Below are 55390 nucleotides of genomic sequence, written 5' to 3' on the forward strand. Positions count from 1 at the left end.
TCTCTTCAAAGGCCCAGCCTGTGCCATCGACTTTAATGATATGTGGCTCGAAGCCCAACCGCTCCATCACGTCGACATAGGCCTTACGTCGTTTATTCGCGTTTGGGTTTGCGGGCGTGCGCATTTCAAAAAAGGACGGTGGCTCACCCGTCCTTGTCATGTACTCCACGGTCTGCGACACAAAGCTAAAGTTATCCGAACCGACAAAGGCTGCCCCCAGGCCATCAAGGTTACTGTCGAACAGGATTGTCGGCACATTGGCACAGAACTTTTCGATAGTAGATCTGTCCGAGGTACGCCCTAAAGGTGCCAAGAGCACTCCTGCGGGTTTCAAGGATTGCAGCCCATCCAGGATCTCGTTCTCGAGCTTTTGTTCGCCATGTGAGCTGAACAGGGACGGGCGATAGCCGGCTGCAATGCAGGATTGTTCCAGATAGCGCGCGATTTCGGCAAAGAACGGATCGGCCAGATAGGGCACGACGATGCCAATATTCTTTGTAAGCTTCCGGTTTTGGTTCACTGCATAGATGTTCGGGCGGTAGTCAAACCGTTCCAGCGCCTCCTCTATGCGCGCCCGTGTTGTTGGGCGAACGCTATCGGGATCATGGAAATACTTTGAAACTGTAGGCCGCGATATCCCGCTTAGGGCCGCGAATTCTTCCATGTTCTTAATTTTGGTCATGCCAGTCTGCCTGCGGAACTCAGCCGCCTTAATCTTATCATGTTTTTACATATTCTTTGCGCGCGCCAAGAAAATCAATAGCCAGACAATTTCCGCATCTTTGTTTGGGCGGGGCGCGGGCTTCACAGACTCACTTTAGAAAACTCTTGATGCTAAAACAGGGCCACGCTGGGCTAGGTCACGGGCAAATGTTCCGGCGCTCTGGGTATAGTCATGGTCGACGCTAAAGTAACAATACTCGAATGTGAGCGCAGGTAAGACCCCGCATGCGTTAGAAAACCGTGGCAATTCCTACGGCGAAAGTTGACCGGGAATGGAGTATTGAGGCAAACCATTTCAGTCGCGAAGGCTAGTAGTTGAATCTCAGCCCAATTCCGGCACCTTGGTCATAGGGGCGGTCTGCACCGATGCCGATCAGAATATCAGCATAGAGAGCAACTCTGGGGCTGAAGTTCTTACCGATCTGAAATTCTGCAGTGGCGGGCCAGGCGTCATTCTCCCAATCGTATGGCGCTTTGATATCCGCTTTGATCCAATACCCATCACCAAACGGCTGAAGCGCAATCAGGCGCATCGCTGTTTGGCTGATATCGGTCGGACCGTTATAGGAAGCGAAGTGTTGGACCAAAGGGATCAAAGTCAATCCGGTGTTCGCATTTGCGAAGGCGAACCCGCCAAATGGTGCAATCTGATCCGATCCGGTTCCGATGCCTTCGTTCGGCTCGCCAAAATCAAGTATCCACTCCAAACCAAGCGCGGATTTGACGCTCCAGGTGTCATTCAGGGGCTGCTGTGAGGGGAAATAGATCAGCTTGAAATTGGTCTTTTCAAATCCACTGAACCGCGTGCCGGTCGCGTTCGTCGAGTTGTAGTGAAGCTCATATTTCAGTTTCAGATTGGGGCGCAACATGTATGCACCGTCGATGAAAGCATCCTGACGGTCGACATCCCCTTCGAGATCGAAATACTGATAGCGAATGTCGGTGTTGTTCACTGCAGCCAGTGGATTTGAAGCATTTTCTTCGGCTTCGGCGGCAGCACCCACCATAAGCTGCGCTGAGGTCAGGAAAGCAGAGCAAAGGGAAATTCGTGACATAGTTCACCTGACGGAATGGGTGCGGGTAATTAGACGGCGGCGGTTTGGTACCGCCGTCTGAATTCGTCATTGCCAGCTAGAGAAAACGTCTCGGGTCAGTTCGCTTTCAGGGCGAAGGTTTTCGATGCCTTCATAAGGCACACCTTTTCCGAGTGGCAGATGGGGGTGCTTTGCGATGGTTTTCTGGTGGCGCTTGACCATGTCCTGGAAGGACGCCCCGGACCAAAGCGAGTACCCGACAAGCGGATGTTCTTCACGTGGGTCGCGATAGACATTGAAAACGGGTGCCGCAGCGCCGGGCTGTCCAGGGGCTGGAAGATGCATCTTGAACTCTTGCTTGACCACCGAGCGTAAGACGGGCCCTTCGTAAACATAAACAAAGTCGCGGCGCGAATTGCCTTCGCCCTCAAGCAACAGCGCCGTCTGGTCAATACCGTCAATCACGCGGTCGCGCGGAATGTGGTCCGTTGCGCCTGCGATACGGGCAAAGGTTGTAAACAGATCCGAGACATGCACGATGTCACCTGCTGCGCTGCCCGGCTCAATCGCGGCGGGCCACCGGATGAACGTATCTGTGCGCACGCCGCCTTCAAGATGCTGTGTCTTGCCGCCGCGATAAATCAGTTGGTTCAGGCCGGACGCTCCTTCGTAGTGATACATCAAGCCATTGTCAGCCATGATCACGACAATGGTGTTGTCTGCTTTGCCGGTTTCATCAAGTTTGGTCAGCACATCCCCGATCCAGCCGTCCAGAACTTGCAACTTGTCGGCATGGAAGCCTCCATTGCGGGATACGGCTTGATCGGGATAGGCAAAGTTCAGTGGATAGAGCGGCCAATACTGCATGAAAAACGGGTTGTCCTGTGCTGCGAGCCGCTCAAGCTGCTCCAGTGCTTGCCGCTGATAGCGCAGGTTCATTTCCTCGTATTTAGCCTGAGTCCACTCTTCGCCCGGCGCCATGTCGACTTCGCGCGCCAGACCGCCAGCTTCCGCTTCAACGCCGGTTACTAGGCCGTAGGGTTTGAACCGCTCGTCCAGCTGGAATTGGTTCGACTGACCCGACGGATGGAAGCCAAGCATGTTGTTGGCAACCATGGCGTCCCGTGTCATCAGGCTGAGCTGAACCTGTTGATGCAAGGGGAAGGCCGCCCAATCAAAACCCTGATTGTGCGGGTAGGCCTGTTCTATATCGCCCTGATGCCACTTCCCGACATGCGCTGTGTTATAGCCTTCTTCCTTCAGGATTTCGGCAATCGTGATCTCCTCGGCTGAAAGACCTTCGCCAACCAACGCTACTTTGACCTCCTCCACACCGGCACGTACCGGATGGCGACCGGTCAGCATGGCCGTTCGTGTCGGTGTGCAGGAGGGCTCGGTATACATTCTCATCAAAGACATGCCTTGCGTGGCAAAGTCGTTGATGTTGGGCGTGTCGAAGCCGGTGACGTAGTTCATCGTCCGGTTGCCCATCTGACCAAAGCTGACATCGTCTATCAGAATGTAGAGGATATTGGGTGGCTTGCCGCCATTGGCGTCTCGGATCTCGGCAAGCTTTGCTTCAATTTCTGTATCCTGAGCATCCCATTGCTCTCCAAACTGTGCGCGAAGATATTCAAATTCTCCGTCACGAATGATAGGCGCATCCTGAGCAAAGCTCGTGCCTGCCGTCAGCACCATGGCCGCGGTGTGTATCAATACTGACCTCATTGGTATCCCTTCCCCGTGTTTGAATTACATCTTCCCCGCGCGCCGCAGCGATTGGGCAATTTCATCTCGAAGCCCATTCAGGGTTTCACGGATATCGCAGGCGAACCGGTCGGATTCACTTCCCGGCTCAGCGTTTATCGAGAGGTATTCTTCACTCAGAAGCTGGTAGTCCCTGCAAATCTCGTCGAATACAGGATCCCTACGGCGTAAGTCCGCGATTGCGGCCTTGTTCTTGGGAAACAATGTATCAATGGCGTTGCTTTTCATTTGGGCGGCACGTTCGATGGGTAAGACGTTTTCTCGATCGAACAACAAATTCACTTCTCTCAATAGGTTTATCGGGGCATAATACGGTATAACGAAAGGTGTAACTTTCTGAAAAAATGAAGTTATCCGAGGATCATCAGCAGTGGTGAATGAGGGGAAAAACCCTAGTGCCGAGGATGTTCAGGCCGCGCTTCAGCGGCTTGTGAGGTCTTCGACCTTCGAGGGATCACAGAGATTGCAGGACTTCCTTGTGTATGTGGTCGAGGAATCTCTGAACGGTCGGGCCGACGACATTCGGGCCAAAACGATTGCGATGGATGTCTATGGCGGATCAATGTCCGAGATGCCGCGCCGCGAAAACGTGGTGCGGGTGGATGCTGGTCGCTTGCGCCGCAAGCTTGCCGAATACTACGCCACAGATGGGCGCGACGAGAAAACGGTGTTCGACCTGCCAAAGGGCGGATACGCCCCGCTGATCTCGAAAAGGTTGGGTGAGGCGGCTCTGCCTGAGACCCCAAAGTTTGAAACCAAGGCGACTGCATGGGTAAAGCTAGGTGCAGGGATCGCTGGGGTTTTCTTACTGGGCTGTTGTGTGATTGCTTTTTGGTTGGTTTCGACATGGCAGGACAGCGCAACCGATTTGCCAGTCGACGGCCTGAGCCGAGATGAGCGCAGCGCCATTTTTGATGCCTCTCCAATGCGCCTTCAGGCTGTAAATCTGGCCAATACTGGTCGGGACCTGATCTTTCCGGCCCTGGAACCCGCGCGACTTGACGCGGCCTTGACCATATTCAAAGGGGCGATCGAGAACGACGAAAGCTATTTTGGCGGCCATGCGGGCGCCGCGCAGGTTGCGGCGACGATTGCTGTGCTGACACCGGATCCCGATCTGGCCAGTAGCATGTTGAGCTACGCAGACACGCGAGCCAATAGGGCCGTCGAGTTGGCCCCGGAAACGGGTTGGAGCCAATCCGCAAAGGCTTGGGTCGAATTCGCCAAAAATAACTGGCCAGAGGCCATGGAGGCTGCCCAAAGAGCACAGCGTTTGGCGCCCAATGACGTTCATGTATTGGAGTTTGTGTCACTGATAATGCTGTACTCGGGTTCGTTTGAAGAAGTCATTGTGATCAGTGAGGAAGCGCGGTCGAAATTCGACCTCGAGCGTGGATATGTGTTTCAAAACGCAATGGGGTCGGCCAAGTTTCATTTGAAGGACTACGAAGGCGCTGTATCAGCCTTTGAACAAGCAACCGAAAATGGCGGCCCTGTCGGACCTGTGTCTGTTGCTTACCTGATGGCGTCTTATCAGATGTTAGGCAACGAAAGCAAAGCGCAGGCCCTGTCAGAAAAACTGTCACGTGAGTGGCCCGACAGTCGCGTGGACGCGCTGTTTCAAAAGCTGTTCGCGGACCCAAAATATGGGAAAGACCTTGGTGAGGCTATGAGACAGGCCAATTGGCGACCAGGCAACTCGCGCTAAAGTTGCGCACTTCAGCAGTGGCAATGAAACCTGATGGCTTCGGCGAGGGGTGTGTGGTCACGTGAAAGTCTTGATGGAGCCTAGGGAAATGCCGCCGAACGCCTAATGCACTGATAGTAAACACTATTGTGGTGTGTTGGTTTACAGTGTGCCACACCGAAGTGTGTACAAATGTTTGTTTGTCAGTGCATCTATGGGTCTGGTTTTTTGTTTGCTCTATCAGTTGTTCAACACCCTGTTCCCTTCCACAGTAGTATGCAGCATGTGGTCGTCTATTGCTCCCAACAGTGATTTATAGTGTTCTGTTGATCGAGGAGAAGTTGATGCTATCGAAACTATAGTCGCGCAGTATCGCAGTCACCCCTGCTGCACTTTGCGCAGGGTAGTTAGACGCAATTGACCATGAGGCGAGCACTATTGTAGACAAAACATAACTTCGACGGCGGCGAGAAAGTCGTGACTGACAGGCGGGCACATGCAATGAAACGGGCATACCAACACTTTTTGAGGGCTGGCCTAGCTGTCCTCTGTCTCGCGTTGGTCGTTTGGTCCGTAACGCCATCATTCTCGCACGCACCGGCGATTTTTGAGACAATCCAAGATCATCTGGAAATGGTCGAAGATCATGGCCACTCACATGGGTTTGAAGAAGACCTCTTTTGGGCGATGCACGGTCATAGCCACGATGTGGCCGATCATGACCACAACCAGGCGTTTCTCTCCAGTGGTCCCAGCACTGCTCCTGAATTGCACATAGGCGAGGCGTGGCGGCGGCTAGCTTCGGCCAACGACCCCACCCGTAAGTTCAGAATAGACCGACCTCCGCGCGCTTGATCGGCACTGCGCAGTTCATGCGCATCACCGATCAATCTAAATACTAAGCGGAGTTACTCCATGAGAACCTTCATTGAAGGCGTCAGACGCAATTCTAAGCGTCTCGCGTTCTTCGTCCTATCCATGTTGCTGCTATCGACCAGCGCAGCTTTGGCGCATGATGTTACGCCCGGCGATGCTGGCTACATCCAAGAAATCTGGGGCGTGCACATCATCCCCTTCATGTACCTCGGCGCCAAACATATGGTGACGGGCTACGACCATATCCTGTTCCTCCTTGGCGTCGTCTTCTTCCTCTATCGGTCGAAAGACGTTGCAGTCTACGTGAGCCTCTTTGCAGTGGGGCATTCCATCACGATGCTTGCAGGCGTCTGGTTTGGCTGGGGCATCAGTTCATACATTGTGGATGCCATCATTGGGTTGTCCGTTGTCTACAAGGCACTCGACAACCTAGGGGCCTATCAACGTTGGTTCGGCTTTCAGCCCAACACCAAGGCGGCGACTTTCATCTTCGGCCTGTTTCACGGCACCGGCTTGGCCACGAAGATACTCGACTACCAGATCGCACCAGACGGGCTTCTGCCCAACCTCCTGGCGTTCAACGTTGGCGTCGAGATCGGGCAACTTCTGGCATTGGCTGCCATCCTCATCGTCATGGGGTACTGGCGAAAGAGCGCCAAGTTTTTCGAACAAGCCTACACCGTCAATGTCGTCATGATGACCATCGGCTTTGTGCTGATGGGATACCAACTCACCGGCTATTTTGTGGCCGCATAAGGAACCCCACAAATGTTTAACGCAAAGAAACCGAGCCTCGAAGAGTTACCAAGCTCAGCCCAACTCCTTCGGTCCACCATCATCGCGGCTGTCAGCGCCGTGGCAATACTGGTCGCTGTTGTGCTGCCTGCGGAATACGGGATCGACCCAACGGGTGCAGGGCGCGTGCTTGGCCTGACCGAGATGGGTGAAATCAAACAGGACCTGGCGGATGAAGCCGAACAAGACCAACAGCTTCATGGGGCCGATCAGTCGTCAAGCTTATGGGATAACGTATTCGGTCTGTTCGTTGGCACAGCACTTGCTCAGGAGGCGTGGCAGGATACAATCACGTTCACGCTCGAACCTGGCGAGTTCACCGAGATTAAGGCAACTATGGAAGAGGGCGCGACCCTCTTTTACGCGTGGGCGGCTGAAGGTGGTCGTATCAACTTCGACCTCCACGCGCATGCGGGCGACCAAAACGTGACCTACGAGAAGGGGCGCGGTCAAAACGAAGGCGAGGGCAGTTTTGAAACCCCCTTCGCCGGTGATCACGGCTGGTTCTGGCGAAACAGGGACGATGAGGCGGTAACCGTCACACTCAACCTAAATGGTGCTTACTCGGACATCGTTCGGAGCGAGTAATGTCGCAAGCCGCGCATCAAAACAGTGGTGCGCGGCATCAAAACTCCAGTTCGAGTTCTCAAGTAATTGGTGTATGCCGATTAGTTCACTACCCGAGACGCCTTCTGCGGCCAGTACCCAAACCCACTCTGGAATAATGTCTTCTATTGGTGCGGCAGGTTGCGACTAGCCTGCATCTGTTGAACATCGTCAGGCCAAGTGGAACGTATGTAGGCCAGCACGTCCCATATGTCTTCGTCAGTCAGGGTGCTTTCAAAGCCGGGCATGCCACTGTTAAAGTCTTTAACACCGCGTGCTGCCAACGCGTCTGCCCCACCTAGTTTGGTATACTCGAACAGCAGCTGATTATCATGGTGCCATGTGTGCCCTGTCACGTCATGTGGTGGAGCAGGCAACACTCCGTCATCGTCGGGTGTCTGCCAGTTGGGTTGGCCTTCCAGATTAACTCCATGGCATGAGGCGCAGTGCTCTGCATAGAGTCCCTGCCCATTCGCAAGGTCTCTATCTAACAACTCATGGTCTGCAGCGACGCTGGTACCAATGCAGCATATAGCAAGTGCGGAAAGGTGTTTTTTCATCTCTGCCTACCTTAACTCGGAAGCGTTAGTACGCTCGTGAGTGTGGCTGTTGTCGCCAAAACCACTAATACGACTATTGCCTCCACCTCGATAGATCGGGCGAGGTGCCGCGCTGCCTTAGCCTCTCCACTTTGCATGGCGGGAACAAATCGCAGCTTGTTGGCAGCGGCGAGGGTCAACAACAGCCCCACCAGCAACACTTTGAACAACAGTGCCTGCCCGTAGCCAGTGAACAAGAGCCCTTGGAGATTGCCCACAAGTAACCGAGCCATCCAAAGGCCAACACCGATCAAGGCCGGTACAACCAATGCGGCAGTTTGCCCAAACCTGTGACCTAGTTCAGCAGCATCTGTGAGGTGTTCAGGCATGAGAGCCATACTCCGCAGCGGGCTAAAGATGCCCACCCAGAAGGCTACACAAAGCAGGTGCAACAGGAGCAAGAGTTGGACGCCAACACTCTCGAGCTCGGGTAAGTGCCCGATCTGTGCCAAGGACCACAAAGCCACTGTGCCACCCAACAGTGCGATCCATTGACCAAAGCGAGGAACAGACAGCCCTACAAGGATCATCACTGCGCCGATAAGGCGGTAGACAAGGACGTCGCCCACGGATGTCTGCCAAAGCAGACCAAGCATCTCTGGATCGACCATGCCGTCAACTCCGCCTGTTAAGGCGGCTCCACGAAGCATGAAACCAACAACCGTTGCGGCGAGAGCGAGCCACGCTAAGGCCCTAGCTTGGCGCTTTATCCCGAGGTTTATCGGTGCGACAAAGCCGGAATAGAGGCAACTAACAATCACAAGCCCGGTGGACCCCGTAAAGCCGATGTAGAGCCCCAGCTTTGCGAGGATCGTGGCAATACCCCAAATGTCTGGCATGCTCATTCCACGGTAAAGGAAAACTCGCCCTGCATCGCATGGCCGTCTTCACCTAAACCACGCCATTCGATGACATAGGTGCCCGTTCCATTGCTCGGCAGTGGGATCGTGAACTCCTGACCAAAATTTGTCTGGTCGCCCAAATCCAAGCTTACTGCCGAGTGTTCTTCATGAGCCATCTCTATTCGTGTCAGCCGGATGTCCTTAGAGAAGTTGAGGCCAATTTCAGCAGGCACAGCGGTTATTGTAGCTCCGTCGGCAGGGGTTGTTTCTTCGACCTTGGAATGCGCGAGTGCGCCGCTGGGAAGAGCAGCCATGAGTGCGAGCGTTATGATCTTTTTCATGGTCCTGTCCTCAATTTATCCCGTTGGCACGTTGAATTTCACGAATGTACGCGATCACCATGGCAACGTCACCTCGCGTCAGACCTTCTACGGGCGGCATGTCGCCGAACTGCCAATGATGGCTTCTTACTCCTTGTGAAACCGCCCTCTGAAAGGCTTCATCCGCGTGGTGTCTGGGTTCGTATATTTTGTGGATCAGAGGCGGTCCTGCGCCTTCTACACCGACCGCATTGACACCGTGGCAAGAGGCGCAGGAGACCTCAAAGACACGCTGGCCGATTTCGGCGTTACCCTCGATGGGCGGCATCTGTATTGCAACCATAGCATCGCCTTCAAGTGGTACCTGTGGTGCGGCCTCTTCGATTGAGCCGGGTCGAAGAGTTATGAAAGCGGCGACGGCAGTGACGGTGCATACGCCGACCAGTAAGTATCTTTTTTTCATGGATTGGTCCTGACATTCTGGAAGCTGTTAACGCTGCGACACATCGCGAACAGCCGCACGTGCTAGTCGCTTATGTTCGCAAGGATTTACGCTGCTTCAAAGGTCAGGGGGCCGGTAAGGGCTATCTGGTTCATTCAGCTTGGCTTGGGCTCCAACGTGGAACTCTGGGTCAAGATCACGTTGACCCTGCGCGGCTTCACTGTACTGGGAGAGCAATACAACTGCTTGGCAGATAAAGGAATTGCACTCTCCGGTTCCTGAACTCTCCGTGTCATGGTGGCTGCTTGAGGTCGAGATATCGCTGACGTCGCTCGCCGCGACAGCGTGTTCAGCCGATTGCATGTGGTCTTCACAGTGAAGGCCAACGCAGCCATTCGATAGCGCATGTGCAACATTGCCAAAACCAGTCAGAGTAACCAAAAGGCCGATTAGTAGCACAAGTGAGTATCGACGGATGAGCATGGTTCAGGACGCTACTGCAGGTGAATGAGTATGGCAACGCCAGCACCTCGGGATTTTAGGGTCACGACCGAATTTTGGTTTGGGATGTTTTTGAAGCTGTCCCTTCTTCGAAGCCAGCAATAGGAGAAGGACCGTCATACCGACCCTTTAATTGCGTTGACGTGGGCAATATTGCAGTTGAGCTTTGACCTGCGTCAAAGCATTTTTTGCCGAGTTATTGGTAGTGTGGTTCGCATATGTATGAGAGCCATCGCATAAAAATCTCTCGAAGAACGGTGACGTTTTTGGCCGTACTAATAGCTGTGGCCGCATGCACGGGCAGGCATCACCATGGTGATTGGCATCGCCGGGGCGCTGAAGGTTGCTATGGACCTCACCATGACGTTGTTAGCGAGGTTCATTGTGGGGCATTTGAATAGCCTGTCTATTATCTAATAATTAGACTTAAGGATAAATGTCTCATTGTTGTTTAAGTAATTGTTATACAAAATAAATAAATTATACATCCGCTATTCAGTATCAGTATCAGTATCAGTATCAGTATCAGTATCAGTACTGTTCGACTATAATGTGTCTAAATCTACTATTCATCGGATCATTTATATCAGTGTACACACAATCAATATACTTACCGTGCACTTAAACTAATCCGGTTCATTAACTAGACTATCAATCCAGCAGGGCAGACAGATGACGGATTGTTTCACGCAATGTTTCACAAGGCCAACTGTTTTGGTTCGTAAGAAGGAGGGCTAAGTAGTTATCGGGCCGAACCCGGTTAAATTGCCGAATTGCAAAGAAGATAGATGATCCGGCACGAGCGTACATCTGTTCAGGTTCAGATTGGCACCTGTCCAGTCCACCAACAACTGGGGCAGCAGCGGTCAGCGCTGGTCTGCATTGAGTATCCGGTACACCGATGCGCGGCTTATACCGAGGTCTTGAGCGATCTTGGTGGCGCCGATGCCTTCACCTGCTAGAGCAAGCACCTCGTCCGACTTTGCCAATGCAGTTGGTTTGCGCCCTTTGTACTTTCCGGCAGCTTTGGCCTTGGCAATTCCTTCACGCTGACGTTCAAGCATAATCTCACGCTCAAACTCGGCCACGCTTCCCAAAAGGTTCAACATCAACTTGCCTTGGGCAGTGGAAGTGTCGAGACTTAACCCCAAGATCGTTAGGTGCGCCCCAACGGCGTCAAGCTGGCTGCGAATTTCCATCAAGTGGGCCATAGAGCGCGCCAGTCGGTCCAGTTTGGTGACTACTAGGTGATCACCCTCTCGGATGAAGTTGAGCGCCTCTGTGAGCTTCTCACGGGCTCTCACATCTACTGAAGATACCTGTTCGGTGAATACCTTCTCGCACCCGGCCTTTTCCAGTTCCCGTAGTTGAGTATCAAGCCCAGCCGTTTGATCCAAAGTGGAAGTCCTAGCATAGCCAACAAGCATGATCTGTTCCGTCTCTCAAAGTCTTAAGTTTTGAGATACATATTGTCTCAAAAGCTGAGATCAATATCTGTGAGACACAATTTGCATATGCGTCAGTTGTGTCGCTGGGGCAGGGCCTTGTGAAACAGCAATACCAAACAAAAGGGCCGAGACGTGTGCTGACTACCCCATGGGGGGAACTCAGCCTGTCTAGAACCATAGATACGGGCTCGAAAAAATTCGCCAAAAAATTTGAGTGAATTTGGCCTACGCAGCGGACATTGACGCTGTATGCAGCGAATGACCGCCCTGAGCCCATAGTTCAGGATGCTGCAGCTACGATGAATGTCTGCTTTGCAATCCTGTGGTTTCGCCCGGGGTGCCTAAGGGAACAGCACCGGCACTGCAAATCCAAGCTCTAAAGCGACGTTACGACATTTTCCCGAACCCGGCTGGAATCAGCTTGCGTGGTCCACATATGAAAATTTAACTTCTTTAAAGAAAGCTAATTTTTAGTTATCAAGATACGCCTGGCAAAACGGAGAACCATCCATGAAAACCCGTATCACCGAAATGCTCGGCATTGAGCACCCCGTCCTCCAGGGTGGCATGCACTATGTCGGTTTTGCCGAACTAGCCGCTGCGGTTTCGAATGCTGGCGGTCTTGGCACCATCACCGCGCTGACACAGAAATCGCCTGCTGACTTGGCCAATGAGATCGCGAAATGCCGCGACATGACCGACAAGCCCTTCGCGGTCAACCTGACATTTCTACCCACGGTCAATGCCCCCGATTACCCGGGCTATGTCAAAGCCATCATCGACGGTGGGGTGAAAGTCGTGGAAACAGCAGGCCGCAACCCGTCCGAGGTCATGCCCTATCTCAAGGATGCAGGCATCAAGGTGATCCACAAATGCACCTCGGTGCGTCACTCCCTGAAAGCCCAGGAGATCGGCTGTGACGCGGTGTCAGTGGACGGCTTCGAATGCGGCGGCCACCCGGGCGAGGATGACATTCCCAACATGATCCTGCTGCCCCGCGCCGCGGACGAACTGGAAATTCCCTTCGTTTCGTCGGGCGGCATGGCCGATGGGCGCAGTCTTGTTGCCTCGCTGTCAATGGGCGCCGAAGGCATGAACATGGGCACGCGTTTCATCGCCACCCAGGAAGCCCCGGTGCACCAGCGGGTCAAGGACGCGATCGTCGCGGCGAGCGAATTGGACACACGTCTTGTCATGCGCCCGCTACGCAACACCGAGCGCGTTCTGAGCAATGCGGCGGTCGAACGCCTTTTGGAAAAGGAAAAGGACCTCGGCGATAAGATCCGGTTCGAGGACATCATCGAAGAGGTCGCGGGCGTTTATCCCAAGGTCATGCTCGACGGTGACATGGACGCCGGCGCCTGGTCCTGCGGCATGGTCGCCGGCCTGATCGACGACATCCCCACGTGCAAAGAGTTGATCGACCGGATCATGGGTGAAGCAAACGCGATTATCGGGCAACGGCTCGCTGGCATAGCGGGCGGCATTGCCGCCGCAGCGGAATGAACGAAGGGACGGCAAAATGACATATGAAACCTTGGACTGGGCCTCTGACGATGGCGTCGTCGAGATCACGATGAACCGCCCCGATAATGCCAACGCGTTGGACGCGCGGATGGCCGACGAGCTGTTCGATGTTGCCTGCCGCTGTGAAGCAGAGGGCGCGCGCGCCGTGATTGTCACCGGCGCGGGCAAAATGTTCAACGGCGGTGGTGATCTGGCCGAGTTCGAGGCCGCCGCAAACAAGGCGGATCACGTGACCCGCATGGCGACAATCCTGCACGCCGCATTGGCGCGCTTCACCCATATGGACGCGCCTATCATTACAGCCGTGAACGGGTCGGCTGGCGGTGGCGGTTTCTCCATTGCCATATCGGGCGACATCGTCCTGGCCTCGGACAAGGCCAAGTTCGTTTCGGCCTATACCGCCTCGGGGCTGACCCCGGACGGATCATCGACCTACTACATTGCCAAGCATGTCGGCCTTCTGCGCGCCAAGGAACTTGTGCTGACCAATCGTGTTCTCAGTGCTGAAGAGGCTTGCGAATGGGGCCTTGCGACGCGCGTGGTCCCGGCCGAGGACCTGATGACAGAGGCGCGCAAACTCGCGGCCCGGTTCGCAAAGGGGCCCACCAAGGCCTATGGCGGGGCCAAGCGCCTTCTCGAGACGGCCTTCTCCGAAAGCTTCGAGGCGCAGCTCGACAAGGAAACCCGTTCGATTGCCGCGATGATGCGCACCCATGACGGGCCGCACGGGATCGCCTCGTTCCTGGCCAAGCAGAAACCGGAGTTCAAAGGCGAATGACCCGAATGCCGATCACCGACGATTGCGGCGTGGCCCAGGCTCTCAATGTTGTGGGCGAATGGCGCACGCTTCTGGTTTTGCGCAACCTCTTCAACGGGATGCGCACCTTCGACGCTTTACAGGACCACCTGGGCATTTCCACCAGCGTTCTGGCGGCGCGCCTCAAAACCCTGACCGAGGAAGGTGTGATCGAAAAACTGCCCAATCCCGAGGATGGGCGTTCGCACGAATACCGGCTGACCGAGAAGGGGCTCGATCTCTACCCGGTACTGGTTGCGCTTTTGCACTGGGGCGAGAAATGGGCCCCCAATGGGCGTGGGCCACGCCTGACGCTGGTGGAACGGGAAACAGGTCTGCCGGTGCAAAAACTAGCCGTAAAGGCGCAAGACGGACGGATACTTGGCCCACGCGATGTAACCCCGGTTCTGGGCCCAGGCGGCAGTGACCACATGCGCGCGATGATTGAGCGCTGGACGAAAAAGGAGAAAAAGCAGTGAGTTCCGACTGGGCGACGCAAAAACGCAAAGTAGCGGTGAATGGTCATGAAATGGCCTATATCGAACGCGGCGAAGGGCGGTCAATCGTGTTTCTGCACGGCAATCCCACCTCGTCTTTCCTGTGGCGTGACGTGATGCCTGAATGCGAAGGGCTGGGTCGCCTCGTTGCGCCGGACCTGATCGGCATGGGGGATTCCGACAAGCTTTCCGATCCCGGCCCGGATACCTACACGTTCGAAACACACCGCCGCTTTGTCGAAGGCTTCCTTGCCGCCGTAGGCGTGACACGCGACGCGGTTCTTGTGATCCATGACTGGGGCTCGGCGCTGGGCTTCGACTGGGCCAACCGGCACCGCGATGCGGTTTCGGGCATTGCCTACATGGAAGGGATCGTGAAACCGCTGGCCGACTGGTCCGAGTTCAACCCTCAGGCTGCGCCGTTGTTCCAGGGCTTCCGCTCGGACAAGGGCGAAGAGCTGGTGCTCGACCGCAACCTCTTTGTCGATAAGGTTCTGCCCGGCTCTGTCCTGCGCGACCTGACCGAGGCAGAGCAGAACGAATACCGACGCCCCTTCCCCAACCGGGAAGACCGTTGGCCGACGTTGACCTGGCCGCGCCAGATCCCTGTCGGAGGCGATCCGGCGGACGTAACCAAGATTGCCACCGAATACGCGGATTGGATGGCTGAAAACGACCTACCAAAACTCTTCGTGAACGCCGAACCCGGCGCGATCCTGGTCGGCGCACCGCGCGACTTCTGCCGCAGTTGGAAAAACCAGAAGGAAGTGACCGTCAAGGGCAGCCACTTTATCCAGGAGGACAGCGGGCAGGAGATCGGAAAAGCCATTGCCGCGTGGGTGCGGGCTTTGGATTGAGCGCGAAACGAGAATGCGAGAAACGAGAGGACAACATGCAGGCACTTGAAATCACCTCCGAGAACTGGAACCGAGGCGTGGTCGTTCAAGGTTTTCCTGTGCCGCCCATCAACGCATTCTTGGGCGGTGAATTGATCAGCCATGACCCCGAACAAGGGGTCATCCGCGTTTCCTTTCCAACAAAACCGGAGCATGCGAACCCTGCCGGTTTTGTCATGGGCGGAATAACATCCGCTTTTCTTGACCATATCCCGGGTCCGCTTGCCGTTGCCGCAACGGGTGGCACGGCATCTCCTGTCACTCTCGACATTCATGTGACCTACTTCAAGCCTGTGCCGATTGGGCCGCGCGCTATTGCCGAGGCGCGAATAGACCGCATGACCAAATCCACCATCTTCACAACGGCATACATACTGGGTGACAAAGGCGAAATTCTTGTCCGTGCAATACAGACTGCAATGCTGAAACCGGCGCGAGCCTAAATAAACTAGGGATATTCTGTCCGGCACACCTGTCGGGTTTCGGGCTGGAAACAGACACGTGCCTTTGCATAGGGAATTTGGCGGCCGTCGGCGCTTGGAATTTGGTAGGCTGCGTTAACCCGCATTGCCGACATGGATGCGGCATGCAGCGAGTGACGGTATTGTCCGCAAAGTAGGCGTTCAAGCAAGTTGCAGCTAACGACCGCATTGTACCCAACTTTAGTCTCCAGCTTCTCGATACCCTTTGACGTGCTCTAAACGCAGTTCTTTGTACCTGATCTTGCAGATCGCTTCACGTAGCAGTGGCAATGGAACACTTCCGTCGCCATAGCGCCCTGCCATGCCGGGCAAAGCATGGCCTAATAGGATGTCGTTGATATCAGGCTGTACACCCGCGTGGCGGCAAGCATCTTTGAAGTTATGGCGGAAAGAGTGGAACGAGGTCTTGACCGTCTTCGCGCCAATTCTGTCGACGTAGCGGTTAAAGTCTTTGCTGGCCTGATCCGAGTAGTAGCCAGTCGCTCCCAGCCTTAGTTCAGGGAATATCCGCTCGTGGCCCGCCTGTCGCTGAGCCTTTACGAAGCGGAGGAAGCCAAGCTGGACTAGCTCGGGATGTATGGGAACTAGTCTGCTTTTGCCAAACTTGACGCGTTGGTCTTCGTCGCCCTCTTGGACCCGTATTAGGGGTATGCCCTTTTCTTGGTCGATGTCTTCAACGCTCAACTGGCACAACTCGTTCAGCCGTGCACCAGTCCACAGGCCAAGCAGTGGAAGCCAATACCAACTGGTGTCGCTTAGGTTTGTATCTCCCGGCAGTGTGCGGAACCGCTTTGATTTGCACCCAGTGTACAGGGGGCTGTTGAAGATGGTCTGCAGTTGCGCTTTGCTGAACGGATCGTGTTGGTTTCTGGCTTTGTTGTTATCATCAACCTTCATCGGCCCAAAGATGTCTGCAACCTCTTCGTCCAACTGTTTGTCAGCCCACTTCCATAGCCCTTGCAGCCTTCCCAACGCTTTGTTGACTGTACTTACGGATAGCGTTGGCAATTCGTGGTCTTTGGCAGCTTGTATTGCCTCTCTGGGAGATATGCCAATCGTTTGCGGCAGCTTGTTCCTGTTGCTGGGAAGCTCAAGCAGCACGTTCTTAAAGTCGCGCGCGTTAGCTTTTTTTAGTCGAGAATTGGGCGGTCGCCTTGCAATTCGATGAAAAGGCCGATCCAAGCCTGATAGTCGTTCGACAGCTTGGCTGACCACCCGTCTATCCGTTCCGCCTCAGCTTTTCTCTCGGCGAACAAGACGGACAGGGGCGGGCCAGAAAGCGCCTGTGGGGGCCTCTTTGAAATCGTGGCTGAGGTGCTGCTGAAACTGGCTTGAGCGCATTCTGGGCTGCTTACAGCCGCGCTGGGCTTCGTGCTGAAATCGTAGTTCTCGAACGTCTTATTGTGTTCCAGCATTGCTTCGTGAAAGCCAATCCAAGCCTTCCGAATTTCATCAAGAATTGCCCATTGGGTATTGACTGGTTGCTTCTGAGGAATGCCGGATGCGTCACAAAAGGACTGGTACTGCTGGGTGGCATAGTCCTTCTTCATAATGTCCCAGAAGTCTTCGTTGTCCGCCTGATGAAGACGGATGGTGTCAGCGATGCGTTCCTTTTCCAACTCCGTATAGGGTCCCAGTTCATCCCTACGTGCCTTTGCCTTCTTCAGTACTTCAGTGAAGTGCTCATGCACCTTAGTGCGCAGTTCGCCGTGGTTCATGCCCGATGCTTCTATGTGCTTTGTTATTGTATCGCCGCACACTGCAAGACGCCGTGCCAGAGTACCAGCCTCTTTAGGGCATCTCGTGCGCAACGACATACGTAGGGTTTTGCGTGTGGTGTTTGAACTAGTGTGTGGTTTTGTTGTCGTGTCGGGTAGGGGCCAACGAAAGTAATAGATGCCGTGTCTGGACAGTGAGAGATACGCATGCAGCTTCATTTTGTGTCACACCTGTGTGTCACACCGCTCTAATGCTTGCTATCTAGTTGTATTGTTAGGTTTTGGTGGAGCCTAGGGGAGTCGAACCCCTGACCTCTTGCATGCCATGCAAGCGCTCTCCCAACTGAGCTAAGGCCCCATCATGGTACCGTCGATGCGGTGAGCGGACGTTTAGGAGACAGTGACGGCAAGTGCAAGTCCAAAATTGGATTTGAGCGTGAATTTCCGCCCCGCCTTCAGGTCAAATGAAAAAGGCGACCCTTGGGGCCGCCTTCTGCTTGATCAGTTGTCGTCTTCCGAGGACATGTCGGTAATGTCGTCCAAAGAAACGTCATCATTGTTGTCGTCATCGTCGTCCAGCAGATCGTCATCCAATTCGACGTCAACATTATCGTCATCGTCCAGAACCAGATCCTCTTCTGACGCCTTTTCACGCGCCTTGACCGAAGCTGCATCTTCCGCATCCGCCGCGATCATGCGGCTTTTGGATGTTTCAAGCTCCACGATCTCGCCGGTGTAGGGGCTGATGATCGGGTCCTTGTTCAGGTCGTAGAACCGCTTACCGGTTGTCGGGCAAACGCGCTTTACGCCCCATTCTTCCTTGGGCATGTCAAATCCCCTTGATATCAGGTGAGTCGTCTAAATGATTCAGCTCACCTGCCACAGGCAGAGGGCACTGTCAAAGTCTTTGCGCAAGAGAGGTCGCGATATGGGAGAGCACGCATTGCCAGGGACGCCGCCGGTGCCGCTGAGGCTGCGCAAATCAGCCCGGGCACGGCGTATCAGTTTGCGAATTTCTCAGTTGGATGGGCGGGTTACGTTGACGTACCCAATTGGCGTGCCAGAGACCGAGGCCCTGAACTTTGCGCGCACGAAAGAAGAATGGATTCGGCAGCATCTTGAGGACCGGCCGGATATGGCCAAGGTTCAGTTTGGGCAAACGATTCCAATTGAAGGCGTTGATCGGCGAATCGTGCCTGCTGTTGGCCGGCGGGTTTTGCTGCAAGCAAACGAGGTCGCGGTTCCAGAGGGCGCAGAGGCGCGGCGGTTGGCGCGATTTCTTAAGGAATTGGCGCGGGACCGGCTAACCGGGGCGTGCGACGACTATGCGGCTATGCTGGGACGGCCTTATTCGACGCTGAGTCTGCGAGATACGCGGTCTCGTTGGGGTTCGTGCAGCTCGCATGGTGGGCTGATGTTCTCGTGGCGACTGATCCTGGCGCCACCTGAGGTATTGCACTATGTGGCGGCTCATGAGGTGGCGCATCTTGCCGAAATGAACCATTCGCCTGCGTTCTGGGCGCAGGTCGAGAAGATCTTTGGTCCCTATCAACACCCTCGCCGCTGGTTGCGCGACAACGGGGCGGAGCTGCATCGCTTTAGATTTGATGATAAGCCGAGTTGACCTCGCGTGATTTTGTGATCACATAAACGAATGATGAACGCGCGCACCTCCGAGACCCAAACTGCCACGCATGACCGGGTGTATCGGGTCCTGCGATCTCGAATCATGCATGGAGAGATGGCGCCGGGTCAGGCACTGACCCTGCGCGGCATCGGCAAGGAATTCGGTGTTTCAATGACCCCTGCACGTGAGGCGGTGCGCCGTCTGGCTGCTGAAGGGGCGCTTTTCCTTTCTACATCGGGCCGTGTATCGACGCCGGAGCTGACAAATGACCGGATCGAGGAGTTGGCAGCGTTGCGGGCATTGTTAGAGGTCGAGCTGGCAAGCCGGGCTTTGCCGCGCGCGCATATCGCGCTGATCGATCGGTTGCAGAGCATCAACATGACCGTTGCCGAGATGGTGACCAAGCGAGACGCGGTTGGCTATATTCGGTCAAATCTGGAGTTTCACCGCACTTTGTATCTGCGCGCGCAAGCGCCTGCGATGCTTGCCATTGCCGAAACCGTCTGGTTGCAATTGGGACCAACAATGCGGGCGTTGTATGGGCGTCTGCGGCGCACTGAGCCCCCGCATTATCACAAGCTGATCATTGCTGCGCTAAAGGCCGGGGACGAGCCGGGTTTGCGGCTGGCGGTACGCTCGGATGTGACGCAGGGGTTGCGTTTGCTGGTGAGCTGAGCGGCTTCCCGCCGACATTGCATTGATGCCCTTCCTTTGCGCCACTCTACTGGCCTGAGAGGTTCTGCTGGGGTACTCTTGAGTCAAATCACAAACAAGAGCAGACCCCATCATGATTTCGCGCCGCGCCTTTTCTATTTGTCTTGGATCAACATTATTGGCTGCCTGCACGGGCGGCAGTGCTCCGACTCGAGCCCCTGCATCCCGGATGCGGGCAGTTCCGAACGCGGGTTGGGATGCCTGGGTTGCCGGGTTCAAGACCCGCGCCACATCGCAGGGAATTTCCCAGACTACACTCGATCAAGCGTTTCGCGGGGCAGGGTATTTGCCCGACGTGATCGAACGCGACCGCAATCAGGTCGAGTTCAAGCGCTCGCTCGAGGATTATCTGGCCATCGCCGCCTCGGACGAGCGGATTGAAACCGGTCAAAAGATGCTTCGACAGTATAACGGCACCCTGTCGCAGATCGAAGCGCAGTATGGCGTGGACAAGGAAATCGTCGTGGCCATCTGGGGGCTGGAAAGCCGCTATGGCGCGCGCCGTGGTGATGTACCTGTCGTTTCGGCGACATCAACGCTGGCCTATGACGGACGGCGCGGCGCGTTTTTTGAAAAGCAATTGGTGGCCGCATTACGCATTCTGCAAGAGGGCGACACAACACCCGCCAACATGACCGGCAGCTGGGCTGGGGCGATGGGGCATACGCAGTTCATCCCGACCTCGTACCTTGCTTATGCGGTCGATTTCACAGGGGATGGACGGCGCGATATCTGGTCCGAGGATCCGACGGATTCGCTGGCCTCTACGGCGTCGTATCTCGCGCGCGCCGGTTGGGTTCGGGGCCAACCCTGGGGAGGAGAGGTCGGAACGGTTTCGGGTACACCCGTCGCCGTGTTGCAACCGCAGACACCGGGGCCGCGCATTGCCGTGTTCCGTAACTTTCAGGTCATCAAGCGATATAACAATTCAGATAGCTACGCGATTGGTGTGGGCCATCTTGCAGACAGGATTGGAGGCGGGGCGCCGTTTCAGGCCTCGTTCGGGCCGGACGAAAACGGTTTGACACTGGAGGATCGCAAAGAACTACAGCGTCGTTTGACGTCAGCGGGTTACGATACAAAAGGCGCGGATGGGGTGATTGGCAAGAACACAACAGCGGCCATCAGCGCCTATCAAAGCGCCAATGGCCTGACGGTGACCGGCGAACCTTCGGTTAGTTTGCTGCGCCGCTTGGGCGGCTGACGGTTACGCCGCCAGCCCTTTTGAGCCGATATCCAGGAATTTCTGACGGCGGTCCTGAATCAGGGCCGCTGCATCTTTTCCGTCCAGCTCTTTCAGCATGGCTGTGATGGCGGAGCGTACGGCTTCAACGGCTGCCGGACGATCGCGATGCGCACCGCCCTTGGGCTCGGTGATAATACGGTCGCAGACGCCCAGCTTATAAAGGTCCTGGGCAGTCAAGCGCAGCGCTTCGGCGGCCTCACGCATCTTTTCTGCGTCTTTCCACAAGATCGACGCGCAGCCTTCCGGCGAGATTACAGAATAGACCGAGTGTTCCAGCATTGCGACGCGGTTTGCCGTGGCAAACGCCACAGCGCCGCCGGACCCACCTTCACCTATAATAACCGAGACCAAAGGCACGCCGATTTTCAGGCACATCTCGGTTGACCGCGCGATTGCTTCTGATTGGCCGCGTTCTTCGGCTCCTTTGCCGGGATAGGCCCCGGCTGTATCGATCAGTGTAATAACCGGCAGGCCGAAACGCCCGGCCATTTCCATAAGGCGAACGGCCTTACGATAACCTTCGGGGCGGGCCATGCCGAAATTGCGCTCAATCCGCGATTTGGTGTCAGAACCTTTTTCGTGCCCAATCACCATAACCGGCTGATCGTTGAATCGCGCAAGGCCACCGATCACGGCCAGATCGTCGGCAAAATTGCGATCGCCTGCCAGCGGCGTAAACTCGGTGAACAGAGCATCCACGTAATCATTGCAGTGCGGGCGTTCCGGGTGACGCGCCACCTGACATTTCCGCCAGGGGGTTAGATCGGCGTACAGCTCTTTCAGCAGCTTTGCGGCTTTTGCATCCAGCGCGGCGGCTTCTTCGGACACATCCATTTCTTCGTTGGTGCGGGCCAGCGCACGCAGCTCTTCAGCTTTGCCTTCAATCTCGGCCAGCGGTTTTTCGAAATCCAGATACTGGGTCATGACGCCTCTCAACGCGGAAGTTCCTTGCTATATGGCCTGACGTTGCTCGGGATGCAACTCAGCAAGATTTGTGGCTTCGCACTATGCGACCACGGTTGGGCAAGAAGAAGGACGGATGACGATGGCCACTAGCTATGAAGATCGCGTGCTGCGCGTTTTGGCTTATATCCATGACAACCCTGCCGGGGACTTGTCGCTGGATGCGCTGGCCGACGTAGCCGCGATGTCCAGGTTTCACTGGCACCGGGTGTTTCGCGCTCTGACCGGTGAAACCTGTGCGCAGGCGGTGCGTCGCGTTCGTCTGCACCGTGCGGCCACTTGGCTTGTGTGCACGGATCGGCCGATCACGGATATTGCAGTGTCTGTGGGCTATCCCAATCCAAGCTCTTTTGCGCGGGCATTTTCTGATGCCTATGGCAGCAGCCCTGCCGCCTTTCGTAAAGCGGGCCAATTTCACCCCGCGCAACCTGATTTTAAAACCGGAGGATATCCGATGCATCCTGTCACAACCCGAACAGAACCTGCCCGTCGTGTCGTCGCATTGCCGCACAAAGGGGCTTATTCAGAGATCGGCAAAAGCTTTGAAGCTTTCGGAGCTTTGTGCGAGTCTCGCCAGCTTTGGCCGCAAGTTGGGCCAGTTCTGGCGTTATACTTCGATAGTCCCGATGATGTTCCCGAGGATCAATTGCGTAGTTACGCCGGGGCTGAATTCCGGGGTGCAACAACCCCTGAAGGGATGGAGGAGATGTCGATCCCTGGTGGCAAAACGGCTGTGTTGACTTACAAGGGGCCATACTCCGGAATTGCGGCTGCCTATCACAGCCTTTTTGGCAACTGGCTTCCAGACTCAGGTGAAGAACCTGCAGACGAGCCGTGTTACGAAATCTACCTCAATGACCCTCGCGAAACAGCGCCGGATGATTTGCTGACCGAGATCTGCCTGCCCTTGAAGTGATCCAAAGCGTATCAGGCGGGGTCCGCTTGGGCCCTGTCTTAGCTCTTTTTTGCGCATCAAAAGAACCGATTCACCAGGCGGTGTTCTGCGGGCGGTTCAGGGTAAGCCCGTCTTTCAATGGTCTGCTGCTCGGAAAAGATCCCTAAGGCTTCGTTTAATGCCAGATTGCCATGCGGCAAGGCCTAGGGTTCGGACCCAAGGTTAATCGCAACCGGTCTTGCAGTTCACTTTGAACTTTGTCGCGACACTTACAGCGCACTGCGCTGAGTTCGCTGACGGTACAGTTGGTTTCAATTTGATATTTTCGGGGCGTTTTTCATAAAACACAGCACAAGGGTGCATCTTCATTGAACCTCTTGTTGGTGTTGCAAAACTTCGGGTTTGCTTCACTGAGTTGTGATTCACATCTGCAACAATCGCGTGAATGCTGCAATTCCGTCTCTTTTCCGCCGAAATCTGTGCTGATAAGCGTTTATCTAAATGTTGGGGCGGTAAAAAGTGCGAGTGGGCAGATGAGAGCCGGAGCAAACGGTCAAATAGCCATTTCTTGGAACCAGACAGAGCTTGATGAGCTTGAGGCACCGCCTTTGGCTTTTTTGGTCGTCGGGGCAGCATGGTCCTGGCGTGGTCAGGCCGTTTTTCTGAGCGAGAGTATCGAACAGGTTGTTGAACGATCTGGAAGTGTCGGAAGAGCCGCTTCTTCGACGAAGGATCGCTTTTCAGTCATTCGGGATATCACTGGGGACATGTGTGGCACTGTCGTGTTGACCAATGGCGCGCAAAGGTTCAGTGCGGATCTGGTCGTTCAGGAGGGTGATATTGATCCGACATTTGTCTTCACGAATGGATGCCCCCCACGGGACCAGGCCTTTTGGGTAAGCGAAGTGAGCGAGTTCGTCGCCCCGGCCTTTGTGCAGCCCGAGCCTGACACTACGGTTGTAAGCTTTCCCCGTCAGGCCCTGTCGCGGCACAGCTGATCCCAAACGCGAACCAACTTCCTGTCGTCTTTTCCTGGCGGGTCCGCGTCGGCGTGTATGAGTGCCGCTCCTATTCCTGATTCAATTCGCTTATTGACTCTGCCAATCCTGCGGATATAAGCGCGGCTTCATTGGTGTTGGTGGCCCCCGCAAGGGGAAGCCTGTCATGGGGGAAACCTCAAGAGGACAACGCCCTTCATAATGGCCCTTTGGGCCTCGACCTAACGAAGGAGATCAGCCGTGACCAAACGCACGTCTGCCAAGTACAAAATCGACCGCCGGATGGGCGAAAACATCTGGGGTCGTCCGAAATCCCCGGTCAACCGTCGTGAATACGGCCCCGGCCAGCATGGCCAGCGCCGCAAGGGAAAACTGTCAGACTTTGGTCTGCAGCTGCGCGCCAAGCAAAAGCTCAAAGGCTACTATGGCGACCTGACCGAGAAGCAGTTCCGCCGCATTTACGCCGAAGCCGTGCGTGTGAATGGCGACACCGGTGAAAACCTGATCGGTCTGCTGGAGCGTCGCCTGGACGCTGTCGTCTATCGCGCCAAGTTTGTTGCGACCGTGTTCGCAGCACGTCAGTTCGTGAACCACGGCCACGTCAAAGTGAACGGTAAGCGGGTCAACATCCCTTCCTACCGCGTGAAAGAAGGCGACGTCATCGAAGTGCGCGACAAGTCCAAGCAACTGGCCGTTGTTCTGGAAGCCGCCGCGTTGGCCGAGCGTGATGTTCCGGATTACATCGACGCGGATCACTCGAAAATGACCGCCACTTTCGTGCGTGCACCTGGTCTGGGCGATGTGCCTTACCCGGTTGTTATGGAGCCGAACCTGGTCGTCGAATTCTACGCGAAGAACTAATCTTCGCCGACATACAGATTTCCAAGGCCGCGCAATTTGCGCGGCCTTTTTTATGCTGCGTTTTGCGTTCCAATGTCTTGCCTTGGGGAAACACCAAACTTGCGGGAATACTCCCGGCTGAATTGAGTGGGGCTTTCATATCCCACGTCAAAGGCCGCTTGCGATACGCTTGCCGCGCCGTGTGATAAAATCCGCCGTGCTTCGAGCAACTTGAGGTCTTTTTGATATTGCAGCGGAGATTTGGCCGTCACCGATTTAAAATGCGCGTGAAAGGCTGAAACGCTCATCCCAGCGGTTTGCGCAAGGTCAGACACCGGTAGTGAGGTTCGAAAACCTGAGCGGATAACGTCAATCACCCGCGCGATCCGACTGGCGGGGCTGTCGCGCCATAGCATTTGCCGCAGCATTCCACCGTGATCCGCTTGTAGGAGTCTGTAATGAACTTCGCGGCTGATCATCGGGGCTAAAATCTGCGTGTCCATCGCGTTCTGACTGGCGCGAAACAGGCGGGTCATGGCATCGATTAGATCAGGTGTGGCTTTGGACGCAGCAAGGCTTTGTGCCATTTCGGGCGCTGCCGGTGCAGAGCCGACTTCATCATACAATCCACGAAGGATGGACAAGTTGAGTGAGAAGACAAGCCCGACATACGGTTTCTGTCGGCTCGCTTCGGTAACAGCGGCCAATACCGGGATGGAATGACTGACGATCAAAGAGTCACCTGCTCCGAATTGGACAAGCCGATCTCCGATGTGTGTTTCCTTCTTTCCTTGTAGAACTAGGCAGACAATGGGTTCATAAACCTGTGCCTCAATGGGTTTGGTTCTGACGTCATGTAGCAGGCCGAACCCATCCAGTTTGGTCTTATAGAACGGTTCACTTTCTGACTGTTCGTGTACGGCTTTGCAAATATCGGTGATCAGATCAAACGTCATGCTGTAGCGCCTTTTGGTTATGCCCAGCATAGTTTGTGGGGCGTGTTCGCACCATAGAAAATCCGAAGCTTTGGAGAATCAGGCAGAAGTTGAGGAGGATCCGGCAGGTATTTCGCGGTGCGCAAAGTTATTTGTCTCTCAGGCTTATCATTGCGGAGAAAGACCATGGCACAGACCATCCTCATCACCGGCGCGTCGTCTGGTATCGGCAAAGTCACGGCAGAACTGTTTCAGAAACAAGGTTGGAACGTCATTGCCACCATGCGCAGCCCGGAAAAGGAAACCGAGCTATCGCAGTTGGAAAACGTTCTGGTCACGCGTCTGGACGTAACCGACGAAGCCTCGATCACAACGGCCGTTGCAGACGGGATCGCGCGGTTCGGTCAGATCGATGTTCTGCTGAACAATGCAGGGTATGGGGCCTACGGGCCGTTGGAGGCGTTCCCGATGGATCGCATTCGCCGCCAGTTTGACACCAACGTCATCGGTCTGCTGGCCGTAACCAAAGCGGTATTGCCGCATATGCGGGCGAACGGCTCTGGCTGCATCGTCAACATCTCGTCCATCGGTGGACAGATCACCTTCCCGCTTGGGGCGCTGTATCACGGCACGAAGTTCGCAGTCGAAGGTCTGTCAGAGTCGCTGCATTACGAACTCGCTGCGGCCGGTATCAAGGTCAAGATTGTCGAGCCCGGGCTGATCGCCACAGATTTCGGTGGCCGTTCGTTCGACTTCGTCAATGATGAATCCATGACCGAATACCAGTCGGTGGTTCAGGCCTTGTTCGGCGCCTGGGGCTCAGAAGAGATGGCATCGCGCACCTCACCGCCCAGCGTTGTGGCCGACGTGATCTGGGATGCAGTGACCGATGGGACTGACACATTGCGGTATCGCGCGGGCGAGGATGCGGTCGAATACCTCGACAACCGCAAGGCACTGGACGATGCCACCTTCATCGGCGGAATGAAAACGATGCTCGGGCTGGCCTGAGGTCTAAATCGGTAGCGGTCGCCCTTCGGCGATCGCTTCCATCGCGAAATACGAGGTCACACTGTCCAGTTCGACCTTTTCGATCAGGCGTTGGTAGACCTTGTCGTAAGACGCCATATCTTCGGTGACGACTTTCAGTTGGTAATCGTAATCGCCGCCGATGCGATGAAAATCCACGACTTCTGGGATGGTCAGAACATGGCTGCGAAACGCCTGAAGCCATTCGGCCGAATGATGCCGCGTGCGCAGCATGACAAAGACCACTAAGCTCAGCCCTAGTTTCTCGCGCGCGATACGAGCGGTGGATCCAATCAGGACGCCATCTTCGTTGAGGGCCTTCAATCGCCGCCAGCAGGCATTTTGAGAAAGACCAACGCGATCTGCCAATTCCCGTTGGGATAGGGTGGCGTCCTTTTGCAGTTCTTTCAGAATGCGCGTGTCAATTTGATCTAATTTTGAAGTCATACTTGATCATATGACACAAAATATTCGAAATCTACGCAAAGATAGGTGAAGTTTCCCCGGTGCGAATAAATCACATTGGTTGGGCAGTTAGGAGCCCATGCCATGACCCTGTCCAAATTTCGTGCGGATCTTTGTTCGACCACTCACAATTCCAACCTGCGCGACGGACTTATCGGAGAAAATGTTCTGATCCCGGGCCTGCTTGGGGACGTACCGCTTGTCTATGCGGATTACGTCGCTTCGGGCCGTGCATTGCGGCAGGTCGAAGACTATGTCGCGCAGCATGTGTTGCCGTTCTACGCGAACAGCCATACCGAGGCCTCCTACTGCGGTTCCTACATGACACGTCTGCGTCGCGAAGCACGCGATGAGATAGCCCGCCTTGTTGGCGCGAGGGGAGAAGACACGGTGATCTTTACCGGGTCCGGTGCCACGGCGGGGCTCAACCGGTTGGTCAGTTTGATGGGAGTGGAAGAGGCTGACCAGCCGGTTGTTTTGATCGGGCCATACGAGCATCATTCAAACATCTTGCCCTGGCGCGAGAGCAAGGCGCAGGTCATCGAAATCCCTGAAGGCGAAAGTGGGGGTGTGGATTTGCAAGCGCTGGAATCTGCTCTTGAGGCTCATGCAGATGCCGATCTGTTAATCGGGTCATTCTCAGCGGCGTCTAACGTGACCGGCATCATAACCGACCCTGACCCCGTAACGCGCTTGCTCAAGGCACATGGGGCTTTGGCCGTGTGGGACTATGCCGGCGGTGGGCCGTATCTGCCGATGGACATGGGGCCTGAAGATGCACGCAAGGATGCGATCGTGGTGTCGCCGCACAAGTTCCCAGGTGGTCCGGGCGCATCGGGTGTTTTGGTCGTAAACCAAACTGCTGTGCAGCGGGATTGCCCAAGCTGGCCCGGTGGCGGCACCGTCAGTTTTGTATCACCCTGGCGCCACGATTACAGCGCCGATCTGTCAACGCGGGAAGAGGCCGGAACGCCCAACGTGATCGGAGACATACGCGCGGCACTGGCGTTCATCGTGAAGGATGTCGTCGGAACAGAGGAAATTGCCGGGCGCGAAGCGCAATTCAATCAGATGGCGCTTGAAGGATGGAAAGATAACCCGAATCTGACTTTGCTTGGGGTCGATTGTTCGCATCGATTGCCGATTTATTCCTTCCTTGTTCGGGACAATTCCGGTCAACCGGTGCATCAGCAACTGTTCACCCGGATGCTCAGCGACATCTACGGCATTCAGGCACGGGGCGGTTGTGCCTGCGCGGGACCATATGCGCATCGATTGTTGGGGATAGATCGCGCCATGTCCGAGGAGTTGCATGCGGATTTGTCTGCCGGAGAAGAGATGAAAAAACCTGGCTGGGTGCGCTTGAATTTCTCGTATCTGATGGACGAGGAAACGGTTCAGTTCATTATCGACAGCGTCAATGACTTGTCCCGCCGAACCGAAGAGTTCGCGCCCTACTACAACGCCGACCCGGCAACCGCGCGCTTCAAAGCCGCATGATGGAATTGCCGCTTTTCTCAACCCGTTGAGACAGGTATGAGAGGCCCATTCAACGGAGCCTCTCAATGACCAAGATCACCCCTCAACCCGGTATTATGGACATCGCGCTGTATCAGGGCGGCCAGTCGCATGTGGCCGGTGTGGAGCACGTGATCAAGCTGAGCTCGAACGAAAACCCGTTCGGGCCAAGCCCCAAGGCCATTGAGGCGGTGCGCGACAGCGCGGCAACTTTGCATCGTTATCCCAGCACAGACCACGCAAGCCTGCGCGCGGCAATCGGTGCGCGCCACGGGCTGGACCCGGCGCGGATCATCTGCGGTGTCGGCAGTGACGAGGTGCTGCAATTCATCGCTCAGGCTTATGCGGGCCCGGGGGATGAGGTGATTTACACCGAGCACGGATTCTCGATGTACCCAATCATCGCCCGCATGGCGGGCGCGACGCCGGTCATGGTAGCCGAGCGTGACCGCAAGGTGGATGTGGATGCCATTCTGTCTGCAGTGACGGGGCAAACGCGGATCGTGTTTGTCACCAATCCGGGCAACCCGACCTCAACAATGATCTCGGACGACGCGTTGGAACGTCTGGCGCAGGGCCTGCCTGACACCTGCCTGATGGTTCTGGACGGGGCCTATGCCGAGTTTGTGGACGGGTTCGACGGCGGTGCGTCGCTGGTCGATGCCCATGAGAATGTCATCATGACCCGTACCTTTTCAAAAGTGTACGGGCTGGGTGGAATGCGGGTTGGCTGGGGCTATGCGCATCAATCGATCATCGACGTGCTGAACCGGGTACGCCAACCGTTCAACCTTTCACTGACTGCCTTGGCTGCGGCTGAGGCTGCGGTGAACGATGTCGAGTTTCTGTCCTTTTGCCAATCTGAAAACGCGCGTCTGCGTGTGTTTCTGGCGGATGAGTTGGACAAGGTCGATGTGCCCTCGGACCCGTCCTGTACCAACTTCATCCTTGCACGTTTTGCAGACAGGGCCGAGGCAGAAGCCTGCGACGACTACCTCAAATCGCAGGGTTTGATTGTCCGTCGTGTTGCAGGCTACAACCTGCCAAACGCCCTGCGGATTACCGTGGGCGACGAAGAAGCCTGCCGCCGTGTCGTTGCGGCGATTACTGCATTTAAGAAGGGCGCAGCATGAGCCAGATATACGACCGTGTTGCGCTTATCGGGCTGGGCCTGATTGCTTCGTCCATGTTCTGGGCGATCAAACGGGCAGGGCTGGCCGGGGAAGTCACGGGTTATGCCCGGTCCGAGGCCACGCGGGACACCGCGCGCAGGATCGGACTTTGCGACCGCGTGTGCGATACCGTGCAAGAGGCAGTTGAGGGCGCCGATCTGGTTGTCCTCTGTGTCCCGGTCGGGGCGATGGGGGCTGTCGCAGAAGACATTGCACCCGTTTTGAAATCCGGCGCGACGGTGTCGGATGTCGGTTCGGTCAAGCGCCACGTGATCGACGCTGTGCAGCCGCACATCCCCGAAACCGTGCATTTTATCCCGGCACACCCGTTGGCAGGTACCGAACATTCCGGCCCGGAATCTGGTTTTGCAGAACTGTTTGACAACCGCTGGTGCCTGTTGGTCCCGGTCGAGAACTCGGACCCCGAGGCGATTGCCCGCCTACGTGCTTTGTGGGAAGGCATGGGGTCAAACGTCGATGAGATGGATGCAGATCACCATGATCTGGTGTTGGCCGTGACCTCTCATGCGCCGCACCTGATTGCCTATACAATGGTTGGCGTGGCAGACGATCTGCGACGCGTAACCGACAGTGAGGTCATAAAATATTCGGCCGCCGGTTTCCGGGACTTCACCCGCATCGCAGCATCCGACCCGACCATGTGGCGGGATGTTTTCCTGTCCAACAAGGATGCCACGCTGGAAATTCTGGGCCGCTTCACCGAAGAGCTGTTTGCCCTGCAACGCGCCATCCGAACCGGTGACGGAGAACATTTGTTTGACTACTTTACCCGGACGCGTGCTATTCGTCGCGGCATTATCGATGCGGGGCAGGATACGGATGCTCCGGATTTTGGACGCGGGAAGTCAACTACATGAAGCTAACCTGGGTGCATGTTCTGATCGGAGTCCTGGCCTTAACGGCCATGGCATCGCAGGCTGCGCCTCTGGATCGGTCCTTGGTGCCTTTGACGCGTCCGGCGTCGGGTCAGGTCGCGAAAACCGACGGTGCTCAACCAACATTGCGACCTGTATCACGCCCGGTTTCGCCACAGGTTACAGCTGCGGCGGTGCGTCCGTCGGAGGTGCCGCTTAGACCCTTGATGCGCCCCGAATGGCTGGAACAAGAGGTGCTGTTCAAGAAGCGCAAGCTGCGCAAAAGCTCGGTCTGCGGTGATATTGCCATTCAGGGCAGGCCAGTGGGTCGGGTCGGAAGCAAGAATTCAGCTTGCGGCGTCAAAGACGCAGTGCAGATCACATCGGTTTCAGGTGTGGCGCTCAGCCGTCCTTCGACCATGGACTGTGGCACAGCGATCGCACTGAACAAATGGGTGGATAAAACAGTCAAACCCACTTTCAAACGCCGTGGCCCTGTGGTTGAGCTACAAGTGGCTGCCCATTACGCGTGCCGAACCCGCAACAACCGCAAGGGTGCTCGGATTTCCGAGCATGGCAAGGGTCGGGCAATTGACATCTCGGGGTTCACGATGGCCGATGGCGAGGTGGTGACAGTACTGAAAGGCTGGCGCAAGAACCCCTCGCAAAAGCAACTCAAGAAGATCTGGCGCGGCGCGTGCGGCCCGTTTGGCACCGTTCTGGGGCCGAATTCAGACCGCTATCACAAGGATCATTTCCATCTGGACACAGCCCGCTATCGCAGTGGCACTTACTGCCGCTAGCGCAAGATCAGGCGAGGGGCAGGCCCCAAGGGCAATGGTCCAAGTGCTACAAATCCGTCGCGGAAATTCAGCTGCAAGTCCAGTGCATTAGGGTTCCCCCCCAACCCAGCCATAAAGTTGAGCGCGCGCGTAACCGGATCTACGGCCTGATCGGGTAGGGCACCCGCCGCATTTGCCATGGCGATCATGTCCCGCCAGTTTTCTGCCTTGACCGCTATCTCTCCTGTTGGAATTCCTTGCTCATCCACATCCAATGCGCCGGTGGCGAATAACCTGAGCCCACCCCACTTGGCCTCGGCGAGCTTAAGGTCGATCCTGACCGGCTGAGGTCGACCCTGTTCCAGCGCGGACCGGTCCCAGGGTTTGCTGAAGGTCGCGACCATGTCCAGTTCAAGTGTTTCAAAAGCTTGCGGCAGCGAGGTGGCGGACTTCATCAGATCACGCAGCTCATCGCCAGGGGCAAATCCATCCACGCGCACAGCCATGTAATAGGCTTCGGGTGTGGCGGTTTGCTCCATCAGCAGTTCCAGGGTTCCACCCGCGGCCAAAGCCTGCGCGTTCTCGGTAATGGACCATGGGCCTGCGGTCAGTGCCATTTTTTCCAGAACCAACGCTACGCCCGGCCGCAACTGCAATTGCGCTTGCAACGCATCTGCTTCGATCGTTGCGGTCTGATCGAAATATGACAGGCGCTGCGGAGTGTCGGCAAAGCGCAGGATCTGACGTCCGGGCCAGATCGCAGGGCTTTCGAACTCAATCCAGTCCGCGCTCCATGCGGTACCCGTTACCGGATCCGCTAGGGCGGGATTGTTCAGCCGTGTCATGTGATGGGTCGGGTAGCCTGCTGTCTCAACCTCCGAGAACTCCGCTTGCCAGCCCAGCTCCTGCTGTTGGTCGAACCAGCCGGTGATGGCATTGCGCAGCCCAAATCCGGCGATGAACCAATAGATGCTCCACAGAGCGGCTATAAAGATGAACACTCGTAATAGACGGCGCATGAGCTTTGGCCCTTTTTCCTGCCTCGGATTTGATGTTTATAGGCCGAAACAGGCAAGGACCAGTGCAATGACGATGTGGGTATTCGGATATGGATCGCTGCTGTGGAATCCGGGCTTTCCGGTGGCGCGCAGCGAACGCGCAACGTTGCACGGGTTTGCCCGATCCTTCTGCATGAGCTCGATCCACCACCGCGGGACAGAGGAAAAACCGGGTCTGGTGCTGGCGCTGGACGAGCAGGCAAACGCAAATTGCACGGGTTTGGCCCTGGCGGTTGAGGCTGGCCACGAAGAGCGTACCCTGCACGAATTGCGCGAACGCGAACTGATTTCGTCGGCCTATGTCGAGCGGATGCTGGATGTGCATCTGGAAACCGGAGACATCGTCAATGCCGTCACCTATGTGATCGATGCAGACCACGTCCAGTATTGCGGTGGGATGCCATTAGAGGATCAGGCCCAGATCATCGCCAACGCGATTGGTGGGCGCGGTCCCAACGACGAATACCTGTACAATACCGCCGAACATTTGGCCGAGATCGGTCTGCGCGACTCCGATCTTGAGTGGTTGGCGCAACGGGTGCGCAGCATCACCGCATAAACTCTTGGCGTAACCCGCGGAATTTCGCTAGATTCATCGCAGAGCAGGCAAAGACCGGGAACCACGCGCATGGCGCAGGCACATCAGGGCGCGAGACCCCATTTCTCGCATCCAACACGACAAATCCTGTTGATGTTGATGGCAATCGGCCTGTCCGGGCTGGGTGTGTTTCTGGCGCTGCCCTACGTGCTGCCGGTATTCTTCGCCAATCCGTATCTGAATGGCTTTATCCTGCTGGTATTCCTGATCGGCGTTTTTGCGTGTTTCTATCAGGTGACACAGCTGATTGGGTCTGTGCGCTGGATCGAAGCCTTTGTGGGGGGTGTTGTTCGAGAAGACGCCCGTACACCGCAGCTGTTGGCCCCTTTGGCATCACTATTGCGCGAGCGCGGTGCCCGGTCTCAGATCAGTTCTACCTCGACCAGATCCATTCTGGATTCCGTGGCGGAGCGGGTCGAGGAAGAGCGAGAAATTACCCGCTATATCACCAACGTCCTGATCTATTTGGGTCTTTTGGGCACATTCTTTGGTTTGGCGACAACCGTTCCGGCCATCGTTGACACCATCCGAAGCCTGAACCCGCAGGAGGGCGAAGAAGGTCTGGCCGTCTTCAACCGGCTGATGACCGGGCTTGAGGCACAGTTGCAGGGTATGGGTGTTGCGTTTGGTTCGTCCTTGCTGGGCTTGGCCGGGTCTCTGATCGTCGGTCTGCTCGAAGTGTTTGCCGGACACGGGCAGAACAGGTTTTATCGTGAACTCGAAGAATGGCTGTCTTCGATTACGCGCGTTGGCTTTGCAGGCGGTGAGGAAGGCGGAGCCGAGATCGCTGTGCTCGCGCCAGTCTTAGATGCCATGTCCGAACAGATGGACGCCCTGCAGGATTTGTTCTCAGCCCAGGAAAGTGATCGGGCAGAGGTTTCGGCTAAGCTAGGTCAACTGGTCGATGTGATCGGTGAGATGAACAATCGTCAGGCCAATAGCGAAAGTGTCACCTCGGCTTTGGAGCGTGTTGCGCTTGGGCAGGATGCGCTGCTGGATCACATGCGTGAACACGGCGCAGGTGAGGGTATCGACGCGGAAAGCCGAATGCGGCTTCGTTCAATGGACGTTCAGTTGCTGCGTATTCTCGAAGAGATTTCGGCGGGTCGACAGGAAAGCATGAACGAATTCCGTAAGGATATCGAACTTCTGGTCAAGGCACTGACTCTGCCGCGCGGCGCAGTACGCACCACGCCGGAAGGAGAGTAACCCATGGCGCTGTCCCGCCGCACCGGTCAACGGTTCCAGGGCTCGGTCTGGCCTGGATTCGTGGATGCGATGACGGGTCTGTTGATGGTGCTGACTTTTGTCCTGACCATCTTCATGGTGATCCAGTTCGTATTGCGCGAAACCATCTCGGGGCAAGAAGATGAACTGACCTCGTTGGCGGATGAAGTTGCGGCGCTTGCAGGTGCTTTGGGTCTGGAGGAGCGTGAGAACAGCCGCTTGCAGGCGCGACTTGGGGCGTTGAACACAACCTTATCGCAGGCCGAAGACGATCTGGCCCAGGCACAATCTCTGATCGCCTCGCTGACCACCGAGCGTGACCGACAGGCCGCGGCTTTGGATCAGGCGCAGACGAGGATCACAAATTTCGAAGCACAGGTTGCCGCCCTATTGGCCGAACAGGAACAGGCACTGGGCGATATCGCGGCGCTGGAGACGCAGCGTGAGCAATTGCTGACCGAGCAAGAGGCCCTGAACCTCGCTCTGGCCCAAAGCCGTGAAGAAATTGATGCGCAAACCGAAGCCGCCCGGCTGGCGGCCGCCCGCCGTGAGGCGCTGGAAGCACTGGTTGCCGATCTTGAGCAAAGTGGTGAGGAACGTGCCGCGCAAATCACGTCCCTTGAACAGCAACTGAGCGATGAAGAAGCCGCCCGCCTGGCCGAAGCCGCCGCCGCTGAGGCGTTGCGCAATCGCCTGCAAGATGCCGATGCGGAACTAACCGCCATGACGTTGGCATTGGAAGCGCAACGCCAAGAGGCCGAAGACACGTTGACCCTGCTGGCCGCCGCACAAGCCGCGCAGGCCGAACTGGAAAGCCGGTTCGGTGACGTGAATCCTGATGAGTTAAGGGCCCAGCTTGAAGCCGCTTTGCAGGCACAGACGCAAGCACAGGCAGATGCCGATGAACAACGAACGCTGGCTGAACAGCGTCAGGCGTTGCTGGCTTTGGCGGAATCGACGCTTTCGGATGAGAAAGAAATCTCGGCCGAGGCGCAGCGCGAAGCGGTATTGCTGAACCAACAAATCGCCGCCCTGCGCGGGCAGTTGGGGTCGTTACAGGCATTGCTCGACGATTTTGAAGAGCGGAATGAGGCCGCAGAGATTCAGATTCAAACTTTGGGGCAGGATCTGAACGCGGCGCTGGCCCGTGCCGCATCTGAAGAACGCCGCCGCCGCCTGTTGGAAGAAGCCGAACGCCTGCGCCTTGAGGCCGAGGCCGAGGCGTTGGCCGGTCAGAACGAGGAATTGGCGGCGCAAGCGGAAGACCTGCAACGTTATCGCTCGGAGTTCTTTGGCCGCTTGCGGGATGTTCTTGGCGATCAGGAAGGTGTGCGGATCGAAGGTGACCGGTTTGTGTTCTCGTCCGAAGTTCTGTTCCCGACAGGGTCGGCCGTGCTGTCCGCTGAAGGGCGGCAGGAGGTAGCCAAGGTCGCCAACATCCTGCGTAGCGTTGCCGCTGAGATTCCGACCGGTCTAAACTGGGTGATCCGCGTTGACGGTCACACCGACAACGTCCCGCTGGCCGGAAGTGGCCGATACCGCGACAACTGGGAACTCAGCCAGGGCCGTGCGTTGTCGGTTGTGCGTTACATGGTTGATGCGCTGGGCATCCCGCCAAACCGTCTGGCCGCCAACGGTTTTGGTGAGTTCCAGCCTGTCAATCCGGCTGACACGCCCGAAGCCCGTGCGCAGAACCGCCGGATCGAATTAAAACTGACCGAGCGGTGATCTCGTCGGCAACTGTCTTTAATAAACTCTTATGAACGGATTTTAATCGTCTGCCAGATGAAATTCAGCCGATGCAACCTATGTCATAACCATAGGTTGATTGGAGCGGTTTGTGAGAGACAAGGCAACGGATGTACACATTGCAATTGATCACGCTTTGCGAGCGCCCTATCAGCGTGTGACCCTGTGCCAAACCCCACAGGGACGCAGTTTTTGGCTAAAGCGTGTCGAACGTTTCGCACCCCATCTCTGGCTGGTGAAGGGAAAGCCTGAAAACGCGTTTGATCGAGACCGGTCATCTCATCGGTTTTTGTGGAACTTCGGCGCGCCTGTCCCCAGAATTGTGGCTGAGAGCAAAGAGTACATCGCCGTCGAAGACGCCGGGGCCAGCCTGACCAGGCTTTGCGCAGATATGTCCGTCACCATGGCAGAAAAACTCAGGGCGTGCCGGGCCGCTGGCCAAGCGCTTGCGCGGCTTCACGCGATGGGTTTCGCCCATGGACGCCCGGCATTTCGGGATATGTGCTGGGATGGGCGGCAGATGCGATTCATCGATTTTGAGTATTTTGTGCCCACGAAGGCCGGACGATTGCGCAAGGCCCGCGATTTGGGCATTGCGGTCCTGTCCGCCCTGACCCAAGGCCGCACCGCGCCACGTTATGCCTTTTGCATCCTTGCCGCTTACTATGAGGCTTGGGGCAGGAAGCCAAAGTCTTTGCCAGTGCTATTCCCGGTGCCGGTGCGAAGCGGTCAATCCCGCCTTCGCTAGAGACAGAAAACGGAACCTTTTCCGCGCAAGCACCTGACAGGTGCAATGTGCCTAACCTCTACCAAACTTAAAGCTTTGATCCGGTGTGCCCATGAAGCACCGAGGCACAAAGGGGTAATCCTGGGTCAGGAAATAGGCGTAGGTCCCGTTTGGATACTCGGCTGAAACTGTGACGGTTCCGTTGCATTGGTCCAAATGTCCTTGGCCCTCAACATATTCGTAATCTTCGTTGAAAGTGCCGTCATATCGCCCGTTCGGTTCGCGGCCACCCGGTCTGTTTCCGGACTTCAGGCGAAAGGACGATTTCATTTCAGTCACTTTCCCATCGATTGCACCGGTCATCGCATAGATCGGAAAACCATCAGCGGCGTATCCGACCTATGGTGAATGCTCTGAAGCTGACCATTCCAAAAGCTCGATCAGCCCGGTTGGTACGTCGTGATAGTGATACTTTCCGTTCGGCTGCACATGGGCATAATTGGCATCCAGTCCCAGGAAAATGGAGCCACCCAAAGCACTGTAGGACCATCCGGAGTTTGGGTCGCCATGCCAGAACTCGGCCGCCAGCGGGTCAAACGCGATCCCGTTAAGAGATACGCCAAAGTTCCACCCCGTGCGCAGAGGCGTGACCGTGCCCTTGGTCATGGGGGGGCTGTAAGCCTGAGCCTGACCTTCTGCGTTTCGATCTGATGCGGGTTGCCGCTGTTCGGAAACTGTCCGACCAGATGATCGGGAATTCCGTTACCCGTCACTTTGATCTTGCTACCTGTCTCCCTCACCGATGCGCTGTTTTCCCCGGGGTCCACAGTGGCCGGCACTAATCTGAGAGGCTCAGCGCTCGTTTCATCGTGGTAGCGAAACCTGTGCTGAGCCGTCGCAATGGCCGCGATTACCGAAACGGCAAAGGCAGTGGCCCACACAACTGAAGTCTTGCTCATGTATCCACCTCTGATTTTGATCGTAGAGGATTACACGCTGCAAAACCCCGGTTCCGTCGAAGTTGCTTTGAAACACCAGAAAAAACCCGGCGATTTATGTCGCCGGGTTTCGAAATTAAGATCAGTTTTCCGGTCAATCCGCCGTCAACAACGGAGGTTTGTCACCCGGAATGCGTCGCTGATCCGGGCCCAGAATCTCAAGATCCAGTTCGCCCTTTTTGACCGAGACACGAACCACACCACCCTTAGCCAGCTTACCGAACAGCAGTTCTTCGGCCAGAGGCTTCTTGATGTGTTCCTGAATGACGCGGCCAAGCGGACGCGCACCCATCTTATCGTCATAGCCCTTGTCAGCCAGCCATTCAGCGGCTTTGGGCGTCAGATCGATGGTCACGCCGCGATCCAACAGCTGTGCTTCAAGCTGTAGGACGAACTTCTCGACCACTTGCAAGATGACCTCTTTCGGAAGCGGCGCGAAAGAGATCACTGCATCCAGACGGTTACGGAATTCCGGTGTAAACGTACGCTCGATCGCGGCGGTATCTTCGCCCTCGCGACGGTCGCGTCCGAAACCGATGGCCGCTTTGGCCTGTTCCTGTGCGCCCGCGTTCGAGGTCATGATCAGAACCACGTTCCGGAAGTTCACCGTGCGTCCATTGTGATCCGTCAGCTCACCGTGGTCCATAACCTGCAACAGGATGTTGAACACATCAGGGTGGGCTTTCTCGATCTCATCAAGCAGCAGAACACAATGTGGATGCTGGTCGACACCGTCAGTCAGCAGACCGCCCTGATCAAACCCAACATAACCCGGAGGTGCACCGATCAGGCGGCTGACTGCGTGTTTCTCCATGTATTCCGACATGTCGAAGCGCAGCAGTTCTACGCCCAGCGTGTCCGCCAGTTGTTTCGCAACTTCGGTTTTACCCACACCTGTTGGACCCGCGAACAGGTAGTTGCCGATGGGCTTTTCAGGCTCACGCAGACCCGCACGGGCCAGCTTGATTGCACTGGACAGCGCCACAATGGCATCATCCTGACCAAAGACTACACGTTTGAGCGAGGTTTCGAGGTCCTTCAGAACCTCGGCATCGTCCTTGGTGACATTCTTGGGTGGGATGCGGGCGATCTTGGCAACAACTGCCTCAATCTCTTTAACCCCGATGGTTTTGCGGCGTTTGCTTTCGGCTACCAGATGCTGCGCCGCGCCCGCCTCATCTATCACGTCGATGGCTTTGTCGGGCAGCTTGCGATCGTTGATATAACGTGCCGAAAGCTCGACGGCGGTTTTGATCGCGTCGGCGGTATACTTGATCTCGTGATGCTCTTCGAAATAGGGTTTCAGGCCGCGCAAAATCTTGACGCTGTCCTCGACCGAAGGTTCATTCACGTCGATCTTCTGGAACCGGCGGCTCAGTGCGCGGTCTTTTTCGAAATGCTGACGAAACTCCTTGTAAGTGGTCGAACCCATGGTGCGCAGTTTGCCGCCCTGAAGCGCGGGCTTCAGCAGGTTCGAGGCATCCATCGCCCCGCCCGAAGTAGCTCCGGCACCGATCACGGTATGAATCTCGTCAATAAACAGTACGGCGTCGGGATGATCCTCCAACTCGGTGACAACCGCTTTCAAGCGCTCTTCGAAGTCACCGCGATAGCGGGTTCCGGCCAGCAGCGCGCCCATGTCCAGCGAATAGATAGTGGTATTGGCTAGCACATCAGGCGCTTCTCCGGCCACGATTTTGTGGGCCAGACCTTCTGCGATGGCGGTTTTGCCAACGCCCGGATCACCCACCAGCAGCGGGTTGTTCTTGCGGCGGCGGCACAGCACCTGGATGCAGCGTTCCACCTCATCCGAGCGCCCGATGAGCGGATCGACGTCTCCAGCACGCGACTTCGCGTTCAGATCGACGCAGTATTTCCCCAGCGCGCTTTCTTTTTGTTCGGTTTCGCCGGATGTGGTCTGTGCGTCTTCTTCCACCTGATCCGCACCCGAAACTGAGCGGCTTTCGCCAAAAGCGGGATCCTTGGCCACGCCATGGGCGATGAAATTGACCGCGTCGTAACGGGTCATGTCCTGTTCTTGCAGGAAATAGGCGGCATTGCTTTCGCGTTCTGCGAAAATGGCAACCAGTACGTTGGCGCCGGTCACTTCGGTCCGGCCCGAGCTTTGTACATGAATCGCGGCGCGCTGAATTACGCGCTGGAACGCAGCCGTTGGAACAGCTTCTGACCCGTCGATATCCGTGACCAGATTCGAAAGATCCTCGTCAATGAATTCAACCAAGGTGCTGCGCAGCTCGTCCAGATCGACGCTACACGCTTTCATGACGCGCACCGCATCGGGTTCTTCCAGAAGCGCCAGCAGCAGATGCTCTAGCGTTGCAAATTCATGACGCCGTTCATTCGCAGCCGCCAAGGCCGCGTGGATGGCTTGTTCCAGTGTGCTCGAGAATGAAGGCACGCGGGTGCTCCTCTGTCTTGGGTCAGAAGGGGGCGGGCTTGCGGCCGGAACCCCAATCCAACCATGTCCTCATACTATTAGAGTTTGGTTGATCGGCGTCCGGCTTCAAGGGTTTTCTTTCACTTGACAGTCACATTTGTTGTGACCGTGACCGTGAAGAGGGTCAAATAGGCATCAGAACCGGTCTTTTCTACCCCGGATTTCCGCAAAAACGACCTCGGGGCGGGCACCTGCCATGCCTAAATGGGCTTGAATCACCGGGTCAGCAGCCCTCAGAAACGGATTTGTTGCCTTTTCCAGCGCCAGAATCGACGGGACAGTGGCTTCTCCGGCGGCACGCGCCCGTTCAATATCCGCGATGCGCGCCTTCAGGTCAGGGTTGTCCGGATCAACGGTAATGGCAAATTTAGCGTTGGATTGTGTATATTCATGTCCAGAGCAGACCAAAGTGTCATCGGGCAGGGCGGCCAGTTTACTTAAAGATGCCCACATCTGGTCCGGTGTACCCTCGAAAAGACGACCACAGCCCAGCGCCATGAGACTGTCGGCGGTGAATACCGCAGCACTTTGAGGCATGTAGTATGCGACATGCCCCACAGTGTGGCCGGATACATCCAGAACCTGAACTGGTTCCCCTCCGATTTCAAAGCTGTCGCCCTCGACCACCTGTAGATCCAGCGACGGCAAGCGATGGGCATCCGCTGCGGCTCCGACAACCTGTGCAGGGTGTTTTTCCAGAATGCCTGCCAGCCCGTCGACGTGATCCCAGTGGTGATGGGTCAAAAGCACATGTGAAAGCGTCCATCCTTTATCACCCAGCGCCTGCAGAATCGGTGCAGCTTCGGGGGCGTCGATCAGCGCGGTCTGGCCGCTCGTGGCGTCGTGGGCCAGAAAGGCGTAATTGTCGCTCAGGCACGGGATTGTAACGATCTCAAGAGGCATGGCTTTTTGCCCTTTCATTGCTAGACTGCGCCCAGCTAAGCCGATTGACCGGATGTCCGCAATGCATCTTGATGTGCAGGATCTGAGGAACTTTTACTACCGAAGCACGTTGGGGCGTGCGGCGCAGGCGGCCATTCGCGGGCGTTTGATAGAGCTTTGGCCCGAGGCCAAGGGGCAGACAGTGGCCGGATTCGGCTTTGCTGTGCCGTTGTTGCGCCCGTACCTGGCAGACGCGCGCCGCGTCATCGGGCTGATGCCTGGCCCGCAGGGCGTCATGCCCTGGCCTGCGGGAATGCCCAATGTGTCTGTTCTGACCGAAGAAACGTTTTGGCCGATTGAAACCGGTCACGTGGACAAGCTTGTTGTGATGCATGGGCTGGAAACGTCAGAGAGGCCAAACCAGCTGTTGGATGAATGCTGGCGCGTTCTGGGGCCCGGCGGGCGGGCTGTATTCATTGTTCCCAACAGGGGCGGTCTGTGGTCACGGACGGACAAAACACCATTTGGCTTTGGGCGACCCTATTCCGCCACACAGTTGGAAAACCAGCTCAAGGCGCATCACTTTCTGCCCGAAGCGCATTGTTCGGCTCTGTATCGACCGCCCTCGTTTCGCCGTTTCTGGCTGAAATCCGGCAGCCTGATTGAAAAAACCGGGCAACGTATTCCGACGGTCATGGCTGGGGGGGTGCTGATAGTTGAGGTCAGCAAACACATTCGCCCGCCCAGCGGCAGCGTGACTAAAGATGCGGTTAAAAAACCGATCAAGGCGCTGGACGGTTTGTTGAAACCTGCGTGACAATCGCTGGCATTCCGAAGCGATAAAATTGCGCGAAAAAAGTCACAGGAATCGCAAAAACCTGCATATTCGTAACATTTTTCAACTGAGCTTATGGGTTCAAACCGTCGCACTTGAGCTAAGTGCATGAAAATCAACACTTTGTGGATAATTCTGTTACCGCTATAGCGTATTGCTTGGTTGGAACACCTCTGCTACATCCCCGGTGATTTTGATCCCCGGCCTTCTGGACGGGGTTTCTTCACGCCCCCGGGGTAGCTGCCGCAACGCGAATTCGGGGCCCAAAATATCGGAAGGGTGGACGTGTCCGAACCAGCTTCGATTTCCACAGGCATCGCCGAGCGCTATGCCACCGCGATCTTCGAGATCGCAAAAGAGAACAAAGACCTCGCAGGTCTGGAAACCGGCATCAATGATCTGGCAGCAGCACTGGGCGACAGTGCCGAGTTGCGCGACCTGATTGCCTCGCCGCTGGTTTCCCGCGCCGAACAGGAAGGTGCGATCACCGCGATTGCAGATAAGATGGGCCTGAACGCGATTCTGCGCAACACGTTGGGTCTGATGGCGCAGAAGCGTCGTTTGTTCGTCGTACCGCAGCTGGTGCAGGTTCTGCGCGACATGCTGGCAGACGAGCGTGGCGAAGTGACCGCAGATGTTGCCTCGGCCAAAGCGCTGACCAAGACGCAAATGGAAAAACTGTCCAAGACGCTGTCCGAGCGCGTGGGCAAGACCGTGACTATCAATGCGACCGTGGATGAAAGCCTCATCGGCGGTCTAGTCGTTAAAGTGGGCTCGAAGATGATCGACAGTTCGATCCGTTCGAAGCTGAACTCCCTACAGAATGCAATGAAAGAGGTCGGATAAATGGGAATCCAAGCTGCAGAGATTTCTGCAATCCTGAAGGACCAGATCAAGAATTTTGGTCAGGAAGCCGAAGTGGCCGAGATCGGCCGCGTGCTGAGCGTCGGTGACGGGATTGCCCGTGTATACGGCCTGGACAATGTGCAAGCCGGTGAGATGGTCGAATTTCCCGGTGGCATCATGGGTATGGCCCTGAACCTGGAAAGCGACAACGTTGGTGTCGTTATCTTCGGTTCCGACCGTGACATCAAAGAAGGTGACACTGTTAAGCGCACCAACTCGATCGTGGACGTTCCGATTGGTGACGAGCTGCTGGGCCGTGTCGTTGACGGTCTGGGCAACCCGCTGGACGGCAAAGGCCCGATCAATGCTTCCAAGCGTGGTGTTGCCGACGTCAAAGCGCCCGGCATCATTCCGCGTAAATCGGTGCACGAGCCGATGGCAACCGGCCTGAAATCGGTTGACGCGATGATCCCGATTGGCCGTGGCCAGCGGGAACTGATCATTGGTGACCGTCAGACCGGTAAAACCGCTGTGGCTTTGGACACCATCCTGAACCAGAAGGTTTACAACGACGCAGCAGGCGACGACGAGTCGAAGAAACTGTACTGCGTTTACGTCGCGGTTGGTCAAAAGCGTTCGACCGTTGCGCAGCTGGTGAAGAAACTGGAAGAGTCCGGCGCGATTGAATACTCGATCGTTGTGGCCGCGACCGCGTCTGACCCGGCGCCGATGCAGTTCCTTGCACCTTACGCCGCGACCGCGATGGCTGAATACTTCCGCGATAACGGCCGCCATGCGCTGATCATCTATGATGACCTGTCGAAGCAGGCTGTGTCCTATCGTCAGATGTCCCTGCTGCTGCGCCGTCCGCCCGGACGTGAAGCTTACCCGGGTGACGTTTTCTACCTCCACTCGCGCCTGCTGGAACGTTCGGCGAAGCTGAACGAAGATTTCGGCGCAGGTTCGCTGACCGCTCTGCCGGTTATCGAAACTCAGGGTGGTGACGTTTCGGCGTTTATTCCGACCAACGTGATCTCGATCACCGACGGTCAGATCTTCCTGGAAACCGAACTGTTCTATCAGGGTATCCGTCCCGCTGTGAACACCGGTCTGTCGGTTTCGCGTGTGGGCTCGTCGGCCCAGACCAACGCGATGAAATCGGTTGCTGGCCCGGTTAAGCTGGAACTGGCTCAGTACCGTGAAATGGCGGCCTTTGCCCAGTTTGGTTCGGACCTCGACGCCGCAACTCAGCAGCTGCTGAACCGTGGTGCGCGTCTGACCGAGCTGATGAAACAGCCGCAGTACTCGCCGCTGACCAACGCGGAAATCGTCTGCGTCATCTTCGCGGGTACCAACGGTTACCTCGACAAGATCGAAGTCTCGGATGTTGGCCGCTATGAAGCCGGTCTGCTGGCGCACTTGCGTGGCAAACACGCGGACCTGCTGAAGTGGCTCACCGACGAAGATCCGAAGATCAAGGGTGACGCGTCCGACAAGATCAAGGCAGCGATCGACGAATACGCCGCAACCTTCGCTTGATAGGAGGTTCCGATGCCTAGTCTGAAGGACCTTAAAAACAGGATCGAGTCGGTCAAATCGACCCGCAAGATCACCAAGGCCATGCAGATGGTCGCGGCTGCAAAACTGCGCCGCGCCCAGGAATCTGCCGAAGCCTCGCGTCCCTATGCTGAACGGTTCAATGCCGTGATGGCGGGGCTGGCGGCTTCGGTCGGGGGCAGCGACAGCGCCCCCAAGCTGCTCCGTGGTACGGGCAGTGATGATGTCCATCTGCTGGTTGTGATGACAGCTGAACGCGGCCTGTGTGGCGGCTTCAACGCGAACATCGCCAAGCTTGCCCGCGCCAAAGCGGAAGAGCTGCGCGGCAAAGGCAAGACGGTCAAAGTTCTGACCGTCGGCAAAAAAGGCCGCGACGCGCTTAAGCGTGATTTGGGCGATCTGTTCGTCGGACATGTGGACCTGAGCGAGGTCAAGCGTCTGGGGTATTCCAACGCGCAAGACATCGCAAAGGACATCCTGTCTCGTTTCGACGGGGGTGAGTTCGACGTTGCCACGATCTTCTATTCGAAGTTCGTCAACGTTGTGACCCAGATCCCGACGGCACAGCAGGTCATTCCCGCCTCGTTCGAGGACGAAGCGGCAGGTGACGACAGCGGTGCCATCTTCGATTACGAGCCCAGCGAAGAGGCCATTTTGGCCGATCTGCTGCCCAAGGGGGTTGCGACCGCGATCTTCTCGGCTCTGCTCGAAAATGGAGCGTCTGAACAGGGTGCACGGATGTCCGCGATGGACAACGCGACACGTAACGCGGGTGAAATGATCGACAAGCTGACGATCCAGTTCAACCGCTCGCGTCAGGCCGTGATCACCAACGAGCTGATTGAAATTATTTCCGGCGCCGAAGCGCTGTAAGAAAACCGGAGACGAAACATGGCGAATGCAAAAGGCAAAGTCACACAGATCATCGGGGCCGTCGTTGACGTGCAGTTCGATGACGCGCTGCCTGAAATTCTGAACGCGCTGGAAACCACCAACAACGGCAAGCGCCTGGTGTTGGAAGTTGCTCAGCACCTGGGTGAAAACACCGTACGTACCATCGCGATGGACGCGACCGAAGGTCTGGTCCGTGGCGAGGAAGTAACCGACACAGGCGCGCCGATCTCGGTGCCGGTTGGTAACGCCACCCTGGGTCGTATCCTGAACGTAGTTGGCGAGCCGATCGACGAGAAGGGCCCGGTTGAAGCGTCTGAGGCCCGCGCGATCCACCAGCCTGCACCGACCTTCGACGAACAGTCGACTGAATCGGAAGTTCTGGTTACCGGCATCAAGGTTGTTGACCTGCTGGCCCCTTACGCCAAAGGCGGTAAGATCGGCCTGTTCGGCGGTGCCGGCGTTGGTAAAACCGTTCTGATCATGGAACTGATCAACAACATCGCAAAAGTGCACTCGGGCTTCTCGGTGTTCGCGGGTGTTGGTGAACGGACCCGTGAAGGGAACGACCTGTACCACGAGATGATCGAATCGAACGTTATCAAGCCGGACAACCTGTCGGAAAGCCAAGTGGCCCTGGTTTACGGTCAGATGAACGAACCTCCGGGTGCGCGTGCGCGTGTTGCTCTGACCGGTCTGACCCTGGCCGAGCAGTTCCGTGACCAGTCCGGTACCGACGTTCTGTTCTTCGTCGACAACATCTTCCGCTTTACGCAGGCGGGTTCCGAGGTTTCGGCTCTGCTGGGCCGTATTCCTTCGGCGGTGGGCTACCAGCCGACACTGGCCACCGACATGGGCGCCCTGCAGGAACGCATCACCTCGACCAAGTCGGGCTCGATCACCTCGGTGCAGGCGATCTACGTGCCTGCGGACGACCTTACCGACCCTGCGCCGGCAACCTCGTTTGCGCACCTGGACGCGACCACCGTTCTTAACCGTGCGATCTCGGAAAAGGGTATTTACCCTGCGGTTGACCCGCTCGACTCGACCTCGCGTCTGCTAGACCCAGCTATCGTTGGTGAAGAGCACTACAAGGTTGCGACCGACGTTCAGCAGATCCTCCAGCGCTACAAGTCGCTGCAGGACATCATCGCCATCCTCGGCATGGACGAACTGTCGGAAGAGGACAAACTGACCGTGGCCCGTGCCCGTAAGATCGAACGCTTCCTGTCGCAGCCGTTCGACGTGGCCGAAGTCTTCACCGGTTCGCCCGGCGTTCAGGTTCCTCTTGATGTGACCATCGCGTCGTTCAAAGCGGTTGTCGCTGGCGAATACGATCACCTGCCCGAAGCAGCCTTCCTGATGGTTGGCGGTATCGAAGAAGTGATCGCCAAAGCCGAGAAGATGGCAGCAGAAGCCGCCTAAGGAGTATCCCTGATGGCAAACACGATGCAATTCGACCTCGTCAGCCCCGAGCGGAGCCTTGCTTCGCTCGCGGCCACCGCGGTCCAGATTCCCGGCGCGGACGGGGACATGACGGCGATGCCCGACCATGCCCCCACCATCACCACGTTGCGCCCCGGTCTGCTGAAGGTTGAGGCACCTGAAGGGTCCAGCGAATACCTGGTCACCGGCGGGTTTGCCCAGATCAACGGCGACAGCCTTTCGGTTCTGGCCGAAAAGGCCATTCCGGTGGCCGAAGTAACCCGCGCGCATCTGGACGAGCTGATCGAAGACGCTCGCGCCTCGCACGAGGCAGCAAAGGGTGGCGATGATCAGACCATTGTCGACGATGCCGCCAAGCTGCTGGCCGACATGGAAGCGCTTGGGACACATATGAGCCTATAACCGGCTTGTCCGTGAAAAATTTGGACGGCCTCGCTTTGCGGGGCCGTTTTTTTGTCGTGCTTTTGCCGAATTGCCGGGATAACTTTCGGGAATTCAAGAATAATGATGACAGAATGAAAAAGTTCCTTACCCATCCCATTGGCATTGATCAGGGCGAAGATGTGCTGTTTTCGGAATTTGCCGAAGGCGGTGAGATGTGGACAGGGCAGGGCCCCAGGGAACGTCGCACGCCCATTCAGTTCAAAGAACCGTTTCGCAAACCGCCTGTGGTTCAGATCGGTATATCGCTATGGGATGTAGATACGTCTTCGGCGCTGCGGGCCGAGGTGCAGGCTGAAAACATCACCACCGAAGGGTTCGAAGCGGTGTTTCGCACATGGTCCGACACTCGTATCGCTCGCATCCGAGCAAGCTGGACCGCGATAGGAGAGGTCGCGCACCCGGATGACTGGAATATCTCCTGATCCGGGTTCAGAACATCGCGCTTTAAGGAAGCGCAGGTGTCAGTTTCCCTGCGCTTCGATCATGTCCACCCGCGTGGCGTGGCGGCCGCCTTCGAACTCGGCACTCAGAAACGCATCAACGATGTCCAGCGCCTGACCTTCGCCGACAACGCGCGCGCCGATTGACAGCATATTGGCGTTGTTGTGCTGGCGGATCATTCGGGCCGAAAAGGCGTCTGAACAAACGCCACAGCGAATGCCTGGCACTTTGTTTGCGGCCATCATGATGCCCTGACCGGTGCCGCAGAGGATGATGCCCAAACTGCAATCACCGGATGCAACAGCTTCGGCCGCGGCTTTGCCATGCTTGGGGTAGTGGGTGCTTTCCGGTGTATTCGGGCCGATATCGACTACGTCCCAGCCTTGTTGTGCGATGTGTTTCGCCACAGCCTGGCGCAAATCGATCGCCGCGTGGTCACTGGACAGAACAATACGTTTGTTTGCGGACATCGGAGGTCACTTTCCTCTTTCGCGGATCCAAGCTCATGCTAGCGAGGGGCAAGCAGAACGGATCAGTGTTTCAAAAAGCAAAAGGGCGGCTTGTTTGGCCGCCCCTGGGAACTCAATCCATCTGGTACATGGATTCGTAGATCGGCGTAAGTGTCTTGTCTTCGAATAGCGAAGACACGCTGGTGCCGTTCCAGATGTTCAGGATTGCCTGAGTAAAGATTGGCGCGGTTGGCACGATGCGAATGTTTTTGGCCTGCGCAATCTCTTTGGTGGGTTGGATCGTGTCGGTCAGAACAAGCGACTTCATCACCGAATTGGTGACACGTTCAACCGCGGGGCCACTCATGACACCATGCGTGATGTAGGAGTGAACCTCTTTCGCGCCGTTATCCAGCAGGACCTGCGCCGCCTTGCAGAGTGTGCCAGCGGTATCACACATGTCGTCCACGATCAGACAGATCTTGTCTTTTACGTCACCGATCACCGTCATTTCGGCCACTTCACCCGCTTTCTCGCGGCGCTTGTCGACGATCGACAGCGGGGCATTGATCCGCTTGGCCAGTTCGCGGGCGCGGGCCACGCCGCCGACGTCTGGCGAAACAACCATGATCTCGTCCATGTTGTTCTTGAACTGATGCTTCACATCCAGCGCAAAAATCGGCGAAGCATAGAGGTTGTCCACCGGGATATCAAAGAACCCCTGAATTTGTGCTGCGTGCAGGTCCATTGTCAGGACGCGTTCGATCCCAGCACCTGTCAGCATGTTGGCAACAAGCTTGGCGCTGATTGGTGTCCGGGCCTTGGTGCGACGATCCTGACGGGCATAGCCGAAATAAGGGATCACGGCTGTGATCCTTTGTGCGGAAGAGCGGCGCAACGCATCGGCAATGATCAGCAGTTCCATCAGGTTATCATTCGCTGGGTTCGACGTCGGCTGGACGATGAACATGTCCTCGCCCCGGACGTTTTCGAACACTTCGACAAAGATCTCGCCGTCGTTGAAACGCTCGACCCGCGCATCGACCAGACCCTGGTCAACGCCGCGATACAAGCTCATGCGGCGAGCGATGGATTCGGCAAGCGGAAGATTGGCGTTCCCAGCGATGAGCTTGGGTTCGTGGAGTGTCGGCATCGGCTGAGGTCCCCGGGCAGCTTTGGCAATGTGACAGATTCGTGATGTTGACACCGCTTAGCACGGGTCTAACGTCCCGCAAAGGCAACGCAGCGGAGAAAGTGAACATGACCCAGATTGACTACTATTTTGCGACAATTTCGCCCTACACCTATCTGGCCGGAAACCGACTGGAAGAGGTTGCGGCGAAACATAATGCGACCATCAACTACAAACCACTGGACATCATGGCCTTGTTTGCGCGCACCGGGGGCACAGCACCAAAAGACCGCCATATCTCGCGCATCGAATACCGCGCGCAGGACTTGCTGCGTCAAGCCAAACGTCTGGGCGTGGAGTTCAACCTGAAACCCGCGCATTGGCCCACCAATATGGCCCCGTCTTCTTATGCAGTGATCGCTGCGGCCAAAGATGGTTCGGGGGATGTCGGCAAGCTGTGCCAACTGATCCTGCGCGCTTGCTGGGCCGAAGAAAAGGACGTGTCACAAGATGATGTGATACGTGAGTGTCTGGCAAATTCCGGGTTTGATCCTGACCTCGCCAATAGCGGTTTGCTGGTTGGGGCAGAGACATATGCCACCAATCTGGAAGAGGCCGTGGACCAGGGGGCCTTTGGTGCCCCATTTTACATCACACCGGACGGTCAGCGGTTCTGGGGTCAGGACAGTCTGGATGATCTGGACAACCATCTAGCCGAGATGAAGGGATGACAGCTTCGGCTGCCTCGGCGCATTCCGTCTTCGTTCGGCGGTTGGGAGAGGGCGCGCGAAAAACGCTCGCCCTCCATTGCACCATTGCGCATTCCGGCGTGTGGTCGGGATTGGCCAAGGCGATGGACGGGAATGCCTCTCTGGTCGCGCCGGATATGTTGTCACACGGGCGTAGCCCGGATTGGGACGGGCAGGGGGACTTCTTTGATCACGTCACCAATAACGCTGCGGCTGAACTGGCGGGGCAGATGGACGTCGTTGGCCATTCCTTTGGGGCGATTATTGCACTGAGACTGGCCTTGGAACATCCCGAGCGCGTGCGCAGTCTGATTCTGATTGAACCCGTCTTTTTTGCCATAGCACACCGGGACGCGCCGGATTTGTTCGATCAGCATGAGAAAGATATTGAGCCGATAAACAGCGCCTTTAATGCGGGCGAAAACGCTCTGGCCGCGCGACTGTTCAACCGGATGTGGAGCACTGGCATCAGCCCGAAATGGCCTGACTTGCCCGAACGGACGCGCGCTAATATGGTGCGTGGGATACATGCAGTTCCAGCCGTGCATTCGGTGCTTTATGAAGATCAAGCCGGGTTACTCAGGGCCGAGATGCTGGAACGTGCCGCTATGCCGACCCTGATCCTAAGCGGATCAGAAACCCATCCTGTAATCCCCGCCATCTGCGCCGGTTTGGTTCACCGCTTGCCCTATGCGCGCCATGCGGTGGTTCAGGGCGCGGGGCACATGCTGCCCATTTCGCACCCTCAAGACACAGCGGCTCTGCTGAAGGTGTTCTGGAAGCCGATCCCTATAGCAAGTTGAGAAACTGATCGATCTGGGACGTTCCAATAGACCAGTCGCACACTAAGCGGCATGCCAGGCTTTCACCATCATCCGCGCCGTCCAGTTCATCCCCCCATAGGTGATAGACGGCACCGGCGTCATGCAGTTGCTTGTGCTTGGCACGCGAGAAAGAAGCAAAAACCATGTTGGCCTGCGGTTCATGCAGGAATGTCGCCCCCTTGGCGCGCAATCCGTCGGCCAAGTGCGCACAGTTGGCGTTGGCCTTCCGGGCCAGTTTCAGCCAAAGGTCATCTTCGAGATACGCGGCCATCTGTGCGGACAGATAGCGGTGTTTCGAGAACAGATGCGCCCCGCGTTTGCGGCGGAGTTCAAATTCCCACGCTTTGCTCTCGTCAAAAAACACCACCGCTTCGACGCCCATCAACCCGTTCTTGGTGCCGCCAAAGCTGACGGCATCCACGCCTGCTTTCCACGTCATTTCAGCTGGCGAGCAATTCAGCGAAACCAACGCATTGGTAAAGCGCGCACCGTCCAGATGTACAGGCAGGTTGTATTCCTTCGCGACACTGCACAGCGCCTGCAATTCTTCCAAGGAGTATACCGATCCGCGTTCGGTAACTTGAGTGATCGACACTGGCCCGCGTTGCGGTCCATGCACGCCTCGTGTTTCTTCACCCAGGATCGAACCGCGCAATGCTTCGGGCGTCATCTTGTCACCGCCAGGCACAAGGGTCAGCTTGGCGCCGCTGTAAAATTCAGGCGCGTTGCACTCATCCTCGTGGATATGGGCAACCGGAGAGCAAAATACCGTTTCCCATGGGTTGGACAGTGTCGCAAGAGCCAGAGAGTTCGCCGCTGTCCCGGTTGCCACAAGATACACGGCAGCCCCCGGAGCCTCGAAAATGCTGCGAATGCGGTCTCGCACCTCGTTCATCAGCGCGTCAGCACCATAAGCCATCTGATAGCCTTGGTTGGCCTCGGCCAGTTTGGCCATGACCTGAGGGTGAACCGGCCCGGAATTGTCAGAGGCAAAATACATCAGCTTGGCTCCTCGATAATGTAGTCTTCCCACTCTTCCATGGGGGTTTCGAACTCAGACACCGTGCGCCCCTGAACCGAGACGCCCGCCGCATGAACGCTGTCAGGCGTACCTGATATCAGAGGATGCCAATCGTAAAGAGGCTTACCCTCCCAAAGCAGTCGATAGGCACAGGTTTGCGGCAACCAATAGGCGTGTTCATCTATGTTGTCGGGTGTCATGACAATGCATTCAGGCACAAACTGGTGCCGGATATCGTATTGCGTACAGCGGCAGCTTTCATCGTCCAGCAGTCGGCAGGCGACACATGTCAGTGCGACCTCGCCCGAGTCTTCGTCTTCCAGCTTGTTCAGGCAGCACTTGCCGCAGCCGTCACATAACGCTTCCCATTCGCGCTGGTTCATCTTGCGCAGGGGTTTGCGTTCCCAGAACCGGGCGGGTAGGCCGGTGCGTTCGATCGGATCCGTGCTCATAAGGCGGCCAGAATGCCACGGGCTTTTTCGCAATCTGCATCCATCTGGGCAATCAGCCCGTCCAATCCGTCGAATGTCAGTTCAGGACGCAGGAAATCGATCAGGCCCACTGACAGGGTTGCCCCGTAAAGGTCACCCGAAAAGTCGAAAAGGAAAGTTTCGATATTGGGCACTTCACCTTGGAACATTGGCCGCACTCCAATCGAAGCTGCACCCTGATAGCTGCTCTGATGCGGGCCATCCAACACGTCCACCAACACGGCGTAGACACCAAATTTGGGAAGGTGCAGCCCTTCGATGGACATATTCGCAGTTGGAAACCCCAGTTCGCGCCCGCGCTGCTCGCCCCCGATCACCTCGCCTTCAATCCTGTGCCAATGACCCAGCATTGCGGCGGCGTCCCGTGGGCGACCTTCGGTCAGGGCGGTTCGGATGGCGGTTGACGAGACCACATTTGCAGACCGCTCCATCAAGGGGGCAATGGTTACGCCAAATCCCATCTCTTTACCAAACCGGACCAGGTCGTCAGCCGTACCGCTGCGGCCCTTTCCAAAGCAAAAATCAGCGCCCACCACAATATGAGACAGGCCCAGCCCGTCACATATCACGTTGCGCGCAAATTCTTCCGGGGACAGCCCAGCCAGTGCTGCGTTGAACGGCAGTTCATAAAGTTTTTCCACGCCCAGTTTTTCCAGCCGGTGCGCCCGTGCGTTGCCGCGCATCAGACGGAATGGTGGCGAGTCCGGTGCAAAATATTCACGCGGATGCGGCTCGAAGGTCATAACACCCAGAGGCGCGTCAGGGGCTGCCTTGCGGGCCAGTTCGATGACTGACTGATGCCCCACATGGACGCCATCAAAATTGCCGATCGCCACGCTGGCGCCGCGATCTTCTGGCTCGACAAACTGGAAATCCCGGATGATGTGCATAGGCGATTGCGTAGCGTTGCGTCGCGATTTGTTCAAGCGGCAGTTTGAATTCTGCGAACCCGCCCCTCCGAAACTACCTGAATCCCGAAACGCGGCTCCTATGACACGCAAAATTATCTACTGCCCCATATGCTGCGGATGCTCAACTGCTTGATTTAAAAAAAATCCAGAGTGTAGACTGGACCTCCGGCTTTCAGTACGTGCTGCGACCCGGAAAAGCCGGGCCTGGTGCATTTAAGCCCAGCACAGGAGGCAGACCCATGTATCGATTGCGCCTGTTCGCGATTCGTCACGCCCGTTCGTTCGAGTGGGTCTACAAGTGCGTCGAACGTGGAATGGTTGCGATGGATCCGCTTTTTGCAAAGATCGGGTACAACCGCGTTGAACGTCCCATTGCTCTGGTCGAAAAGGGTGTCAAAACCCTGTTGTTCGACTGCAAGATGTGCGGGCAGTGCGTGCTATCATCGACCGGCATGTCCTGCCCTATGAACTGCCCAAAGCAATTGCGTAACGGCCCCTGTGGCGGCGTACGCCCCGGCGAGTATTGCGAAGTGAAGCCTAACATGAAATGCGTCTGGGCTTTGGCTTGGGACGGAGCCAGCCGCATGCGGCACGGGAGCGAAAAGATAAAGGAAGTTCTGCCGCCAGTGGAGCACACGTTGAAAGGCTCGTCATCTTGGTTGCGGGTCAGCCGTGAGATTGCCACGCAAGAACGCGAGGCGCGTGATGCGGCGCGTGTAACCCTAGCAGAAGCCTTTCCAGAAGCGCGCGAGAATGAGCCCTCCTCGGCACCTTTGGCCACCGAGCCCCCCAATGCAATGAACCGGGATCTTAAGAAATGAACGATGCCCATCACGGTGAAGTCGAGCCGATCGGCTATGTTCCCGTTCCCGAAGGGTACGTGTCGCACAGCCGGTTAGAGAGGGTTTTGCGTTCGGGCCGTTTTGCGGTAACGGCCGAATTGAATCCGCCAGATAGCGCCGACCCTGAGGATGTGTTTCAAGCGGCTCAGCCTTTGGGTGAGGTCGCGGATGCAATCAACGCAACCGATGCTTCGGGCGCGAATTGCCATATGTCTTCGATTGGGATTTGCGCGTTGTTGACACGCGCTGGCTATTCGCCAGTGTATCAGATTTCTTGCCGAGACCGGAACCGCATTGCCATTCAGGGTGATGTTCTGGGGGCCGCGGCGCTGGGTGTGAGCAATGTCCTGTGCTTAACGGGTGACGGCGTTGGCGTTGGGGATCAGCCGGGGGCGAAGCCGGTGTTCGACTTTGATTCCCTTACATTGCTGCGAACGATTCGAACGATGCGCGATCAGGGAAAATTCCTCTCGGGCCGAAAAATTACGCGTCCACCCCAGTTGTTCCTGGGGGCTGCAGAAAACCCCTGCATACCGCCCTATGAGTGGCGTCCGGATCGTCTGGCCAAAAAGGTCGAAGCTGGTGCTGAGTACATTCAGACCAATTATATCTACGATATCCCGTTGTTTGAGAAGTTCATGGCACGGGTGCGGGATGCCGGTTTGGACAAGAGAGTTTTTATTATTGCTGGTGTTGGCCCCATTGCCTCGGCTCGTGCTGCACGTTGGATGCGCAGTAATGTGCCCGGGATTCATATCCCTGATCAGGTTATTGATCGAATGGAGAAGGCCGAAAAGCCTGCCGAAGAAGGCAAGAAGATCTGTATCGAATTGATCCAGCAAATTCGTGACATCGCCGGGGTCTCTGGGGTCCATGTGATGGCCTACAGGCGTGAGCACGTAGTGTCAGAGATCATTCTGGGATCTGGTGCCTTGAAAGGGCGCAGGCGTGCGCGTTCGTCCTGAGGGTGCACTCAAAATGCAAGAATTGGGACGTAAAAAAGCAAAAAGGCACCCGTCGGGTGCCTTTCCTGACATAGGTTGGTTTGCCGATCAGTCGAACTTGCGCGATGGAGCCAAAACCATGGCCTCTCCGATCAGGACTTTCTTGCCGTCGACCGAGCAATGGCAATCCAGTTTGACCCGGCGCTTGGAAAAATCGATGTCGATCACCTTCACTTCGGCATAAACCATATCGCC

Annotated in this window: 59 protein-coding genes, 1 tRNA gene and 1 pseudogene (2 of these 61 only partly in view); 34 read left to right on the forward strand and 27 right to left on the reverse strand. The window is 56.5% G+C overall.

Annotated features, from left to right (window positions below; all coding sequences use genetic code 11):
- From GOV91_RS13885 to GOV91_RS13900, 4 genes are all read right to left on the reverse strand, one after another.
- Positions 1-682, reverse strand: the 5' portion of a protein-coding gene (locus GOV91_RS13885; protein ID WP_171235946.1) for a LacI family DNA-binding transcriptional regulator. The gene continues 344 nt to the left of window position 1, outside the view; the window shows 682 of its 1026 coding nt (coding positions 1-682); its start codon is at positions 680-682; its stop codon lies beyond the left edge, outside the window.
- 349 nt (positions 683-1031) lie between these two features.
- A complete protein-coding gene (locus GOV91_RS13890; RefSeq protein ID WP_171235947.1) occupies positions 1032-1778 on the reverse strand; it encodes a hypothetical protein in 747 nt (248 codons plus the stop codon).
- 66 nt (positions 1779-1844) lie between these two features.
- The gene (locus GOV91_RS13895; RefSeq protein ID WP_254440679.1) at positions 1845-3473 is read right to left on the reverse strand and encodes a sulfatase-like hydrolase/transferase; all 1629 of its coding nucleotides are present in this window, start codon (positions 3471-3473) and stop codon (positions 1845-1847) included.
- A gap of 36 nt (positions 3474-3509) precedes the next feature.
- Positions 3510-3800, reverse strand: coding sequence for a hypothetical protein (locus GOV91_RS13900; protein ID WP_171235949.1), 291 nt, complete (start codon positions 3798-3800; stop codon positions 3510-3512).
- A 187-nt stretch (positions 3801-3987) separates the two neighbouring features.
- On the opposite strand from GOV91_RS13900, the gene GOV91_RS13905 reads away from it, so the two are divergent.
- The 3 genes from GOV91_RS13905 (at position 3988) to GOV91_RS13915 (ending at position 7470) form a co-directional block, all read left to right on the forward strand.
- Positions 3988-5232, forward strand: a complete 1245-nt coding sequence (locus GOV91_RS13905) for an adenylate cyclase (protein ID WP_171235950.1) — start codon at positions 3988-3990, stop codon at positions 5230-5232.
- A 957-nt stretch (positions 5233-6189) separates the two neighbouring features.
- On the forward strand, positions 6190-6843 hold the full coding sequence (locus tag GOV91_RS13910) for a HupE/UreJ family protein (RefSeq protein ID WP_245223309.1): 654 nt from the start codon (positions 6190-6192) through the stop codon (positions 6841-6843).
- A gap of 12 nt (positions 6844-6855) precedes the next feature.
- A complete protein-coding gene (locus tag GOV91_RS13915) occupies positions 6856-7470 on the forward strand; it encodes a transmembrane anchor protein (RefSeq protein ID WP_171235952.1) in 615 nt (204 codons plus the stop codon).
- A gap of 143 nt (positions 7471-7613) precedes the next feature.
- Here GOV91_RS13915 and GOV91_RS13920 read toward each other — a convergent pair whose 3' ends face one another.
- The 5 genes from GOV91_RS13920 to GOV91_RS13940 all read right to left on the reverse strand — a co-directional run bounded on the left by GOV91_RS13920 (position 7614) and on the right by GOV91_RS13940 (position 11619).
- A complete protein-coding gene (locus tag GOV91_RS13920; RefSeq protein ID WP_171235953.1) occupies positions 7614-8048 on the reverse strand; it encodes a c-type cytochrome in 435 nt (144 codons plus the stop codon).
- 11 nt (positions 8049-8059) lie between these two features.
- A complete protein-coding gene (locus GOV91_RS13925) occupies positions 8060-8926 on the reverse strand; it encodes a copper resistance D family protein (protein ID WP_171235954.1) in 867 nt (288 codons plus the stop codon).
- Positions 8927-8928: 2 nt separating this feature from the next.
- On the reverse strand, positions 8929-9270 hold the full coding sequence (locus GOV91_RS13930; protein WP_171235955.1) for a copper resistance CopC family protein: 342 nt from the start codon (positions 9268-9270) through the stop codon (positions 8929-8931).
- Positions 9271-9280: 10 nt separating this feature from the next.
- Positions 9281-9712 (reverse strand): cytochrome c, encoded by a 432-nt coding sequence (locus GOV91_RS13935; RefSeq protein WP_171235956.1) that lies wholly within the window; start codon positions 9710-9712, stop codon positions 9281-9283.
- 1346 nt (positions 9713-11058) lie between these two features.
- Positions 11059-11619: a recombinase family protein gene (locus GOV91_RS13940; protein WP_171235957.1), complete on the reverse strand. Its 561-nt coding sequence runs from the start codon at positions 11617-11619 to the stop codon at positions 11059-11061.
- A 531-nt stretch (positions 11620-12150) separates the two neighbouring features.
- Here GOV91_RS13940 and GOV91_RS13945 point away from each other — a divergent pair.
- Genes GOV91_RS13945 through GOV91_RS13965 form a run of 5 tightly spaced genes read left to right on the forward strand, consistent with a single transcriptional unit; the run spans position 12151 to position 15799 of the window.
- Positions 12151-13146 carry a nitronate monooxygenase family protein gene (locus GOV91_RS13945; protein ID WP_171235958.1) on the forward strand — a complete coding sequence of 332 codons (996 nt, stop codon included), beginning with the start codon at positions 12151-12153 and terminating at the stop codon, positions 13144-13146.
- A 16-nt stretch (positions 13147-13162) separates the two neighbouring features.
- Positions 13163-13945, forward strand: a complete 783-nt coding sequence (locus tag GOV91_RS13950; protein WP_171235959.1) for an enoyl-CoA hydratase/isomerase family protein — start codon at positions 13163-13165, stop codon at positions 13943-13945.
- On the forward strand, positions 13942-14442 hold the full coding sequence (locus GOV91_RS13955; RefSeq protein ID WP_171235960.1) for a helix-turn-helix domain-containing protein: 501 nt from the start codon (positions 13942-13944) through the stop codon (positions 14440-14442). Before GOV91_RS13950 ends, GOV91_RS13955 begins: the two co-directional genes overlap by 4 nt.
- Positions 14439-15317, forward strand: a complete 879-nt coding sequence (locus GOV91_RS13960; RefSeq protein ID WP_171235961.1) for a haloalkane dehalogenase — start codon at positions 14439-14441, stop codon at positions 15315-15317. Before GOV91_RS13955 ends, GOV91_RS13960 begins: the two co-directional genes overlap by 4 nt.
- Before the next feature lie 35 nt (positions 15318-15352).
- The gene (locus GOV91_RS13965; protein ID WP_171235962.1) at positions 15353-15799 is read left to right on the forward strand and encodes a PaaI family thioesterase; all 447 of its coding nucleotides are present in this window, start codon (positions 15353-15355) and stop codon (positions 15797-15799) included.
- A gap of 219 nt (positions 15800-16018) precedes the next feature.
- Here GOV91_RS13965 and GOV91_RS13970 read toward each other — a convergent pair whose 3' ends face one another.
- The 4 genes from GOV91_RS13970 to GOV91_RS13985 all read right to left on the reverse strand — a co-directional run bounded on the left by GOV91_RS13970 (position 16019) and on the right by GOV91_RS13985 (position 18384).
- Positions 16019-17053, reverse strand: coding sequence for a site-specific integrase (locus GOV91_RS13970; RefSeq protein WP_171235963.1), 1035 nt, complete (start codon positions 17051-17053; stop codon positions 16019-16021).
- Positions 16969-17556 (reverse strand): hypothetical protein, encoded by a 588-nt coding sequence (locus tag GOV91_RS13975; protein WP_171235964.1) that lies wholly within the window; start codon positions 17554-17556, stop codon positions 16969-16971. The genes GOV91_RS13970 and GOV91_RS13975 overlap by 85 nt, the downstream gene beginning before the upstream one ends.
- Before the next feature lie 282 nt (positions 17557-17838).
- Positions 17839-17914 (reverse strand) — tRNA-Ala (locus GOV91_RS13980).
- A gap of 143 nt (positions 17915-18057) precedes the next feature.
- The gene (locus tag GOV91_RS13985; protein ID WP_171181290.1) at positions 18058-18384 is read right to left on the reverse strand and encodes a TIGR02300 family protein; all 327 of its coding nucleotides are present in this window, start codon (positions 18382-18384) and stop codon (positions 18058-18060) included.
- Positions 18385-18484: 100 nt separating this feature from the next.
- Here GOV91_RS13985 and GOV91_RS13990 point away from each other — a divergent pair, with 100 nt between their 5' ends.
- The 3 genes from GOV91_RS13990 to GOV91_RS14000 all read left to right on the forward strand — a co-directional run bounded on the left by GOV91_RS13990 (position 18485) and on the right by GOV91_RS14000 (position 21101).
- Positions 18485-19180 (forward strand): M48 family metallopeptidase, encoded by a 696-nt coding sequence (locus GOV91_RS13990; protein ID WP_245223304.1) that lies wholly within the window; start codon positions 18485-18487, stop codon positions 19178-19180.
- A 30-nt stretch (positions 19181-19210) separates the two neighbouring features.
- Positions 19211-19858 (forward strand): GntR family transcriptional regulator, encoded by a 648-nt coding sequence (locus GOV91_RS13995; RefSeq protein WP_171181294.1) that lies wholly within the window; start codon positions 19211-19213, stop codon positions 19856-19858.
- 112 nt (positions 19859-19970) lie between these two features.
- Positions 19971-21101, forward strand: coding sequence for a lytic murein transglycosylase (locus GOV91_RS14000; protein ID WP_171235966.1), 1131 nt, complete (start codon positions 19971-19973; stop codon positions 21099-21101).
- Between the two features lie 3 nt (positions 21102-21104).
- Here GOV91_RS14000 and GOV91_RS14005 read toward each other — a convergent pair whose 3' ends face one another.
- Positions 21105-22067 (reverse strand): acetyl-CoA carboxylase carboxyltransferase subunit alpha, encoded by a 963-nt coding sequence (locus tag GOV91_RS14005; RefSeq protein ID WP_171235967.1) that lies wholly within the window; start codon positions 22065-22067, stop codon positions 21105-21107.
- 121 nt (positions 22068-22188) lie between these two features.
- Between GOV91_RS14005 and GOV91_RS14010 the strand changes: the two genes are divergently transcribed.
- The 3 genes from GOV91_RS14010 to rpsD all read left to right on the forward strand — a co-directional run bounded on the left by GOV91_RS14010 (position 22189) and on the right by rpsD (position 24860).
- Entirely contained in the window at positions 22189-23022 is an 834-nt protein-coding gene (locus GOV91_RS14010; RefSeq protein WP_171236011.1) for a GyrI-like domain-containing protein, read from the forward strand.
- 512 nt (positions 23023-23534) lie between these two features.
- Positions 23535-23999, forward strand: coding sequence for a hypothetical protein (locus GOV91_RS14015; RefSeq protein ID WP_171235968.1), 465 nt, complete (start codon positions 23535-23537; stop codon positions 23997-23999).
- 240 nt (positions 24000-24239) lie between these two features.
- Positions 24240-24860: a 30S ribosomal protein S4 gene (gene rpsD, locus GOV91_RS14020; RefSeq protein WP_058275494.1), complete on the forward strand. Its 621-nt coding sequence runs from the start codon at positions 24240-24242 to the stop codon at positions 24858-24860.
- Positions 24861-24910: 50 nt separating this feature from the next.
- Here rpsD and GOV91_RS14025 read toward each other — a convergent pair whose 3' ends face one another.
- Complete coding sequence (locus tag GOV91_RS14025; protein WP_171235969.1) at positions 24911-25795, reverse strand: AraC family transcriptional regulator; 885 nt, start codon at positions 25793-25795, stop codon at positions 24911-24913.
- Between the two features lie 165 nt (positions 25796-25960).
- Here GOV91_RS14025 and GOV91_RS14030 point away from each other — a divergent pair, with 165 nt between their 5' ends.
- Complete coding sequence (locus GOV91_RS14030) at positions 25961-26785, forward strand: SDR family oxidoreductase (RefSeq protein ID WP_171235970.1); 825 nt, start codon at positions 25961-25963, stop codon at positions 26783-26785.
- A gap of 3 nt (positions 26786-26788) precedes the next feature.
- On the opposite strand, the gene GOV91_RS14035 is transcribed toward GOV91_RS14030, so the two are convergent.
- Positions 26789-27250, reverse strand: coding sequence for an Lrp/AsnC family transcriptional regulator (locus GOV91_RS14035; protein WP_171091768.1), 462 nt, complete (start codon positions 27248-27250; stop codon positions 26789-26791).
- A 102-nt stretch (positions 27251-27352) separates the two neighbouring features.
- Between GOV91_RS14035 and GOV91_RS14040 the strand changes: the two genes are divergently transcribed.
- From GOV91_RS14040 to GOV91_RS14055, 4 genes are all read left to right on the forward strand, one after another.
- Complete coding sequence (locus GOV91_RS14040) at positions 27353-28768, forward strand: aminotransferase class V-fold PLP-dependent enzyme (RefSeq protein WP_171235971.1); 1416 nt, start codon at positions 27353-27355, stop codon at positions 28766-28768.
- A gap of 65 nt (positions 28769-28833) precedes the next feature.
- A complete protein-coding gene (gene hisC, locus GOV91_RS14045) occupies positions 28834-29919 on the forward strand; it encodes a histidinol-phosphate transaminase (protein ID WP_171235972.1) in 1086 nt (361 codons plus the stop codon).
- Positions 29916-30836, forward strand: coding sequence for a prephenate/arogenate dehydrogenase family protein (locus tag GOV91_RS14050; RefSeq protein WP_171235973.1), 921 nt, complete (start codon positions 29916-29918; stop codon positions 30834-30836). The genes hisC and GOV91_RS14050 overlap by 4 nt, the downstream gene beginning before the upstream one ends.
- The gene (locus GOV91_RS14055; protein ID WP_171235974.1) at positions 30833-31636 is read left to right on the forward strand and encodes an extensin family protein; all 804 of its coding nucleotides are present in this window, start codon (positions 30833-30835) and stop codon (positions 31634-31636) included. The genes GOV91_RS14050 and GOV91_RS14055 overlap by 4 nt, the downstream gene beginning before the upstream one ends.
- On the opposite strand, the gene GOV91_RS14060 is transcribed toward GOV91_RS14055, so the two are convergent.
- Positions 31633-32634 (reverse strand): DUF2125 domain-containing protein, encoded by a 1002-nt coding sequence (locus GOV91_RS14060; protein ID WP_171235975.1) that lies wholly within the window; start codon positions 32632-32634, stop codon positions 31633-31635. The genes GOV91_RS14055 and GOV91_RS14060 overlap by 4 nt on opposite strands.
- Positions 32635-32701: 67 nt before the next feature.
- Between GOV91_RS14060 and GOV91_RS14065 the strand changes: the two genes are divergently transcribed.
- From GOV91_RS14065 to GOV91_RS14080, 4 genes are all read left to right on the forward strand, one after another.
- Positions 32702-33232 carry a gamma-glutamylcyclotransferase gene (locus tag GOV91_RS14065; RefSeq protein WP_171235976.1) on the forward strand — a complete coding sequence of 177 codons (531 nt, stop codon included), beginning with the start codon at positions 32702-32704 and terminating at the stop codon, positions 33230-33232.
- Positions 33233-33301: 69 nt separating this feature from the next.
- Complete coding sequence (locus GOV91_RS14070) at positions 33302-34480, forward strand: biopolymer transporter ExbB (RefSeq protein WP_171181335.1); 1179 nt, start codon at positions 33302-33304, stop codon at positions 34478-34480.
- A 3-nt stretch (positions 34481-34483) separates the two neighbouring features.
- A complete protein-coding gene (locus GOV91_RS14075) occupies positions 34484-36226 on the forward strand; it encodes a peptidoglycan -binding protein (RefSeq protein WP_171181337.1) in 1743 nt (580 codons plus the stop codon).
- A 112-nt stretch (positions 36227-36338) separates the two neighbouring features.
- On the forward strand, positions 36339-36995 hold the full coding sequence (locus GOV91_RS14080) for a hypothetical protein (protein ID WP_171235977.1): 657 nt from the start codon (positions 36339-36341) through the stop codon (positions 36993-36995).
- A 51-nt stretch (positions 36996-37046) separates the two neighbouring features.
- Here the strand turns inward: GOV91_RS14080 and GOV91_RS22735 are convergent.
- The 4 genes and pseudogenes from GOV91_RS22735 to gloB form a co-directional block, all read right to left on the reverse strand.
- Positions 37047-37640: pseudogene (locus GOV91_RS22735) on the reverse strand (YHYH protein).
- Positions 37637-37933 (reverse strand): hypothetical protein, encoded by a 297-nt coding sequence (locus GOV91_RS14095; RefSeq protein WP_171181344.1) that lies wholly within the window; start codon positions 37931-37933, stop codon positions 37637-37639. The pseudogene GOV91_RS22735 and the gene GOV91_RS14095 overlap by 4 nt, the downstream one beginning before the upstream one ends.
- Before the next feature lie 133 nt (positions 37934-38066).
- Positions 38067-40391: an ATP-dependent Clp protease ATP-binding subunit ClpA gene (gene clpA, locus GOV91_RS14100; protein ID WP_171181346.1), complete on the reverse strand. Its 2325-nt coding sequence runs from the start codon at positions 40389-40391 to the stop codon at positions 38067-38069.
- Positions 40392-40565: 174 nt separating this feature from the next.
- A complete protein-coding gene (gene gloB, locus GOV91_RS14105) occupies positions 40566-41351 on the reverse strand; it encodes a hydroxyacylglutathione hydrolase (protein WP_254440680.1) in 786 nt (261 codons plus the stop codon).
- A gap of 43 nt (positions 41352-41394) precedes the next feature.
- Between gloB and GOV91_RS14110 the strand changes: the two genes are divergently transcribed.
- The 7 genes from GOV91_RS14110 (at position 41395) to GOV91_RS14140 (ending at position 47753) form a co-directional block, all read left to right on the forward strand.
- Positions 41395-42129 carry a class I SAM-dependent methyltransferase gene (locus GOV91_RS14110; protein ID WP_171235981.1) on the forward strand — a complete coding sequence of 245 codons (735 nt, stop codon included), beginning with the start codon at positions 41395-41397 and terminating at the stop codon, positions 42127-42129.
- 303 nt (positions 42130-42432) lie between these two features.
- Complete coding sequence (locus tag GOV91_RS14115; RefSeq protein ID WP_171235982.1) at positions 42433-42993, forward strand: F0F1 ATP synthase subunit delta; 561 nt, start codon at positions 42433-42435, stop codon at positions 42991-42993.
- Positions 42994-44532 (forward strand): F0F1 ATP synthase subunit alpha, encoded by a 1539-nt coding sequence (gene atpA / locus GOV91_RS14120; protein WP_171235983.1) that lies wholly within the window; start codon positions 42994-42996, stop codon positions 44530-44532.
- Between the two features lie 12 nt (positions 44533-44544).
- Positions 44545-45423 (forward strand): F0F1 ATP synthase subunit gamma, encoded by an 879-nt coding sequence (locus GOV91_RS14125; RefSeq protein WP_171181354.1) that lies wholly within the window; start codon positions 44545-44547, stop codon positions 45421-45423.
- 18 nt (positions 45424-45441) lie between these two features.
- A complete protein-coding gene (gene atpD, locus GOV91_RS14130; protein ID WP_171181356.1) occupies positions 45442-46866 on the forward strand; it encodes a F0F1 ATP synthase subunit beta in 1425 nt (474 codons plus the stop codon).
- Between the two features lie 12 nt (positions 46867-46878).
- Complete coding sequence (locus GOV91_RS14135) at positions 46879-47289, forward strand: F0F1 ATP synthase subunit epsilon (RefSeq protein ID WP_171181359.1); 411 nt, start codon at positions 46879-46881, stop codon at positions 47287-47289.
- Positions 47290-47402: 113 nt separating this feature from the next.
- A complete protein-coding gene (locus tag GOV91_RS14140; protein ID WP_171235984.1) occupies positions 47403-47753 on the forward strand; it encodes an H-type lectin domain-containing protein in 351 nt (116 codons plus the stop codon).
- 39 nt (positions 47754-47792) lie between these two features.
- On the opposite strand, the gene rpiB is transcribed toward GOV91_RS14140, so the two are convergent.
- Entirely contained in the window at positions 47793-48242 is a 450-nt protein-coding gene (rpiB, locus tag GOV91_RS14145; protein ID WP_171235985.1) for a ribose 5-phosphate isomerase B, read from the reverse strand.
- 112 nt (positions 48243-48354) lie between these two features.
- Entirely contained in the window at positions 48355-49374 is a 1020-nt protein-coding gene (locus GOV91_RS14150; RefSeq protein ID WP_171181365.1) for a ribose-phosphate pyrophosphokinase, read from the reverse strand.
- Between the two features lie 107 nt (positions 49375-49481).
- Here GOV91_RS14150 and GOV91_RS14155 point away from each other — a divergent pair, with 107 nt between their 5' ends.
- Both GOV91_RS14155 and GOV91_RS14160 read left to right on the forward strand, forming a co-directional pair.
- Positions 49482-50084, forward strand: coding sequence for a 2-hydroxychromene-2-carboxylate isomerase (locus GOV91_RS14155; RefSeq protein WP_171235986.1), 603 nt, complete (start codon positions 49482-49484; stop codon positions 50082-50084).
- Positions 50081-50905 carry an alpha/beta fold hydrolase gene (locus GOV91_RS14160; RefSeq protein WP_171235987.1) on the forward strand — a complete coding sequence of 275 codons (825 nt, stop codon included), beginning with the start codon at positions 50081-50083 and terminating at the stop codon, positions 50903-50905. The genes GOV91_RS14155 and GOV91_RS14160 overlap by 4 nt, the downstream gene beginning before the upstream one ends.
- Here the strand turns inward: GOV91_RS14160 and GOV91_RS14165 are convergent.
- The 3 genes from GOV91_RS14165 to GOV91_RS14175 are packed head-to-tail and all read right to left on the reverse strand — an operon-like array spanning position 50892 to position 53328.
- On the reverse strand, positions 50892-51926 hold the full coding sequence (locus GOV91_RS14165) for a low specificity L-threonine aldolase (protein WP_171181371.1): 1035 nt from the start codon (positions 51924-51926) through the stop codon (positions 50892-50894). The two genes, GOV91_RS14160 and GOV91_RS14165, sit on opposite strands and share 14 nt — an antisense overlap.
- On the reverse strand, positions 51926-52399 hold the full coding sequence (locus GOV91_RS14170; RefSeq protein WP_171235988.1) for a YcgN family cysteine cluster protein: 474 nt from the start codon (positions 52397-52399) through the stop codon (positions 51926-51928). The genes GOV91_RS14165 and GOV91_RS14170 overlap by 1 nt, the downstream gene beginning before the upstream one ends.
- Positions 52396-53328 carry a bifunctional riboflavin kinase/FAD synthetase gene (locus tag GOV91_RS14175; RefSeq protein ID WP_171235989.1) on the reverse strand — a complete coding sequence of 311 codons (933 nt, stop codon included), beginning with the start codon at positions 53326-53328 and terminating at the stop codon, positions 52396-52398. The genes GOV91_RS14170 and GOV91_RS14175 overlap by 4 nt, the downstream gene beginning before the upstream one ends.
- Before the next feature lie 260 nt (positions 53329-53588).
- On the opposite strand from GOV91_RS14175, the gene GOV91_RS14180 reads away from it, so the two are divergent.
- Together GOV91_RS14180 and GOV91_RS14185 are read left to right on the forward strand one after the other, a co-directional pair.
- A complete protein-coding gene (locus GOV91_RS14180) occupies positions 53589-54170 on the forward strand; it encodes a methylenetetrahydrofolate reductase C-terminal domain-containing protein (protein WP_171235990.1) in 582 nt (193 codons plus the stop codon).
- Positions 54167-55156: a methylenetetrahydrofolate reductase gene (locus GOV91_RS14185; RefSeq protein ID WP_171235991.1), complete on the forward strand. Its 990-nt coding sequence runs from the start codon at positions 54167-54169 to the stop codon at positions 55154-55156. Before GOV91_RS14180 ends, GOV91_RS14185 begins: the two co-directional genes overlap by 4 nt.
- 87 nt (positions 55157-55243) lie before the next feature.
- Here GOV91_RS14185 and GOV91_RS14190 read toward each other — a convergent pair whose 3' ends face one another.
- Positions 55244-55390, reverse strand: the 3' portion of a protein-coding gene (locus tag GOV91_RS14190; protein WP_171181379.1) for a MaoC family dehydratase. 297 nt of this gene lie beyond the right edge of the window; the window shows 147 of its 444 coding nt (coding positions 298-444); the start codon falls outside the window, past its right edge; it ends in the stop codon at positions 55244-55246.

Origin of the sequence: Ruegeria sp. HKCCA6837 (assembly GCF_013034475.1) — a bacterium.
GTDB lineage: Bacteria > Pseudomonadota > Alphaproteobacteria > Rhodobacterales > Rhodobacteraceae > Ruegeria.

Coding starts and splice junctions, on each gene's coding strand:
- GOV91_RS13890 (WP_171235947.1), bottom strand. CDS start 1,778: ATGTCACGAATTTCCCTTTGCTCTGCTTTCCTGACCTCAGCGCAGCTT.
- GOV91_RS13910 (WP_245223309.1), top strand. CDS start 6,190: ATGTTGCTGCTATCGACCAGCGCAGCTTTGGCGCATGATGTTACGCCC.
- GOV91_RS13915 (WP_171235952.1), top strand. CDS start 6,856: ATGTTTAACGCAAAGAAACCGAGCCTCGAAGAGTTACCAAGCTCAGCC.
- GOV91_RS13920 (WP_171235953.1), bottom strand. CDS start 8,048: ATGAAAAAACACCTTTCCGCACTTGCTATATGCTGCATTGGTACCAGC.
- GOV91_RS13925 (WP_171235954.1), bottom strand. CDS start 8,926: ATGCCAGACATTTGGGGTATTGCCACGATCCTCGCAAAGCTGGGGCTC.
- GOV91_RS13930 (WP_171235955.1), bottom strand. CDS start 9,270: ATGAAAAAGATCATAACGCTCGCACTCATGGCTGCTCTTCCCAGCGGC.
- GOV91_RS13935 (WP_171235956.1), bottom strand. CDS start 9,712: ATGAAAAAAAGATACTTACTGGTCGGCGTATGCACCGTCACTGCCGTC.
- GOV91_RS13940 (WP_171235957.1), bottom strand. CDS start 11,619: ATGCTTGTTGGCTATGCTAGGACTTCCACTTTGGATCAAACGGCTGGG.
- GOV91_RS13945 (WP_171235958.1), top strand. CDS start 12,151: ATGAAAACCCGTATCACCGAAATGCTCGGCATTGAGCACCCCGTCCTC.
- GOV91_RS13950 (WP_171235959.1), top strand. CDS start 13,163: ATGACATATGAAACCTTGGACTGGGCCTCTGACGATGGCGTCGTCGAG.
- GOV91_RS13955 (WP_171235960.1), top strand. CDS start 13,942: ATGACCCGAATGCCGATCACCGACGATTGCGGCGTGGCCCAGGCTCTC.
- GOV91_RS13965 (WP_171235962.1), top strand. CDS start 15,353: ATGCAGGCACTTGAAATCACCTCCGAGAACTGGAACCGAGGCGTGGTC.
- GOV91_RS13975 (WP_171235964.1), bottom strand. CDS start 17,556: ATGAACCACGGCGAACTGCGCACTAAGGTGCATGAGCACTTCACTGAA.
- GOV91_RS13985 (WP_171181290.1), bottom strand. CDS start 18,384: ATGCCCAAGGAAGAATGGGGCGTAAAGCGCGTTTGCCCGACAACCGGT.
- GOV91_RS13990 (WP_245223304.1), top strand. CDS start 18,485: ATGGGAGAGCACGCATTGCCAGGGACGCCGCCGGTGCCGCTGAGGCTG.
- GOV91_RS13995 (WP_171181294.1), top strand. CDS start 19,211: ATGATGAACGCGCGCACCTCCGAGACCCAAACTGCCACGCATGACCGG.
- GOV91_RS14000 (WP_171235966.1), top strand. CDS start 19,971: ATGATTTCGCGCCGCGCCTTTTCTATTTGTCTTGGATCAACATTATTG.
- GOV91_RS14005 (WP_171235967.1), bottom strand. CDS start 22,067: ATGACCCAGTATCTGGATTTCGAAAAACCGCTGGCCGAGATTGAAGGC.
- GOV91_RS14010 (WP_171236011.1), top strand. CDS start 22,189: ATGGCCACTAGCTATGAAGATCGCGTGCTGCGCGTTTTGGCTTATATC.
- GOV91_RS14015 (WP_171235968.1), top strand. CDS start 23,535: ATGAGAGCCGGAGCAAACGGTCAAATAGCCATTTCTTGGAACCAGACA.
- GOV91_RS14025 (WP_171235969.1), bottom strand. CDS start 25,795: ATGACGTTTGATCTGATCACCGATATTTGCAAAGCCGTACACGAACAG.
- GOV91_RS14030 (WP_171235970.1), top strand. CDS start 25,961: ATGGCACAGACCATCCTCATCACCGGCGCGTCGTCTGGTATCGGCAAA.
- GOV91_RS14035 (WP_171091768.1), bottom strand. CDS start 27,250: ATGACTTCAAAATTAGATCAAATTGACACGCGCATTCTGAAAGAACTG.
- GOV91_RS14040 (WP_171235971.1), top strand. CDS start 27,353: ATGACCCTGTCCAAATTTCGTGCGGATCTTTGTTCGACCACTCACAAT.
- hisC (WP_171235972.1), top strand. CDS start 28,834: ATGACCAAGATCACCCCTCAACCCGGTATTATGGACATCGCGCTGTAT.
- GOV91_RS14050 (WP_171235973.1), top strand. CDS start 29,916: ATGAGCCAGATATACGACCGTGTTGCGCTTATCGGGCTGGGCCTGATT.
- GOV91_RS14055 (WP_171235974.1), top strand. CDS start 30,833: ATGAAGCTAACCTGGGTGCATGTTCTGATCGGAGTCCTGGCCTTAACG.
- GOV91_RS14060 (WP_171235975.1), bottom strand. CDS start 32,634: ATGCGCCGTCTATTACGAGTGTTCATCTTTATAGCCGCTCTGTGGAGC.
- GOV91_RS14065 (WP_171235976.1), top strand. CDS start 32,702: ATGACGATGTGGGTATTCGGATATGGATCGCTGCTGTGGAATCCGGGC.
- GOV91_RS14070 (WP_171181335.1), top strand. CDS start 33,302: ATGGCGCAGGCACATCAGGGCGCGAGACCCCATTTCTCGCATCCAACA.
- GOV91_RS14075 (WP_171181337.1), top strand. CDS start 34,484: ATGGCGCTGTCCCGCCGCACCGGTCAACGGTTCCAGGGCTCGGTCTGG.
- GOV91_RS14095 (WP_171181344.1), bottom strand. CDS start 37,933: ATGAGCAAGACTTCAGTTGTGTGGGCCACTGCCTTTGCCGTTTCGGTA.
- gloB (WP_254440680.1), bottom strand. CDS start 41,351: ATGAAAGGGCAAAAAGCCATGCCTCTTGAGATCGTTACAATCCCGTGC.
- GOV91_RS14110 (WP_171235981.1), top strand. CDS start 41,395: ATGCATCTTGATGTGCAGGATCTGAGGAACTTTTACTACCGAAGCACG.
- atpA (WP_171235983.1), top strand. CDS start 42,994: ATGGGAATCCAAGCTGCAGAGATTTCTGCAATCCTGAAGGACCAGATC.
- GOV91_RS14125 (WP_171181354.1), top strand. CDS start 44,545: ATGCCTAGTCTGAAGGACCTTAAAAACAGGATCGAGTCGGTCAAATCG.
- atpD (WP_171181356.1), top strand. CDS start 45,442: ATGGCGAATGCAAAAGGCAAAGTCACACAGATCATCGGGGCCGTCGTT.
- GOV91_RS14135 (WP_171181359.1), top strand. CDS start 46,879: ATGGCAAACACGATGCAATTCGACCTCGTCAGCCCCGAGCGGAGCCTT.
- GOV91_RS14140 (WP_171235984.1), top strand. CDS start 47,403: ATGAAAAAGTTCCTTACCCATCCCATTGGCATTGATCAGGGCGAAGAT.
- rpiB (WP_171235985.1), bottom strand. CDS start 48,242: ATGTCCGCAAACAAACGTATTGTTCTGTCCAGTGACCACGCGGCGATC.
- GOV91_RS14150 (WP_171181365.1), bottom strand. CDS start 49,374: ATGCCGACACTCCACGAACCCAAGCTCATCGCTGGGAACGCCAATCTT.
- GOV91_RS14155 (WP_171235986.1), top strand. CDS start 49,482: ATGACCCAGATTGACTACTATTTTGCGACAATTTCGCCCTACACCTAT.
- GOV91_RS14160 (WP_171235987.1), top strand. CDS start 50,081: ATGACAGCTTCGGCTGCCTCGGCGCATTCCGTCTTCGTTCGGCGGTTG.
- GOV91_RS14165 (WP_171181371.1), bottom strand. CDS start 51,926: ATGTATTTTGCCTCTGACAATTCCGGGCCGGTTCACCCTCAGGTCATG.
- GOV91_RS14170 (WP_171235988.1), bottom strand. CDS start 52,399: ATGAGCACGGATCCGATCGAACGCACCGGCCTACCCGCCCGGTTCTGG.
- GOV91_RS14175 (WP_171235989.1), bottom strand. CDS start 53,328: ATGCACATCATCCGGGATTTCCAGTTTGTCGAGCCAGAAGATCGCGGC.
- GOV91_RS14180 (WP_171235990.1), top strand. CDS start 53,589: ATGTATCGATTGCGCCTGTTCGCGATTCGTCACGCCCGTTCGTTCGAG.
- GOV91_RS14185 (WP_171235991.1), top strand. CDS start 54,167: ATGAACGATGCCCATCACGGTGAAGTCGAGCCGATCGGCTATGTTCCC.